The following is a 57671-nucleotide window of genomic DNA, read 5'->3' as shown; positions in this document are numbered from 1 at the left end:
GCGATTTCTGATGACGACCAGGGGCAGCGACGACATGGCACCCCCGACCGAGGCGATGCACGCCGAGATGGCCGCCTTCGTCCAGGAGATGATCCAGGCGGGAGTGGTGCTCGCGACCGGTGGCCTGGACCCGGCCGGCACCCACATCTCCTCCTCCGCCGGGGAGATCACCGTCACCGACGGGCCGTTCACCGAGGCGAAGGAGGCGATCGTCAGCTTCGCGCTCGTCGAGGTGCGCTCCAAGGAGGAGGCGATCGAGTTGTCCCGGCGCTTCTGGAAGATCGTCGGCGACGGCGAGGGAGACATCCAGCAGGTCTTCGGCCCGGAGGACTGATCGGATGCTTGCGTACCCGGCCGGGCGAATGCTCTGATCGAGCGCGTGATGTCCGGGGACGCCCACCGCGCGGTCGACGCGGTCTGGAAAATGGAGTCGGCGAGGATCGTCGCCGGGCTCGTCCGGATGGTGGGCGACGTGGGGATGGCCGAGGAGCTCGCGCAGGACGCGCTCCTGGCCGCCCTCGAACAGTGGCCGGGGGCCGGCGTCCCGGACAATCCGGGCGCCTGGCTCATGGCCGTCGCCAAGCGCCGCGCCGTCGACCACCTGCGCCGGGAGAAGCGGCTCGACCTCAGGCACGAGGAGCTCGCCCACGACCTCGCCACCCGGCAGGACACCGCCGGGGCCGACGTCGACGCGGCCCTCGACGACGAGGTGCGTGACGACGTCCTGCGCCTGATGTTCGTCTCCTGCCACCCGGCACTGCCCGCCGAGTCCCGGGTGGCTCTGACGTTGCGACTGCTCGGGGGCCTGCGCACCGACGAGATCGCGCGTGCCTTCCTCGTCTCGGAATCGACCGTCGCGCAGCGCGTCGTCCGGGCCAAGCGCACCCTCGCCGCCCTCCGGATCCCGTTCGAGGTCCCGGAGGGTCCGGACCGGGCGGCGCGCCTGTCGTCGGTCCTCGAGGTCGTCTACCTGGTGTTCAACGAGGGGTACGCGGCGAGCGCCGGTGACGACTGGATGCGCCAGGACCTCTGCCAGGAGGCGCTGCGCCTCGGCCGCCTGCTGGCCGCACTCGCGCCGGGCGAGGCGGAGGCGCACGGCCTGGTCGCGCTGATGGAGCTCCAGGCATCGCGATCGGCGGCCAGGACGGGGCCGTCGGGAGAGCCCGTCGCGCTGCACGAGCAGAATCGCGGACGCTGGGACCGGCTCCTCATCGACCGGGGGATCGCGGCCCTGCTGCGCGCCAGGCGCTGTGAGGCGCCTCTCGGCCCGTACGTGCTGCAGGCCGCCATCGCCGTATGTCACGCGCAGGCCCGTACGGCCGAGGAGACCGACTGGCGGCAGATCGCCGCCCTGTACGCGGCGCTCGTCCGGGTGCTGCCCACTCCGGTCGTGCAGCTCAACCGCGCGGTCGCGCTGGCGATGGCCCACGGTCCCGAAGCGGGTCTGGCGCTCGCCGACACGCTCGTCGGAGCACCCGCGCTCAAGGGCTACCACCGCCTGCCCAGCGTGCGCGGCGACCTGCTGGCCAGGCTCGGCCGCCACGAGGAGGCGCGGCGGGAGTTCGAACGCGCCGCGGCCCTCACCCTCAACGTGCCGGAACGCACGATCCTCACGCGACGCGCCGCGGCCTGCGCCGACATCGCCGCACGGAGAACACCCGGAACGGTGGGCTCGCAGGGGGCGGCCGGCACCCCGGCCGGGACATCGGGAGGAGCCGGGCAGAAAGCGGGCCTCACACTGGCCGAGGCCGCCATCGCCTTCCTCGCCCGTGGCGACCTGGACGCCGCGACCGTCCGCTCCTACCGTCAGACCATGAACCGGCTGCGCCGAGATCTCGGAGACGACATCCCGCTGTCGGACGTGAGCTCCGCGCGGGTCGCGGAGGTCTTCACCGACGCATGGGGCAACGCGGCCCCCGCCACGTGGAACCGCCACCGCGGGGCCGTCCGCTCCTTCGGCACCTGGATCGCCGCCCGGGGCACACCGGTCGGTGGGCCGGGGGACGGCCCGGAGTGGGGCCCGCTCGACGGGCCGGATCGCAGGCCGGCCGGTCAGGCGGGCAGCGGGCAGTCCGGCGACCTGACCGGCGGTGTGCCCCGCGACCTGGCCGCCGCGCTCGGGCGCAGGCCCGAGCCCAGGGGGCGCACCCGTCCCATCGACAGGCCGCACATCGAGGCGCTCTGGGAGCGCCCGGACATCGCCCCGCGCGAACGCGCCCTGTGGTCGCTGCTGTACGAGAGCGGGGCCGGGGCGGGCCCGGCGCTCTCGCTCAACGTCGAGGATCTCGACCTGGCGGGGATGCGCGGCAAGGTGACCACCGGGTCCGGCTGGATCCACTGGCGTTCCGGCACCGCCGAACTCATCCCCGCCCTCGTCGCGGGCCGGCGCCGGGGCCCGCTGTTCCTGTCCGACCGCAGACCCGGCCCCGGCCGGCCTCCCGCACCCGCCGACCTGTGCCCGGAGACCGGTCGCCGCAGGCTCTCCTACGAACGGGCCGAATACCTGTTCAAGCGGGCCACCGGCTACACCCTCAACCAGCTCAGGACCCGATAGGGCTCCGTCCGCGCTCCGTCGCCGTCAGCTCCAGGGCAGTGCGCCGCGCCGTGCCCAGTAGCCTTCGGGGTCTTCCTCCAGGTCGGCGAGCCGCTCGTCCAGCTCCGCGTCCCACTCGATCTCGGCCGCGCCGAGGTTGTCGCGCAGCTGCCCGGCCGAGACCGCGCCGCTCAGCACCACGCCCGCCCACGGCCTGGCGAGTACGGCCGCCAGCGCGAGCGCGTCCGGCGTGGTGTCCCGCTCACGCGCGACGGCCGCGAGCGCGGCGGGTGCCGCGCGAGCGGTCAGCCGGCCGTTCGCCACGCCCTCCTTGACGATCACCCCCATTCCCGCCTCGTGCGCCCGCCCGAGCGCCTCGCCGGCCGAGCGTTCCAGCAGGTTCCACGTCGACTGCACCGTGTCGAAAAGCCCGGCCCCGATCGCCCGCTCGATCGTGTCCGCCTGGCGCGGCCCGCTCGTCGACAGCCCGACCGCGACCCCTTCCGCCCGCAGCGCGCGCAGACCGTCGAGCACGCCCTCGTCGTCGAGCACCCCGCTCTCGATCGTGGCCGAGTGGATCTGGTAGAGCGACAGGTGCTCACCGAGCAGCGCGCGCGTCTGTTCCAGCTGGGCGCGGAGCCGGTCGGCGGTGAGTTCCTTCACCTCGTGCCGCTCGGCGTCCAGCCGCCAGTCGCCGACGTAGGCGTATCCCCACTTCGAGCCGACCACGACGCCTCCCGGGGCGATCCCGCGCTCGCGCAGCCACCCGGCGAGGAACTCCTCGGCCCGCCCGTACGAGCGCGCCGTGTCGAGATAGCGCACGCCCGCCGCCCACGCGGCGTCGAGCACGGCCCAGGTGCGTGACCGCATCGTGGTGACGTCCCGTCCTTCGCCGAGGTCCTCGGCGCGGCCGAGCGTGATGTAGGCGGGACGGCCGAGGGCCGCCAGGCCCAGGCCGAGCGGCGTCACGGACAGGGAGGTCTGGCCCAGAGGGCGTCGGACCAGCGCGTTCATTGCACCCAATATAGCGACCACGGCGCTCGGGGGCTTTCGGAGCGTTCGGGCACGGGGAGTCCACGATCTCCGGCATGCCGCCCCGAACCGCGGCGCACCGGGTCATCGGCCGCCGTCTCCATCGCACCGTGTCGCACCGGCGGCGGTTGTCATCGCCGAGGCCGCCCACGGCTTTATATATCGAAATGGTGTTATATCTTCTTTTTTCCCTTGTGGAGGTTTAGTTGCTTATTGAAAGTCTGTCATCCCGTGGAGTGGGGGAGTCTTGGCCTGCTTTCTTTGAAAATCATACGATTTCTAGACTTATAAGGATGTGGGGCCAAAGGCGGAAAACAGTCGGCTCCACAGGGATACGGGGAAATGCTTCGGCCGGAATTTCACTGCGGCGACAGTAGCCGAAGGATAGTGTGTGCGATTGTGAAACTGGTGGTGCTGGTGAAGCTCCTGCCGACGCCCGAGCAGGCGACGGCGCTGGAGGCGACCCTGCGCGCGGTCAACACGGCCGCCTGCCAGGTCTCCCGCCACGCCCACGAGCGGCGCACGTTTCGCAACTACGACCTGCGCAAGCACACCTACACGCAGATCAAGGACGAGTACGGGCTGGCCGCCCAGGCCGCGCAGCACGTCATCAAGAAGGTCGCCGACGCCTACGCCACCCTGCACGCCAACCTCCGAGCCGGGAACCTGGGCAAGGTGGGCTCTGCCCGCCGGGCACGGGCCGAATCCACGCCGATCGTCTTTCGCGCCGATGCCGCCCAGCCGTTCGACGACCGCTGCCTGTCCTGGCAGCTCGACGCGCGGACGGTGTCGATCTGGTCGGTGGCCGGCAGGCTGAAGAACCTTCGGTTCACCGCGTCCGCCCAACAGCTCAAGACCCTGTCGGCCCACCGCAGGGGCGAGTCCGATCTCACCTACCGCGACGGCATGTGGTTCCTGATCGCGACCTGCGAGGTGCCCGCCCCCCACGTCAAGGACCCGGACTCCTTCCTGGGCGTGGATCTGGGCATCGTCAACCTCGCCACCACCAGCGACGGCACCCGTCACTGCGGCAAAGCGCTGAACGCGGTCAGGCACCGCCGGCGCGAGCTACGCCGCCGCCTGCAGTCCAAGCGCACCAAGTCCGCCAAGCGGCTGCTCAAGCAGTGCCGTCGCAAAGAAGCGCGGTTCGCCGCCAACACCAACCATGTCATCGCCAAGCAGATCGTGACCGAGGCAGAACGCACCGGCTCCGGTATCGCCCTGGAAGACCTCCAGGGCATCCGGGATCGGGTACGGCTTCGCAAGCCCCAGCGGGTCACGCTGCATTCCTGGAGCTTCCACCAGCTGGGGAGCTTCATCGGCTACAAGGCGGCCCGGGCCGGGGTCGCCGTCATCCACGTCGATCCGGCTTTCACCTCCCAGCAGTGCTCCTCGTGTGGGCAGGTGGACCGCAGGAACCGGCTCGATCAAGCCTCTTTCTCGTGTACGTCGTGCGGCTTCGCTGAGCACGCGGACGTCAACGCAGCCCGCAACATCGCCGCACGCGGTGAGACGGGCTGGGCAGTGAGTCACGCTGCCTGACGCGGACCGGACCGTCGAAGCCATCGACGGCGAGGAGCTGCAAGCTCGGCCGTTTACGGCCGAGAAGCTGACCGTCTTCAGGCTGCCGATGGGCGGCTACTCGCTCGCCAACCCGCCCAACACCCCGGCGGTCCAGGCGCTCTTCGACGACGATTCGCCCGAGCGCGACGCCCACGGCGTCCTCGCCTCCGCCGGGGAGCGTCACGTGTGGGCCGGTGACCGTGACGCCAACGTCGCGGAGGTCTTCGACGGGGCGAGCGGCGCCCACGTCGGCACCGTCGACCTCGTCTCGCCGTTCAGCGCGGATCCGACGGTCGATCTCTTCGCCGTCTCCCCGGACCACAAGTGGGCCTTCGCCTCAACGCGGGGGCCGAACCCGCTCTCCGGGGACCCGCACTCCTCCCACGGGAGCGACCCGGGGATGCTCATCCTCAAACTGACCGGCAACGGTAAGAAGGGCACGGTCGAGGGCCTGATCCGGATCTCCAACGTGGACGCGGGCGGTGTCCAGCGGGCCGACGCCCACGGCATCCGCGTGCGGCGTACGGACTGACCGGGCCCGAGCGGCTCCTCGGCACGGTGTCGCCGGACGGCCCGGGAGGACGCTCCCGGGGCGGGGCGTACGCCATCGTGCTCGCGAGCTGTCACGCGCGGGAGGGGCCGAGCCGGGGGGTGGACGTACGCCATCATGCGCGCGAACTCTCACGCGCGGGAGCTGTTCCTCGCCCTGTTTTCCCTTTCCCCGGAATTTCCTCGGAACCGCTCTCCCTCGGAACCGCTCTCCCTCAGGACCGTTCCGCGCGCCCCGGCCTGTTCTCCGATGACGGCGGCGCGACGCACTCGTGGCCGGCGCCTCCCCGGTCGACGATGTCCTCGTACACCCCGACCTTGTGGTTGATCAGGTCCAGGCAGCGGGAGAGCTGGTCGATCTGGGCGGTCACCCGCTCCCGGTGCAGGCACAGGAGGGCGAGCCGCTCCTCCTCGTTTCCGTCTCCCCGCCTCACCATCTCCGTGTACTGGCGGATCGCGGGCAGGGGCATGCCGGAGGCGCGGAGAATGACGCAGAGGGTGAGCCACTCCACGTCGTCCTCGCCGTAGACGCGGCGCCCGCCGGGGTCACGCCGGACGGGATTGGCCAGGATGCCCTCGCGCTCGTAGAAACGCAGCGCGTGAACGCTCAACCCCGTGCGCTCGGCGACCTGCCCGATGCTCAGACCCGTTGTGCCCATGCCGACCAGAATACGGACTTGACCTAGAGTCGACTCTAGATCCTACGATGCGGGGCGTCGCGACACCACGTCCGGAACGACCATCAAGGGAGCACGACCCATGCGTTATCGCGTCCTCGGCGGCACCGGTATCGAGGTGAGCGTCCACTGCCTCGGAGCCATGATGTTCGGCGCCGTCGGCAACCCCGACCACGACGACTGTGTCCGCATCATCCACGCCGCCCTCGACCAGGGCGTCAACTTCGTCGACACCGCGGACATGTACTCCGCCGGAGAGTCCGAGGAGATCGTGGGAAAGGCGCTCAAGGGGCGCCGTGACGACGTCGTGCTCGCCACCAAGGTGCACTTCCGGATGGGGAAGGGCCCCAACCGGAGCGGCAACTCGCGGCGCTGGATCATCAAGGAGGTCGAGGAGAGCCTCCGGCGGCTGGGAACCGACTGGATCGACCTCTACCAGGTCCACCGCCCCGACCACTCGACCGACATCGAGGAGACGCTCTCCGCGCTGAGCGACCTCGTGCACCAGGGGAAGATCCGCGCCTTCGGCTGCTCGACCTTCCCGGCCGAGGAGATCGTCGAGGCGCACAACGTCGCCGAGCGCCGCGGGCTGCAGCGCTTCAGGACCGAGCAGCCGCCCTACTCGCTGATCGCCCGGGGAGTCGAGGCCGCCGTCCTGCCGGTCTGCCTGCGTTACGGGATGGGGGTGCTGACCTGGAGCCCGCTCGCCTCGGGGTTCCTCACCGGCAAGTACCGGAAGGGGCAGCCCGTCGACCTCTCCACCGGCCGCGCCTCGCTCACGCCCGCCCGTTTCGACCCCTCGATCCCCGAGAACGCCGCCAAGCTCGACGTCGTCGAGAAGCTCGTCGAGCTCGCGACGGACATCGGCTGCTCGCTCCCCGAGCTCGCCGTGGCCTTCGCCGCGGCGCATCCCGCCGTCACCTCGGTGATCACCGGGCCGCGGACCATGGACCAGCTGGAGGGGCTGCTGAAGGGCGCCTCGCTCACCCTCGACGACGCGACCCTCGACCGGATCGACGAGATCGTGCCGCCGGGGACGAACCTGTACCAGCCCGACGGAGCCTGGCGCCCGCCCTCGCTGACCGACACCGCGCGGCGGCGGCGCCCGCTCACGGAACGCGCCGCGGGTTAGCCCCGGACGCGCCCGGGACGCGCCCGGGGCGCACCGCTATTGACACGGCAAGGCCGCCGAGCAGTTCAAGACCGAGACGGGCATCGCCGTCACCATTGCTGCGCCGGATCGTCTGGCCGCTGCTGACGCCCCTCACCAACGGCCTCGTGGGAACCGTCAAGGGGTGATCCCTCCCGGGCAGGGCGGCCCACCGCACCGGAGTGGGCCGTCCTGCCCGGGGGAGCCCCGGGGAGTTCAGAGCCGGGTGAGGCGTACGGCGTCGGCGACGATCAGTCCCGTGCCGGAGGTCCAGCGGCTCACCCCGACGGCGTTGTACGTCCCGGCCTTCAGGGCGAACGTCCCGATGCTCCGCCAGGCGCCGCCCCCGGCGCGCTGGTCCACGTAGACCGTCTTGCTGCCGGAGGAGGTGGCGACGATGTACGGGGCGGATACGTTGTGGCCGGGGGCGGCCGGATACCAGACCTCGACCTGGTAGGTGGCCGCGGCGGGGACGGTGAACCGGTACCAGGCGACGTCACTGGAGGTCACCGGCGTGGTCTGGCGGTGGTCGGGGCCGTGGCGCCCGGCCGCCTGGGTGGAGGTGGTCCAGTTCGCGCTCGCGGTGAACGCGCCGGCGGTGGAGTTGTCGACGGTCGCCGACCAGGGCGCGGTGTCCCCGGTGACGTAGCGCATGTACTTGGCCCAGTCCCAGTGGGAGCCGGGGTCGGTGTGCGTGGCGCCGGGAACCTGCTTGTGCCCGATGATGTGCGAGCGGTCCTTGGGAATGCCGTACTTGTCGCAGAGGGCGCGGGTCAGGGCCGCCGAGGCGCGGTACATCGCGTCGGTGAACCAGGAGGCGTTGTTGACGAACCCCTCGTGCTCGATCCCGATCGACCTGGCGTTGTACGAGCTGTTCCCCGCGTGCCAGGCGACGTCCTTGTCGCGGACCATCTGGGTGACGTCACCGTCGGAGGAACGGACGACGTAGTGCGCGGAGACCTTCGCGGCGGGGTTCTGGAACCAGGAGATCGTGCCCGCGTATGCCCCCTGGGTGACGTGGATGACGACTCGATCGATCTTTGAGCTTTTCGGCCTGTTCGCGACGGCCCGGTTGCCGGCGTGGGCGGCCACCCAGCTCGCGGCGGGGTAGTCGGGGCTCGGGGCCTTGGCGGCGAGTTCCCGCACGCCCTCGTAGGCGCCGCGATCCACCTGCAGTTCCACGGCCGCGACCGTGACGACCTCGCCGCCCGCGACGCCTGCCACAAGGCCCTTGCCGAGGAGGTCGTAGACGGTGTCGGCGTACAGCCTGGCCGTCTCCGAACCGGAGGCGTTGCCGTACCTGGCCACGGCCGGGTACCACAGTCCGGCGTCCTTCCTGGCGCCTGCGTCGAGGCCGAGCGCGTCGGCGTAGGAGCGCAGCACCGCGGCGCCGCCGAGGATGTTGGCCGCGTCGTCCCTCTTCAGGGTCGCCGCCGGTGTGCCGGTCAGCTCGGCCGCGCGTTCCAGGACGCGTACGGCGGGGGTGCTGAGAAGGTGCATCACCCCGTACCCGCCGCTCGCGCTCGGCTCGCCGCCGTGCCCGTCGAGGTGCGTCTCCGCGTACGCGAGGGCGACGAGCAGGTCGCGTGGCACGTCGTAGCCGGCGGAGGCTCGGGCGAAGGCGTCCGCCAGGGGGCCCGCGGACCGGGCGCTCGCCGCCTGGGCGGGCGCGAGGAGCAGGAAGGCGAGAACGGCGGACAGGATCGCGGCTGACCGGCGGTGCGGGCGCGGCCGGGCGTTCTGCACGGAGTCTCCTCAGGAATCGGGGGTCCGGGTCCCCTTCGGACACCGGCTGATTCGGCACCGTAAAGCAGAAACGCGACAAGTGTAAATAATTAACACTTCTTTGTTTGTTTCAGACAAATCCCTTCTTTCATCTGATAGGTCGATATATGTGCAGGTGAAGAAGGGGGTCAGTGGGCCGCCAGCCGGTTCGCCTCGTCCTTGGTGATGGCGTACGAGGCCGCGCAGAAGGTGCACTGCATCCCGTATCTCGTCCGTACCGGAAACAGCGGGACGAAGAACAGGCTGAACTTGGTGACCCGACGCGACAGCACCTGCGCCGCCGTGTTGCCGCAGTTGCGACAGGTCAGGGTTACCACCCCGAGCCGATGGGCCACCGTACGCAGACCGAAGATGAGCATCATCCAGACATACCCGGTACGAGCGCGCTATGCCTCCCCGTGTCACCCGACGGAGTCTGCCGGGCGCTCAGGCCCGGCAGACTCCCTGTCCCGCCTCCTCACCCCTTGTCCGCGCCCTCGTTGGCGCCCCGGATGAAGTAACGCTGGAAGATCACGAAGATGATCGCGACCGGGATGGTGGCGAGCACCGCCGCGCCGAGTTTGAGCGGATACTGGCTGCCTTTTCCGAGAGAGCCGCTGACCAGGTCGGCGAGGCCCCGCGGCAGGGTGAACAGGCTGGGATCCTGGACGGCCACCAGGGTGTGCGGGAACTCGTTCCAGCTGCTCTGGAAGGAGATTATCGTCAGGGTGATCACGGCGGGCCGCCCCATCGGCAGCACCACCGACCAGAAGGTGCGGAAACGGCCCGCGCCGTCGATCCGCGCCGCCTCCTCCACGCTCACCGGTATCGACTCGAAGAACTGCTTCATGATGAAGACCCCGGCCGCGTCCGCGATGATCGGCAGGATCAGCGCGGTGTAGCTGTCGTAGATGCCGAGCTGGTTCAGCACCAGGAACTTCGGGATGAACAGCACCACCCCGGGGACCGCCATGATCGCGACGATGGAGGTGAAGAGCGCCTTGCGTCCCCGGAAGCGCAGCCGGGCGAGCGCGTATCCGGCGAGGGAGTCGAAGAACACCCGGCCGACGGTGATGACGACGGTCACCAGCAGCGAGTTGCCCAGCCACAGCGGCATGCCGGTGTCGACGAACACCCGCTCGAAGCCTGCCAGCGTCGCCGGGTCGGGGATCGGCGAGAGCGGGTTCGCCGCGGCGTCGGGCTCGGTCTTGAACGAGTTGGCGACCTGGATGACGAACGGGTAGAGGAAGACCAGCGAGAAGAAGACCAGGACGGCGTACCCGCTGAAGGTGGAGAACAGCGAGCGGAGCACACCCGTCCTCCCCGGATCCTCGGCGCGGGCGGGAGGGGTTCTGGCCGCGGACATCATGCCCTCCTTCGGTGCGGCGCGCGGCGTTTCGCGACCCCGCCGCTCCCGGCGTCCCTGTCGCGCATGACCCACCGCTGGAACGCCGCCAGCACCACGATGAGCACGAAGAGAACGAACGAGATGGCGGCGCCGGAGCCGTAGTCGAGCTCCTTGAAAGCCGTCTGGTACGACAGGAAGGCCGGGGTCAGGGTGGTCTTCGCGGGTTTGCCCTGGCTCATCACGTACACCTGGTCGAAGACCTGCCAGGTGGCGATCAGGCCGAGGGTGAGGACGAGGAACAGGGTCGGCTTGAGCATCGGCAGCGTCACGTAGCGCAGGCGCTGACGGGAGGTGGCGCCGTCCAGCTTGCTCGCCTCCTCCAGGGTCACCGGGATGTCCTGGAGCGCGGCGAGGAACATCAGCATGAACGTGCCCGAGGTGGTCCAGACGACCAGGATGATGATCGTGCACATGGCCACGCTGGGACCGGACAGCCAGTCCCACCACGAGAGCCCGAACGGGCCGCCGCCGGTGAGCGCCTCGGGAGGTGCCTCCGGGTCGACGAGGCCGACGGAGCCCAGCAGCAGGTGCAGTACGCCCCGCGCGTCGGAGAACCACGGGGGCCCGCTCACGCCGGCGAACGCGAGCAGCCTGTTGACCGCTCCGGAGTTGCTGAAGATGAACAGGAACAGGACGCTGATCGCCACCGAGCTGGTCACCGAGGGAAAGAAGAAGGCGGTGCGGAAGAAGGTCTTTCCCCTCAGCATCCGGCGGTTGACGATCAACGCCAGGCCGAGTGCGAGGATCGTCTGGGCGGGCACCACGATCAGCACGTAGTAGAAGTTGTTGCGAAGGCTCGTCATGAAGTTCAGGCGGGTCAGGTTGTCCCGCGCGAACAGCTCGGTGTAGTTGTCCACGCCGACGAACGGCACCTGCGCCCGGAACGGGCTGCCCTGCCCGTTCCAGTCGGTGAGGCTCACCCACAGTGCCATCAGGATCGGCAGCAGCATGAAAAGGGTGAGGATCACCACCACCGGCGCCACGAAGAGCCAGCCCGCGATGTTCTCCCTGGTCCTGTCACCAAGGCGGCGCGCGGGTCGCCGTGATGCGGTCGTTGTCTCGGCCACGTAAGTCTCCCTCATGCCCGGTGCGCGGCCCCGGCCCTGTCCCGGGCCGGGGCCGCGCACCGATCTGACTCAGTCGCCGAGCGCGGCCTGGGTGTTCTTCTGCAGGTTCGCCAGGATCTTCTTGGGGTCACCCGCGGGCAGCTGCTGGATCGCGGTGTCGAAGTCGGCGAGCACGCTGTCCATCTTGGGGGCGTTGACCGGACCCTGGGCGTACTCGGCGCCGTCAACGAACGGCGCGTCGTCGGGGAAGGCCTGGGTGAAGGCGTCCTTGGCCGACTGGCGCGAGGGCATCACGCCGAACGCCTTGGCGAAGGTCATCTGCTGGTCGGCCTTGGTCATCGCCTCGACGAAGGCGATCGCCTGCTCCTTGTATCTGCTCTTGGCGGCGATGCCCCAGCAGGTGGTGAAGGACAGGGTGCCCTTGCCCTTGGGGCCGGCCGGCAACTCGTGGGCGCTGTACTTGACGTCCGGGTAGTCGGCCTTCATCGCGCCCTTGATCCAGTTGCCCTCGATGGTCATCACGGCCTTGGCCTTGCCGAAGGCCTCGCCGCCCCAGCCGGCGTCAACCTGCTTGGGGAACTGGGCGAGCTTGTCCTTCAGCAGACCCCGTACGTAGTTCAGGGCCTCGACGTTCTCGGGGGTGTCGGCGGTCGCCTTCTTGCCGTCGGGGCTCACGATCCAGCCGCCGGCCTCCACCATGAACGCGCCGAGCCGGTCGCGGGTGTCGCCGATGACGAGCGGTGTGACGTCCGGAACCTTCTCCTTGAGCTTCCTGGAGACCGAGGTGAGCTGCTCCCAGGTGGTCGGCACGTCGGCGTCGGTGAGCCCGGCCTTCTTCCACAGGTCGTCGTTGACGATCAGCGCCAGCGTGGAGAAGTCCTTGGGCACGCAGTAGAAGGTGCCGTCGTAGGTGAACGTCTCGCGCAGGCTCGGGTAGAAGTCGGCCGCCTCGGAGATCTTGTCCGCGTACGGCTCCAGGGCTCCGACGCTCGCGTAGTCGGCGAAGCGCGCGGCGTCGACGTAGAACACGTCCGGCGGGTTGCTCCCGGCGAAGGCCTGACCGAGCTGCTGGGTCAGGTCCTGGGCGGGGGTGATCGTCGCGGTGTTGCCCGAGGAGGCCGACCACGCCTGGGCGGCCTCGCGCAACGCGTTCGTCTCCGCGTCGCCGGAGGAGCCGAAGAGCACCTGCAGGTTGGCGGGCCCGCTGCTCTGCGGGGCGCTGCTCTGCCCGGCGGAGTCGTCGAAACCACTGCCGCAGGCGGCCGTGGTGGCGAGGGCGCCCGCGGCGAGCGCGGCGAGCGCCGCGCTCCGGAGGCCGTGTCGCTTGGTCGGCTGTTTCATCGTGCTTTTCCAATCTTTCTGGGGGGGGATCCGGAAAGGAGTCAGGTGTTCATCCGGCCGGGTGGTCATGCGGCCACGAGGACTGCCGCAGGACGAGGGACGGCTGGAGCAGGAGGTGCGCGCCGGCCTCGGGGGTGTGGGAGGCCGCGGAGATCACGGAGGCCGCAGAGGTGCCGGGGTCGCCGGGGGAGGGCGGGTCGAACAGCCGGGTGAGCAGGCCCACGCAGCCGGCCGCGGCCTCGGCGAGCGGCTGGCTCACGCTGCTCAGCCCCACCGCCCTCGCCACCGGCGTGTCGTCGAAACCGATCACGCTGACCGGGAGGCCTTCCTCGTCGCCGGCCCGTCCCGCGACCGTGAGACGCCCCTCGGCCGTCAGGCGTCCCGAGGCGATCAGCTGTCCCGAGGCGGTCAGGGAGCGGACGGCGTGCAGCGCGCCCAGGGCGAGCGAGTCGCTGGCGCAGACCAGCGCGGTGATCGGCCGCTCGGCACGCAGCAGTTCACGGGCCGCCTTCTCGCCGTCGGCCACCCCGTCGTCCGTGGCCTGGTCCAGGCCGGCCGGGTCGATCCCGGCGGCGGCGAGGGTCCTCGCCCAGCCGGACCTGCGGTCGTCGCCCACACCGGAGCCTCGCGGCCAGCCGAGGAAGCCGATCCGCCGGTGACCGGCGTCGAGCAGGTGGCGGGTGGCCGCCGCGGTGCCGGCCGCGCCGTCCACGTCCACCCAGGGGTACCCCGGATCCGCGGCCGTCCCGCCGGAAGCGGCGTCGCCGTCCGCCGCGTCTCCCGCGTCTCCCCAGGGCCGTCCGAACGTGACGAACGGCAGCCGCCGCTCGCGCAGCCACGCGGGGCGGCCGTCGCCGTGGTAGGTGCTGGTGAGCACGAAGGCGTCCGGCTCGTGGCTTCCGACCAGCTCGTCGAAGGTGTCGATCTCCGTACGCTCGTCGCCCGCCGCGTACAGCAGGATCCGGTATCCGGCACGGGCCGCCGAGGCGGTCAGCCCGTGCAGAAAGCGGTCCAGGACCGAGCCGTTGATCCCGTCCCGGTCGGGTTCGATACGCGTCGCGATCAGTCGTGATCGGCCGGTTCGCATCTGCCGGGCGGCCTGGCTGGCCCGGTAGCCGAGCGTCTCGATCGCCTCCCGCACCCGGTCGCGGGTCTCCTCGCGGACGAGTTCGGGGCTGTTGAGCACGTTCGACACCGTCTGGCGCGACACCCCTGCACGGCGCGCGACGTCGGTGATCGTCACTTTTGCAGCCATTTGCACCCTTCTAGGGGTTTGAACGTTCAAAGGGGTATGAGGCATGATTGGATCGTTCAAGTAAACGGAGCGTAATGGTTGGATCGTTCAAGTAAAGAGAGTGTTTCGCAATGTGTACCCCCCGGCCGTCTTCTGTCAAGACGTCACCGGCTCGACACGATCTCAGGGAGTCAGTCGTGCTCGACGACGCCTCATCCCCCAGCCCACAGGCGGTCGCGGTGGGCGGCTCCGCCGACGCCTACCGCCTCCAGCCCCTGCTGCACGATCTCGTCAGCACCGTGCTGGCGCCGACCGTCGCGCTGAGCGGCGGCGACGGGCAGATCCGCCCGGCCGGTGTCCAGGGCGTGTTCCACGCGGACTCCCGCGCCCTGTCGCGGGCCGTCCTGACGATCGACGGCCGAGAGCCCGAGGCCGTGGGCCACGCCCAGAGAGGGCCTGGCGCCACCGGGTTCGTCACGCTGGCCCGATGGCTGGGCGACCCCGTCCCCGATCCCACTGTACGGATCGAGCGGTTCCGGCAGGTCACACCGGGTGGCATGGAAGAACGCGTCGAGATAGTCTCCAGCGCGACCGTTCCCGTCGCCGCCGTCGTGAGCCTGGAGCTGGGCTGCGACTTCGCCCCCATCGAGGTGGTCAAGTCCGGCGGCGACACCGCGGAGGCGGCGGCCGAGCGCACCGCGCCCGATCAGATCTCCTGGAACTCCGGCGGCGTCCACGTCGTGGCGACCGGTACGGGCGCGCGGGCCGAGTCCGCCGGGTCCACCGGGTCCGCGCGCACGGCTTTCCTGCGCTGGCCGGTCGAGCTGGCGCCCCGCGCCAGGGTCACCCTGTCGTGGCGGGTCGAGGTGCGCGACCCCCAGGCCGTGGTGACCGCGCCCGATCGCCCCGCCGAGTGGGCGGGCGAGGGAACTCCCCGCGTCGTCGCCGCCGACCACCGGCTGAGCAGGCTCTTCGAGCAGTCCATGGACGACCTGCGCTCGCTGCGACTGGCCGAGACCGCGGCCCCCGGTGACGTCTTCCTCGGCGCCGGAGTGCCCTGGTTCCTCACCCTCTTCGGCCGCGACAGCATCTGGGCCGCCCGCATGCTGCTGCCGCTCGGCACGGAACTGGCGATGGGCACCCTGCGGGTGCTGGCCCGCAGGCAGGGAACCAGGCTGGATCCGGGCTCCGGCGAGGCCCCCGGGAAGATCATGCACGAGCTGCGCCGGCACGACTTCACGGTCGAGGGCAACGACCTGCACCTGCCCGCCGCCTACTACGGCACGATCGACGCCACCCCGCTGTGGATCGCCCTGCTGCACGACGCCTGGCGCTGGGGCGCCCCCGCCACGGAGGTCGCCGCGCTGCTGCCCCACCTGGAGGCCGCCCTCGGCTGGCTCGGCCACCACGCCGACCCCGACGGGGACGGTTTCATCGAGTACATCGACACCAGCGGCCGGGGCCTGGCGAACCAGGGCTGGAAGGACTCCGGCGACGCGCTGCGCTTCCACGACGGCCGCCAGGCCCAGCCGCCGATCGCCCTGGTCGAGGTGCAGGGCTACGCCCACCAGGCGGCCAGGCAGGGAGCCGACCTGCTGGAGGCGTTCGGCCGCCCCGGCGCGGCCCGCTGGCGCGAGCACGCCGCGGCGCTGGCCGAGCGCTTTCGAGCCAGGTTCTGGGTGGAGGGGCCACAGGGCAGGTTCCCCGCCCTCGCCCTGGACCGGGACAAGCGCCCCGTCGACGCGCTCACCAGCAACATCGGGCACCTGCTCGGCACCGGCCTGCTCACCGGGGCGGAGGAGGCGGAGATCGCCGACCTCCTCGTCTCCCCGCAGATGGCCGGTGGCTTCGGCCTGAGGACGATGTCGGCGGACGCGGGCGGCTTCAGCCCGCTGTCCTACCACTGCGGGTCGATCTGGGCGCACGACACGGCGATCGTGGTCGCCGGACTGGCCCGCGCCGGGTTCGCCACGCACGCGGCGACCCTCGCCGAGGGGCTGCTCACCGCGGGCGAGACGTTCGGCTACCGGCTGCCCGAGCTGTTCGGCGGCGACGACCGGTCGGCATTGGGGCGTCCGGTTCCCTACCCGGCGGCCTGCCGCCCGCAGGCGTGGTCCGCCGCCGCCGCGGTGACCGTCGTGCACGCGGCACTCGGCCTCTATCCCGACGTGCCCGAGGGGCGGATGCTGCTGCGCCCGCTCGCCGGTGCCCCCCTGGGCGCGGTCTTCGCGGGAGGTCTGCGGGTCGCCGGAGCGGAGGTGAGCGCGGCCGTCGACCGGGAGGGCGAGGTCGTCGTGACGGGTCTGCCCGAGGGGATCCTCACCGAGCGCGCCTCGACCTGAGCCGAGCGTGCCTGGACCTGAGCCGGGCGCGTCACCGTACCGCGCAGGCGGGTGGGGACGCGCGGATGGGCGGGACGTGCGGCGGGAGGCTTCCCGGAGAGGGCGTTCGCCGACCGCCGCGGCGCGGGCCCGTCGGCCGCCGGACGGGGACGCTCAGCCCAGGTGGCGGCCGAACCAGTCCAGGACACGCCGATAGGCCTCGGCGGCGGCGCCGGCGTCGTAGCGCGGGCCGGTGTCGTTGAAGAAGGCGTGGCCGACGCCGGGAAACGTGACGATCTCGTGTTCCAGGCACGCCCTTTCCAGGGCGGTTCCGGCCTCCTCGCGGGTGGCGTTGACCCGGTCGTCCCGCTCGGCGTAGATCGCGAGGACGGCGGCCCTCGCCCCTGAGAGGTCGGCGTCGCCGGGAAACGGGCCGTAGAACGGGACGGCCGCCGACAGGCGCGGCTCGTCCGAGGAGAGCAGCAGCCAGGTCATGGCGCCGCCGAAGCAGAAGCCGATGACGCCGAGCCTCTTGCCGGGGGCGCCCCGCTCCAGCTCGCCCAGGGCGGCCTTCATGTCCGCGGCGAGGCGCTCGGGGGAGAGGGCGCCCAGCGCCGCGGTGGCCTGAGCCGGGTCCTCGAAGGAGGCGGTCCCGCCCTCGCGGGAGAGCAGGTCGATGGCGAGCGCACAGTAGCCGTCGGCCGCCAGGTGCCCGGCGACCGACCGGATGTGGTCGGTGAGCCCGCGGTTCTCGTGGATCACCAGCACCGCGCCTCGCGGGTCCGCGGGCGCCGCCCAGGCGCCCCTGAGGGTGACGCCGCTCTCGGTGCCGGGGAAGATGATCTCCTCGGTCGGCAGGGGCGAGGAGATCGGGGGCGGTTCGCCGCCCGGTGGCACGGTGGACGCCGTCGCCGTGTCGGATCCCGTGGCGGACGGCGCGGTCGCGTTCCCTCCGCCGCTTTCCCAGGTCGCGAGCAGGGCGACGGCGGCGGGTGCCTCCAGCCCGAGGAGGGTGAGGCGGTGCAGCGCCTCGTGCCGGGGGACGAGCCCCGCCGCGTGGTCGACCGCGACCTCCTCCGCGAGGTACCGGTGAAAAGACATCACCAGCACACGGTAGGACCGGCGAATGAAAGCCACGGCAAAGCCGGACCACGTGCCGCCACCCGAAAACCGGGGAGCGCGCGGCCTCCGACGAGGGTCTCCCGAAGGCCCCCTCCGCGGTGACCCACGCGGATTCCACGTGCCCGTGAGGACGCCGCCGGCCTCGCCCGCGAGACCTGTCCACTATTGGACACGCTCCCTCGGGCTTTTGCGTATTTCTCCATGGTCGGCCGGTTCCGATCCGTAGATCATGTGAGGACCGGCCGTGCGCGACCTCGCGTCGTCGTACGCACGCGGCGGCACGTGCGGAGATGCACGAGCACGGATGGTTACAGACGGTTATAGAGGGTTGCGGAGGGTTGGAGGGTCGATGGGCGAGGGTGGAGCGCCGGTCCCGCTCGGTAACCGGCCGGTCTTCGACACCGCGGACCTCGACGAGGCCCGCGAACTGGTGGCCGGAGTGTTCTGCCCCCACCGGCTGGAGCTCACCGGTGGCACCTCCCGGCTGGCCGCGCGGCTCAACTCGGTCCAGCTGGGCACCGTGCGGGTGAACTACCTGGACTACGGGGCGGACGTCCGCATCGAGCCCGGGGAGCTCGAATCCTTCTTCCTGGTGCAGATCCCGCTGGCCGGGCGCAGCCTGATCCGGTGCGGCGGCCAGGAGATCGTGTCGACGCCGGGTCTGGCCTCCCTGCCGTCGCCGTCGGAACACCTCGACATGCGCTGGGCGGCCGGCTGCCCCCAGCTGATCGTCAAATTCGACCGGCCGGTCGTCGAGGACGCCATGGAGCGGATGCTCGGGGAGCGGCTCGACCGGCCGATCGTCTTCGACCTGGGCATGGACATGACCGCCGGCTGGGCGAGAGCCTGGAAGGCGATGGCCGACCTGATCGTCAGGGAGGCCGAGTACGGCGACGGGCTCGCCGCGCAGCCGCTCGCGATCGCCCACCTGGAGAACGCCATGCTCTCCTCCCTGCTCACCGGGCAACCGTCCAACTACCTGGAGCGGCTGAACGCCCCTCGGCCCCCCGCCCTGCCCAAGGTGGTGCGCCGGGCGATGCGGTACATCGACGACCACGCCCACCTGCCGCTCACGACGGACGAGGTCGCGAGCGCCGTGGCGGTCAGCGGACGCTCGCTCCAGGAGGGCTTCCGCCGCCATCTCGGCCTGACCCCGATGACCTACCTCAGGGATGTGCGCCTGGGCAGGGTGCACGACGAACTGGCGGCCGGCGATCCGGCCAGGTGCACCGTGACGAAGGTGGCGGCCCACTGGGGCTTCCCGCACCAGGGGCGCTTCGCCGCCCTCTACCGCGCGCGCGCTACGGCCGGACGCCGTCCCAGACGCTACGCGGTAACTGACGGCACTCGGCCCGGCAGTCGGACGGCCAAGACGTCGAGGTGAGGACGAATCGGGGAGGGGCGGGGGAGGATCCCGCGCCAGACGGATGGAACCCGCGCTGAGCGGATGGCATGGGCGGCGGCGGCCGTCGTACCTTTTCACCAGGCGCCGCTCGATCGTTCCCCGCTTCGGGGAAGCCCTCTCAAGGCTTCCTCGAAGCTCTCGAAACCTCCTCGAAAGGACATCTCACCATGCGCAGAATCCTTGTCGTCGGCGCCGGTCAGGCGGGCCTCCACCTCGCCCTCGGCCTGCTGCGGAACGGCTACGACGTCACCGTCGTCTCCAACCGGACCCCCGAGGACATCCGCGACGGCCGGGTCATGTCCAGCCAGGCCATGTTCGGCACCGCCCTCGGCCATGAGCGTGACCTCGGCCTGGACCTGTGGGCGGACGGCTGCCCGTCGATCGACGGGATCCAGTTCGCGGTGGCCGGCCCCGACGGGGACCCGGCGATCCGCTGGGCCGCCCGGCTCGACGCCCCCGCCCGCTCGGTCGACCAGCGGCTGAAGATGCCCGCCTGGATGGCCGAGGTGGAGCGGCTCGGCGGGAAGATCGTCATCCATGACGCCACCGTGGAGGACCTGGAGGGCTACGCCGCCCAGTACGACCTGGTCATGGTCGCCGCGGGCAAGGGATCGATCGCCTCGCTCTTCGAGCGGGACGCGTCGCGCTCGCCGTACCACGCCCCGCAGCGGGCCCTCGCCCTCACCTACGTCAACGGCCTCACACCGCGGCCCGACCACTCCGCGGTGTGCTTCAACATGATCCCCGGGGTCGGCGAGTACTTCGTGTTCCCCGCCCTCACCGTCACCGGCCCCTGCGAGATCATGGTGTTCGAGGGCGTTCCCGGCGGGCCTATGGACCGCTGGGCGGAGGTCGCCACCCCGGCCGAGCATCTGGCCATGAGCAGGCGGATCCTGGAGACCTTCCTGCCGTGGGAGGCCGAGCGCGCCGCGGACGTCGAACTCACCGACGCCGGCGGTGTCCTGTCCGGCCGCTTCACGCCGGTCGTGCGCAGGCCGGTGGCGACGCTCCCGTCGGGTGCCCCGGTCCTGGGCGTGGCGGACGTGGTCGTGCTCAACGACCCGATCACCGGGCAGGGGTCCAACAACGCCGCCAAGTGCGCGGCCTCCTACCTGTCCGACATCCTGGAGCGCGGCGAGTTGCCGTACGACGGGGCCTGGATGGAGCGGGTCTTCGAGCGCTACTGGCGAGACGCCCGGCACGCCACCACCTGGACGAACGCGCTGCTCGCGCCCCCGCCGCCGCACGTGCTGGAGCTCCTGGGAGCCGCCGGCGAGCTGCCCGAGGTGGCCTCCCGTTTCGTCAACGGCTTCGACGACCCCTCCGACTACGCGGACTGGTTCCTGGACCCGGCCGGCGCGGCCGAGTACCTGGCGCGGGCCGGGAAGTGAGGCGGCGCCATGAGATCCCTGCGCGACGCCCTCGGGCAGTTCGCCACCGGGGTGGCGGTGGTCACCGCCGCCACCCCACGGGGTGACCGGCTGGGCGTGACCGTCAACTCCTTCACCTCGGTCTCGCTCGACCCGCCGCTCGTCCTGTGGTGCCTGTCCCGGCGGGCCCCCAGTGCGCCGGCCTTCGCCGAGGCGGAGCGGTTCGCGGTCAACGTCCTGGCAGCCGGCCAGGAGCACCTGTCACGGCGGTTCGCCACGCCGCTGCCCGACAAGTTCGCCGGGGTGGAGACCCGTCTCGCGCCGGGCGGGGTGCCGGTCCTCGCCGGGACCGTCGCCCACTTCGCCTGCCGCGCGGTGACCACGTACGACGGAGGTGACCATCTGATCTTCGTCGGGGAGGTCGAGCACTTCCGGAGACAGGAGGGCGAGCCGCTGGTCTTCCACTCGGGGAGCTACCGGGCGCTGTCCGCGCCGGACCGCGAGATGGCGCTCTGCGAACCCTGACGGCGATTAGGGCAGGTCAGCCGGGGTAAGCCCCGAGGATGACACGGCGGAGGGGCCTCTCCCGCTGGCCGGTGATCCGGCAGCTGATGGGAGGGGACGGCAGGGGCGACGCCGCGCGTTCGGCGCGCACCGACGTCCTGCGGCCCCGCACCGAGGAGGCCGACGGCGTCGCGCGTTCGGTCTGCCCGTTCTGCGCGGTCGGCTGCGGCCAGCTGGTCTACGTCAAGGACGGCCGGGTCACCCAGATCGAGGGTGACCCCGACTCGCCCATCTCACGCGGGCGCCTCTGCCCCAAGGGGGCGGCGAGCAAGCAGCTCGTCACCCACCCCGGCCGGCAGACCCGAGTCCTCTACCGGCGGCCGCACGGCACGGACTGGGAGCCGCTCGACCTGGAGACGGCGATGGACATGATCGCCGACCGGGTGGTGCGGACCCGCAGGGAGACCTGGCAGCAGGAGTACGAGGGCAGGACGGTCCGGCGCACCATGGGCATCGCGAGCCTGGGCGGGGCGACGCTGGACAACGAAGAGAACTACCTGATGAAGAAGCTCTACACCGCCCTCGGCGCGATCCAGGTGGAGAACCAGGCCCGTATTTGACACTCCTCCACCGTCCCCGGTCTGGGGGCCAGCTTCGGGCGTGGCGGTGCCACGGACTTCCAGCAGGATCTGGCCGAGTCCGACTGCATCGTCATCCAGGGCTCCAACATGGCCGAATGCCATCCGGTGGGATTCCAGTGGGTGGTGGAGGCGAAGGCGCGCGGGGCGAAGGTGTTCCACATCGACCCGCGCTTCACCCGCACCAGCGCGATCGCCGACCGCCACCTGCCGATCCGCGCGGGCAGCGACATCGTGCTGCTCGGCGCGCTGATCAACCATGTGCTCTCCAACGAGCTGGACTTCCGCGAGTACGTGGTGGCCTACACCAACGCCTCGGCGATCATCTCCGAGGACTTCGAGGACACCGAGGACCTGGACGGGCTGTTCTCCGGATTCGACCGGGAAAGACGCGCGTACGACCCGTCGAGCTGGGCCTACGAGCGCGGTGAGGAGGATGAGGCGTCCGACGTCGGCGGCGAGCGGATGGAGGGCGGTCCCCGGCACGCCGAGGCGGCGGGCCCCGAGCAGTACGGCTCCGGTGGCGCCGCCGCGCCGTCGAGGCCGCTCACGGATCCGACGCTGCGCCACCCCCGCTGCGTCTACCAGATCCTGCGGCGGCACTTCGCCCGCTACACCCCGCAGACGGTGTCGGAACTGTGCGGCATCTCCCCGGAGGACTTCGCGGAGCTGGCCGAGGCGATCACCGCGAACTCGGGCAGGGAACGTACCACCGCCTGGGCGTACGCGGTCGGCTGGACCCAGCACACCGTGGGCGCGCAGTACATCCGCACGGCCTCGATCCTGCAGCTGCTGCTGGGCAACATCGGCCGCCCCGGCGGCGGGATCCTGGCGCTGCGCGGCCACGCGAGCATCCAGGGCTCCACCGACATCCCCACCCTGTTCAACCTGTTGCCGGGCTACCTGCCGATGCCCCACGCCCACCGGCACGAGGGGCTCGACGACTACCTCGCCAAGGCCGGGGCCGAGACCGGCTTCTGGGGCAGGAAACGCTGCTACCTGGTGAGCCTGCTCAAGGCGTGGTGGGGCGACGCCGCAACCGAGGAGAACGACTTCCGCTTCGACAACCTGCCCCGCGTCACCGGCGACCACGGCCATTTCACCACCGTGATGGGACAGATCGACGGCACCGTCAAGGGCTACTTCGTGGTGGGGGAGAACCCGGCGGTCGGCTCCTCGGGCGGCCGGGCACAGCGTCTGGGCCTGGCCAACCTCGACTGGCTGGTGGTGCGCGACCTGACGCTGGTGGAGACGGCCACCTTCTGGAAGGACGGCCCCGAGCTGGAGACCGGGGAGACGCGCACCGAGGACATTGCCACCGAGGTGTTCTTCCTGCCCGCCGCGAGCCACGTGGAGAAGGACGGCACCTTCACCAACACCCAGCGGCTGCTGCAGTGGCGGGAGAAGGCGGTCGAACCGCCGGGCGACTGCCGCAGCGACCTGTCGTTCTACTACCACCTCGGCAAGCGGATCAGGCGGCGGATGACCGACGACGAGATCGACCGGCCGGTACGCGAGCTCACCTGGGACTACCCGGAGGAGGGCGAACACGCCGAGCCGTCGGCGCGGGCGGTGCTGCGTGAGATCAACGGCACCGGCCCCGACGGGCGGACCCTGTCGGCCTACACCGAGCTCAAGTCCGACGGTTCCACCCGGTGCGGGTGCTGGATCTACTGCGGGGTGTACGCCGACGAGGTGAACCAGGCGGCCCGTCGCAGGCCGGGGAACGAGCAGAACAGGGTCGCGCCGGAATGGGGCTGGGCCTGGCCCGCCAACCGGCGCATCCTCTACAACCGGGCCTCCGCCGACCCCGAGGGCCGCCCGTGGAGCGAGCGCAAGGCCTACCTGTGGTGGGACGAGGAGAAGGGGGAGTGGACCGGGCTCGACGTGCCGGACTTCGAGCGGCACAAGCCGCCCGGATACGTGCCGCCCGAGGGAGCCCTGGCCGAGGACGCGCTGGCCGGGACCGACCCGTTCATCATGCAGCCCGACGGCAAGGGCTGGCTGTTCGCCCCTGCGGGACTGGCGGACGGGCCGCTGCCGACCCACTACGAGCCGCACGAGTCGCCGGTGCGCAACACGCTGTACGGGCAGCGGGCGAACCCGGCGCGCCAGACCTACCCGCGCCCGGAGAGCCCCTACAACCCGCCGGGCTCACCGCGCTTCCCGTACGTGCTCACGACCTACCGGCTCACCGAGCACCACACCGCCGGGGGGATGAGCAGGCCGCTGGCCTATCTCGCCGAGCTGCAGCCGGAACTGTTCTGCGAGGTGTCGACGGAGCTCGCCGCGGAGCTGGGGCTCGTCAACGGCGGGTGGGCGACGATCGTGACGTCCCGCACCGCGATCGAGGCCCGTGTGCTGGTGACCTCGCGCGTGCGCCCGCTGCGCCTGCGGGACGCGACGATCCACCAGATCGGCCTGCCCTACCACTGGGGCTGGGGTAGCGGCGGCCTGGTCACCGGCGACGTCGTGAACGACCTGATGCCGCTCGTGCTCGACCCGAACGTCTACATCCAGGAGGGCAAGGCCATGACCTGCGACCTGCGGCCGGGCAGGCGCCCCACGGGCAGGGCGCTGCTCGGCCTGATCGAGGAGTACCGCGATGGCTGAGCGGATGGGCTTCTTCACCGACACGAGCATCTGCATCGGGTGCAAGGCCTGCGAGGTCGCCTGCAAGGAGTGGAACGACGTGCCCGACGACGGGTTCGTCTTCCGCGCCACCTCGTACGACAACACGGGCGGCCTCGGTGCCGACACCTGGCGCCACGTGGCCTTCATCGAGCAGCCGGGCGGGAACGGCGGGCAGGGCATCGAGGGATGGCTGATGTCGTCGGACGTGTGCAAGCACTGCACGCGCGCCGCCTGTCTGGACGTCTGCCCGACCGGGGCGCTGTTCCGCACCGAGTTCGGCACGGTGGTGGTACAGGCCGACGTCTGCAACGGCTGCGGCTACTGCGTGCCCGCCTGCCCGTACGGCGTGATCGACCGCAGGGAGCGCGACGGCCGGGCGTTCAAGTGCACCATGTGCCACGACCGCCAGCTCGGCGGGCTGGAACCGGCCTGTGCCAAGGCGTGCCCCACCGACTCCATCCAGTTCGGGCCGCTGGAGGAGCTGCGGGCCCGCGCCGAGGAACGGGTGGAGCTGCTGCGCGGCGAGGGCAGGCCGCGGGCGCGCCTGTACGGGGCGGACCCCGGCGACGGCGTGGGCGGGGACGGGGCCTTCTTCCTGCTGCTCGACGAGCCCGAGGTGTACGGCCTGCCTCCTGACCCGGTGGTCACGACCAGGGATCTGCCCGCCATGTGGCGCTGGGCGGCCGGGGCGGCGCTCTCCATGGTCGCAGTGGTGGCGGTGTCCTTTTCCGGGTCCTTTTCCGGGCGGAGGTGGTCGCGGTGAGGCGCGGTGAGGAGACGATGGTGCCCGGGGCCGAGTTCCGCTCCTACTACGGGCAGCCGATCATCAAGGCCCCGATCTGGCACGAGCCTCACATGCCGCTCTACCTCTATCTGGGCGGAACCTCCGGTGCCGCGTCGGTGATCTCCGCCGTGGCGACGCTCACCGGGCGTGACCGGCTCGCGCTCACCGCCAGGGTCACCGCGGCCGCCGGTGCCGTGGCCGGCGCCGGTTTCCTCGTCGCCGAACTCGGCAGGCCGGAACGGTTCCTCAACATGCTGCGCGTGTTCAAGCCCACCTCGCCGATGAGCGTCGGCTCCTGGCTCCTGGCCGCCCACAGCGCCCTGACGGCCGTCTCGGCCGCCTCCGCGCTCGTCACCGCCGGCTCCGTCAGGGAGATCCCCGCCCGGTCCATCCCGTGGTTCCCCGCCTGGCCGGCCCTGCGGGTTCCGGCCCGGCCTGTCCCGGGGGGCACCCTTGGGCTCGCCACGCGGTTCCCCGCCCGGTTCGTCCTGCGCATCCCGGTGCTCCCGGTGAAGGTCACCCGTGCCCTGCCCGCGGTCGGCGACGCGGCCGCCTGGGCGGCCGTGGTGACCGGGCCGCTGATGGCGACGTACACCGCCGTGCTCGTCGCCGACACCGCCGTGCCCGCCTGGCACGAGGCCCACCGCGAGCTGCCGTTCCTGTTCGCGGGGAGCGCGCTGGCCGGTGCGGGCGCCGTGGGCATGCTGGCCACCTCGCGCCGTGAGGCGGGCCCGGCCCGCGTCACCGCGATGCTGGGCGCCGCCGTCGAGACGGTCGCGGGCGCGGTGATGGAGCACCGGCTCGGCCTGGTCGGCGAACCCTACCGGCTGGGCAGGCCGGGCCGCCTGATGCGGACGGCCCGAGCCCTCACGGTGGGCGGCGCCCTGCTCGCCACGGTCGCCGGGCGCGGCCGTGCCCTCGGCGCGCTGTCCGGTCTCGCCCTCACCGCGGGCGCCCTCTGCACTCGCTTCGGCGTCCTGGCCGTGGGCAAGGCCTCGGCCGCCGACCCGAAGTACACGGTGGTGCCCCAACGGGAGCGCCTGAGGAGACGGGCGGACGAGAACTCCTGACCGATGACGTCTTTTACCGGGGTTCCCGGTCGCATGGAGAGGCCCCCGTCGTCCGCTCCGGTCCGGTCCGCCCCTGCCTGGTTTAGGCTCGTCTGGCCCTGGCCGGTCTTATCCGGGCCGTGTCCGGGCAGGTCAGCGCAGTCGCAGGGCCGGACCTTCGCGGGGGACGAGCTCGCCGACGACCGGCGCGCCGGGGATCTCACCCGCCACGAGCAGGCCGCCTGAGGTCTGGGCGTCGGCGAGCAGCAGCAGGTCTTCCTCGCCGAAGCGGCCCGGATCCAGGTGCGGTGCCACCCACGCCAGGTTGCGCCGGGTGCCGCCGCTGACGTAGCCGTCCCGTACGGCTTCGCGAGCCCCGCTCAGGTACGGCACGGCCGCCACGTCGAGCACCGCCGTGACGCCGCTCGCCCTGGCCAGCTTGTAGAGGTGGCCGAGCAGGCCGAACCCGGTCACGTCCGTGGCGCACCCGGCGCCCGCGGCGAGCGCCGCCCGGGAGGCGTCCCGGTTCAGCGTGGTCATCGTGGCCACCGCCTGCGGGAAGACCTCGCCGGTCGCCTTGTGCCGGGTGTTGAGCACGCCGACGCCGAGCGGCTTGGTCAGGGAGATCGGCAGGCCCGCCCGGCCGCCGTCGATGCGCAGCAGCCGCTCAGGATCGGCGAGCCCGGTGACGGCCATCCCGTATTTCGGCTCGGGATCGTCGACGCTGTGGCCGCCCGCCACGTGGCAGCCCGCCGCCCGCGCCACCTCCAGGCCGCCACGCAGCACCTCCCCGGCGAGCTCCATCGGCAGCACGTCCCGGGGCCAGCCGAGCAGGTTCACCGCCACCAGCGGCTCCCCGCCCACCGCGTACACGTCCGACAGGGCGTTGGCCGCCGCGATCCGCCCCCAGTCGCAGGGGTCGTCCACCACGGGGGTGAAGAAGTCCGCGGTGGCCACGATCGCCCGGCCGCCCTCGACGCGGACCACGGCGGCGTCGTCGCCGTCGTCCAACCCGATGACCAGCTCACCGTGGAGGTCCTGGCGTGGCCCGTTCGCCTCCCGGAGCAGTCCGGCGACGACGGACTCCAGCTCACCGGGAGGGATCTTGCAGGCGCAGCCGCCCCCGTGCGCGTACTGGGTGAGCCGCACCGCGTCCTGCCGGGGAGGAGAGGCGCCTCGCTCCACAGTGCTCTCCGCCATGCCGCGTCTCCCCTGGTAGATCGGCACGCCGCCGTCCGGCACGCCGCCCCGATGCACATACCCGCTCGGGGGTATGTTCTCCCCCGGAGGCGTATGGGCGCCTGGTGGCCCCCGCGGTCTTCAAAATCGTCGAGGCCGAGGTTCTCGGCCTGGCGGGTTCGATTCCCGTCCGCCTCCGCCGTTCAGCGTGCGGGCCTGACGTTTCCGGCATGTCAGGAAGGGCCGCGGGGTGGCCGGGTGTGGCCACGCCGCGGCCCTTCGGTCAGGCTCGGCGGTTGTCCGGGGGTGCTATCCGCCTATCGCGATGGCGAAGATGTGCATGGTCGCGACGCCCGACTGCGCTCTCGCGCTGATGTTCGGCAGGTCGAGGCGGGAGACCTCCTTGTCCTGCAGCGCCACGCCGACGTAGTAGATGGTCGCGGGGGTGTTGAACTGCTGGTTTCCCGGCCGGTTCTGGTAGGGGGCCACGATGGCGGCGTCGCCTTCCGGCCTGGGGGCGCCGTACCAGTCGGGGGAGCTGAGGGTGAAGGTCTGCCTCGTGCCGTCCTTGTAGACGACGGTGGCCGGCCCGGACACCGCGCCGTACGTTCCGGTCAGCAGGAAGCCGAGTTTCGCGCCCGAGCCGCTCAGCTTGATGGACTGGCCGGAGGCGATGGCGTTGTCGGCGGTGCCCACCGGGACATCCGGCCACTTGAAGTCGATCCCGCCCTTGTTGACCGTGCTGCCGGGGGTGACGCCGACCTGGGCCAGTGCCTGGGCGGAGATGCTGCCGCCGTTGCCGTCGAAGGTGCCGACGGCGGTGTTGCCGTTGTCGGTCACGGCGATGTTGGTGAAGTTCTGCTCCAGCGGCGTCTCCCGGCCGTCCCACAGCCGGACCGAGGTCTTGGCGGAGGCGGTCCAGTCACGGCCGGTCGCCTTGGCGGTCAGGACCACGGTGGTCGCCGAGCCGGTCGCGGCGGGGGTGACCTTGAACTCGGCGGTGGCCTCGGAGTCAGGCCGCAAGGGCTTCAACACGACCTGCGCCGGAGTGACGGTCCACCCGTCAGGAACTTCGAGGGACACGCTCGTCCTGGGCGCGATCGGCATGTCGATCGCACGGAGCGTGAAGGTGACCGTCGCCTCCTGGCCCAGCGCGACCTCGGCGGGCGCGTCGAGCTTGACCTTCTGCAAGGCGTACGCGCGGTAGGTGTGACCGGCCTGTCCGGTGATTTCGAGCAGGTCGGGCTCGTCGGTCTGCTTGGTGCGAGCGGTGCCGCCGCGGGTGGCGTCGAGCACCCGGTAGCGTCCGGCGAACATCTGGCCGCGCACCTTGATCGTGCCGTCGCGATCGGGCGTGATCAGGAATTCGTCGGCCTGGGAATCGCTCCACGCCGCGCCGACGGTGTAACCCCCGCGGCCCCGCAGGCCTTCGATCCGCCCGGTCGGCCACGCCTCCGGCAGCGCGGGCAGCAGGTGCAGTTCACCGGCATGGCTCTGCAGCAGCATCTCGGCGATGCCGGAGGTGGCGCCGAAGTTGCCGTCGATCTGGAAGGGCGGGTGCAGGTCGAACATGTTGGGGGCGAGCCTGGCCGGCGTCACGAGGAAGCGGATGAGGTCGTGCGCACGCTTGCCCTCCTCCATCCGCGCCCAGTAGTTGATCTTCCAGGCGAGCGACCAGCCCGTTCCGTCGTCGCCGCGCAACTCCAGCGTCCGCCGGGCGGCCTGGAACAGTTCCGGGGTGCCGCGCTTGGTGATCTGGTTGCTGGGGTGCAGGCCGTAGAGGTGGGAGACGTGCCGGTGGTTCCGCTCGGTCTCCACCCAGTCGTACAGCCATTCCATGATGTTGCCGCGCGAGCCGACCTTCATCGGCGGCAGCCGGTCCGCGGCGGCCAGGACCTGCGCGCGGAAACTCGCGTCCACGCTGAGGACCTGGCTCGCCTCGGCGCACCCGTGGAAGAGGTCGCGCAGGATCTGGTTGTCCATGGTGGGACCGGCGGCGACGCTGGCGTTCGCGTGGTGGGCCAGTTCAGGAGAGTTGGAGGGGTTCGTGACCAGATATCCGAGCCTCGGCTCCTCCACGAGGGTGTCGAGGAAGAACTGGGCGGCGCCCTTCATGGCCGGGTAGTTCTTCCGCAGGAAGTCGACGTCGCCGGTGAAGTTGTAGTGGTCCCAGATCATGGTGGCCAGCCATGCGCCGCCGGTCTGCCACATGCCCCAGAACGCGCCGTCCACGACCGAGGTGGCCCGCCAGCCGTCGGTGTTGTGGTGGGTGACCCAGCCGCCGGCGCCGTACTGCGCCTGCGCCGTGCGGGCGCCGGTGACCGTGAGGTCGTTGATCATGCTGAACACCGGTTCGTAGCACTCCGACAGGTTCGTCGTGTCGGCGGGCCAGTAGTTCATCGGCAGGTTGGCGTTGATGGTGTACTTCGAGTCCCACGACGGGGACATCGATTCGTTCCAGATGCCCTGCAGGTTGGCCGGTTGCGTGCCGGGACGCGAAGAGGAGATCAGTAGGTACCGGCCGAACTGGAACAGCAGCGCGGAGAACTGCGGGTCGTTGACGGCGTTGTGCTGCGCGATCCGGACGTCGGTCGGCTGGTCGGCCGCCGAGGTGCGTGGGAGTTCGAGATTCGTACGCCCGAACAGCTTCTGGTAGTCGGCGACGTGCCGGCTGCGCAACTCGGCGAAGGTCTTGTCCTGGGCGGCGTTGAGGTGCCCGAGCGCGATGCCCTGGTAGTCGCCGCTCACGTCCCGGTAGTTCACGTAGCTTGAGCCCATGGAGACCAGCACCGTCACGCTGTCGGCGGCGGTGACCTGAAGCGTGCCGCCGGAGCTGGAGACGGTGCCGCCTTCGGCGAAGGCCCGGGCCAGTGCCTGGAACCGGACCGAGCCGGTGATGCCCCGGTGATTGCCGGACCGGCCGTCGAGCGCGACCGTCGCGCCGTCCGGGCTGGAGCGCGTGTTCTGCTGGGGGCTGTCGAAGGTCGCGGAGAACGTGATCGAGCCGGGCTGGTCGGCGGTCAGGCGGATCGCGATGACCTGGTCCGGGGCGCTCGCGAACACCTCGCGCCGGAAGCGCACCCCGTTCTTGAGGTACGTGGTGGACGTGGTGGCGGTGGTGAGGTCCAGCTGGCGGTTGTACTCCGTCGAGCCGGTGCCGCCGGGGAAGCTCAGCCTGAGGTTGCCGACGGGCTGGTAGGCCAGCTGGCCCACGGGGTTCCCGAGCATCGCCTGGTCGATGAGGTTCTGGGCCTGAGCCCACTGGTCCTCGAAGACCAGCCGCCGGATCTCCGCCAGCGCCGCGGCGCCCCTCGGGTTGCTCTGGTCGTACGGGCCGCCGGCCCACACGGTGTCCTCGTTGAGCTGCAGCCGCTCCTGGTCGACGTTGCCGAAGACCATGGCGCCGAGGCGTCCGTTGCCGATGGGCAGCGCGCGCAGCCAGTCGGTGCCGGCGGACCGGTCGTACCAGAGGGCCAGGTCGTTGGCGGCGAGCACTTCCGGAGGCGCCACCGAAGCGGCTCGGGCCACCGCCGTCCATTGCATGGGGAGCAGCAGAGCTCCGGCTCCGGCTGCGCTGATCGACATCAACTGCCTGCGGGACAGGTCTGGCATGGTGCATCTCCAAGCGTGGTGCAGCCTCGCCGGCAACCGAAATCGCGCATGCGACGACGAACTCGACGACAAGTCAACTCGGGAGTCCGGTCGGATCGGCAGCGTGGTGAGGTTTGGGACTGGGGGGGTTTCGGTCAAGTTAAAAGATTTGATGTATCGCGTCAATAGCCGTAACAAAAGCCAACGAAAATCCGCCCATGCGTCGTTCGTCGCCCCTAGACATCCGACCTATCAAGGTTTCAGAATGAGGACCGAGGGTGTGCGGAGATCGCTGGCGGCAACATTCGGCCATGTGAGGCGCGCTTCACATCATCGAGACCGGAGACGGGAAGTCCTGACCGACGACGCCCAGAGGAGACGCGCTCGCCGGAACGCCCGGCGGCAGGAATGGGAGGCCGGGCTTCAAAGGCCCAGGTCCTCGGCCTGGCGGATTCGATTTCCTCCCGCCTTCGCCTATGTTCGGAGAGTGGACCCACGCAGGCTCGTGCCGCGTACCGACGCCGTCCTCGCCGATCCCCGGCTGGTCGCGGCGGCGGGGCGGCTCGGGCGGACGGTCGTCAAGGACGCCGTGGCGCGGGCACAGCGGCGCGTACGGCAGGGCGTGCTCGATCCGGGAGAGGTCGCGGACGCGGCCGTGGCGGCGCTCCCGCCGTATCCGGCGAGCCCGCGGCAGGTGATCAACATGACCGGGGTGCTGGTCCACACCAACCTGGGCCGCGCGCCGCTCTCGGCCGCGGCGGTGGAGGCCACGGCCGCCGCGGCGGGTTGCACGGACGTGGAGTTCGACCTCGCCACCGGAGCCCGCGCCCGCCGGGGACGGGGCGCGATGGACGCGCTCGCGCGGGCCGTTCCCGCCGCGGAGGGCGTGCACGTGGTCAACAACAACGCCGCCGCGCTCGTGCTCGTCGCCACCGCGCTCGCCGCCGGGCGGGAGATCGTGATCAGCCGCGGCGAGCTGGTGGAGATCGGCGACGGGTTCCGCATCCCCGACCTGCTCGTCTCCACCGGCGCCAGGCTGCGCGAGGTGGGCACCACCAACCGCACCTCCTACGCCGACTACCGGGCGGCGGTGGGACCGGAGACGGGCTTCGTCCTCAAGGTGCACCCGTCGAACTTCCTGGTCGAGGGTTTCACCGGCTCGGTCGAGGTCGCCGAGCTGTCCGCGCTCGGTGTACCCGTGGTGGCCGACATCGGTTCGGGCCTGCTCGCGCGGGAGCCGCTGCTGCCGGGCGAGCCCGACGCGGCGAGCGCCCTGGAGGCCGGAGCCGAACTCGTCACCGCGAGTGGCGACAAACTGCTCGGCGGCCCGCAGGCCGGGCTGCTGCTGGGCCGGCGCGACCTGGTCGAGCGGTGCGCGAGACACCCGCTGGCCCGTGCGCTCCGGGTGGACAAGCTGACACTGGCCGCGCTGGAGGCCACCCTGCGAGGCCCCGCCACCCCCGTCCACCAGGCCCTGTACGCCGATGCCGCGCTGCTCGGCGAGCGTGCCGCCGCGCTCGCGGGCCGGCTGGCCGAGGCGGGGGTCGACGCGAGGGCCGTGCCGAGCGAGGCGGCGGTGGGCGGCGGCGGGGCACCGGGCGTGAGGCTGCCGAGCGCCGCGATCAGTCTGCCCGAGCGGTTCGCGGTGCCGCTGCGGGCCGGGCGGGTCCCGGTCGTCGGCCGGGTGGAGGGTCGCCGTCTCCTGCTCGACCTGCGTGCCGTGCCCGCGGACCGGGACGGTGATGTGCTGAGCGCCGTTCTCGGGGCGGAGCACCGCCGTGGGTGACCGTCGGGGCGGTTGCTCGGCACGCGGGGCGTGGGCGGGCGGCTGATGCACGTCGTCGCCACGGCGGGTCACGTCGATCACGGTAAGTCCACCCTGGTGCGGGCGCTCACCGGGATGGAACCCGACCGGCTGGCCGAGGAGCGGCGGCGAGGGCTCACGATCGAGCTCGGTTACGCCTGGACGGAGCTGCCCTCGGGGGAGCAGCTCGCCTTCGTCGACGTCCCCGGCCACGAGCGCTTTCTCGCCACCATGCTGGCCGGGGCCGGTCCGGCGCCCGCCGTCATGTTCGTGGTGGCGGCCGACGAGGGCTGGATGCCGCAGTCCGAGGAGCACCTGGTGGCGCTGGAGACCCTGGGAGTGCGGCACGGCCTGCTCGTGGTGACCCGCGCCGATCTCGCGGAGCCGGCTGCGGCCATGGAGCGGGCGCGGGCCCGTCTGGCGGCGGGTGGCCTGGGCGGTGCCGAGGCGCTGGTCGTGAGCGGGCGCACCGGGCAGGGCCTCGACGAACTGCGCCGGGCATTGGACCGGCTGGTGGCCGGACTGCCCGTACCCGATCACCGGGCGCCGGTTCGGCTGTGGATCGACCGGGCGTTCACCGTACGCGGCAGTGGCACGGTCGTGACCGGGACTTTGCCCGCGGGCACGATCACCGCGGGGGACGAGCTGGATCTCGACGGCGTGCCCGCGCGGGTGCGGGCGCTGGAGTGCCTGAAGGAGCCGGTGGCCTCGGTGACCGGCGTGGCCAGGGTGGCGCTCAACCTGCGAGGCATGCGCGGCCGGGGCGACCCCTGCCGTGGCCTCGCCCTGGTCACCCCGGACGCGTGGACGTACACCGACCTGGTCGACGTGCGCCTCAGCCCGTCGGGACCCGAGGACGACGGCCCGCGGTGGCCTGGTGAGCCCGAGGTGGACGGCCTCGGAGGCGGTGGCTCGCGCGTGCCCGGCGGGGACACCGGACCGGAGGGCTCCTGGGAACACATCCCCGAGGCGTTCGGAGGCGAGGGGCGTCCCGAGGGCTGGGACGCCGGTGATCTTCCGGGGCGGCTGACCGCGCACATCGGCTCCGCGGCGGTGGTGTGCGACGTGCGGCCGCTCGGTGGGCGGATCGCCCGGCTGCGCCTGGCAGGACGGCTCCCCCTGCACGCGGGCGACGTGCTGCTGCTGCGCGATCCCGGACGCGACCGGGGCGAGGTGCGGGTCCTCGCGCGGGCGAACGTGCTCGATCCTCGCCCGCCCGACCTGCGCCGCCGGGGCGCGGCGCGGGAGCGGGCGGCCGAGTTGGCGGCGGCCCCGCCGGACGCGGCCTCCCTGCTGCGGACCCACCTGCTGCTGCGTACGAGGGATCTGGTGGCGATGGGGTGTGCTCCGGGCAGGCCGGTGTGCGGCGACTGGCACGTCGATCCGGCGCACTGGTCGATGCTGGAGGAACGTCTCCCCGAGGTGGTGCGGCGCCACGCCTCGGCGCATCCGCTGGAGCCGGGCATGCCGGTTGAGGCGGCCCGCCACGAGCTGGCCCTGCCCGACCGTCGGCTGGTCGCGGCGCTCCTGCGCCCGCCGCTCGCCCCGGAGGCCGGGCGGATCGTGAGCGGCTCCTCTGCTCGCCCGGTGCTGCCCGTGCCGGTCGTCCGGGCCGTCGAGCGGCTCGGCGCCGAGCTGTCCGCGCGCCCCTTCCTGGCCCCTGAGGCGGGCAGGCTGGCCGAGCTGGGGCTGGGGCCCCGGGAGCTGGCGGCCGCCGTACGGGCGGGGGCGCTGCTCCGGGTGGCGGACGGGATCGTGCTGCTGCCCGGCGCGGACGTCCTGGCGGGCCGGGTGCTCGCCCGGCTGCCGCAGCCGTTCACGGTCAGTCAGGCCAGGCAGGCCCTCGGCACCAGCCGCAGGGTCGCGGTGCCGCTCCTGGAACACCTCGACGAAAGAGGGCTCACCGAGCGGGTCGACGAGATCCACCGCCGCTGCCGGCCCCACGCGGGACAGGGATCTCGCGGTATCACGCCGGTCACCGGATCCGGCGGAATCGGGAGGCGGATCCCGGAGGGGGATGGCTCCTGATATCGCCGCAACCAGCAGGTATATGGTGAAAAAAGGCGAAAAATCATCTTTGGTTCGGATGCGGTGGTCACCGTTCCCCTCACGTCCCCTCGACCGTCCCCCCGACGGTGGCGGGCCGCTCCGCCGGCGTCACGCGGAAGGGCACACCACGAGGAAACGAACAGGGAGGACGTCATGCCGAGCAACAGGGCCGTCTCGTACCAGGGGACAGGCAAGGTGGAGGTCCGGGACATCGACTATCCCGGGTTCGAGCTCAAGGACGGCCCCGGGGTGAACCCGGCGAACGTGGGCCGCAAGGTGCCGCACGGCGCGATCGTCAAGACCGTCGCGACGAACATCTGCGGCAGCGACCAGCACATGGTCCGTGGCCGCACCACCGCGCCCGTCGGCCTCGTCCTCGGGCACGAGATCACCGGCGAGGTCGTCGAACTCGGCCCGGACGTGGAGTTCGTCAGGAAGGGCGACCTCGTCTCCGTCCCCTTCAACATCGCCTGTGGCCGCTGCCGCAACTGCAAGGAGGGCAAGACCGGGATCTGCGAGAACGTCAACCCCGACCGGCCAGGATCGGCGTACGGCTACGTCGACATGGGCGGCTGGGTCGGCGGGCAGGCGCAGTACGTCCTGGTGCCCTACGCCGACTGGAACCTGCTCACGTTCCCCGACAAAGAGCAGGCGATGGAGAAGATCCTCGACCTCGCCATGCTCACCGACATCTTCCCGACCGGGTTCCACGGCTGCGTCAGCGCCGGGGTGAAGCCGGGATCGACCGTCTACATCGCGGGCGCGGGACCGGTCGGGCTCGCCGCGGGCGTCTCGGCGTTCCTCCTCGGGGCCGCCGTGGTCATCATCGGCGACCTGAACAAGGAACGGCTGGAAAAGGCCCGCGGCTTCGGCTGCGAGACCGTCGACGTGTCGCTGGGCGACCCGAAGGACCAGATCGAGCAGATCCTCGGCGAGCCCGAGGTCGACTGCGGCGTCGACGCCGTCGGCTTCGAGGCGCGCGGCCACGGTGGCGACTCCGACAGGGAACAGCCCGCCACCGTGCTCAACTCGCTCATGGACATCACCCGCGCCGGCGGCGCGCTCGGCATCCCCGGCCTGTACGTGACCGGCGACCCAGGGGCTCCGGACGAGGCGGCCAAGCAGGGGTCGCTGTCCATCAGGCTCGGCCTCGGCTGGGCCAAGTCGCTCGCCTTCACCACGGGCCAGTGCCCCGTCATGCGCTACAACCGCTACCTGATGCAGGCGATCCTGCACGACAGGGTGCAGATCGCCAAGGCGGTCAACGCCGTGCCGATCCCGCTGGAGCGGGCTCCCCAGGGGTACGAGGAGTTCGACCAGGGCGCCGCGTCCAAGTTCGTGCTCGACCCGAACGGCATGCTCGGAACATCCGGCTGACCGCCCGCACCACACCCTGAGGTGTGACAGCGCCCGAATCCTGTTCGCCGGCCTGGGCCGAGGGCTTCACCGCGGGCTGCCCCGGTTCGCAGCGGCCGGAAAAAGAGGGCCGGAGGGACTCGGGGAAGGAGGCTTGAAGGGCTCGGGAAGGGTCAGAGCGCTTCGACGAAGAGCTCGGCCTCGCGCTCGCCCATGCCCGTCTCACCGCGCACCAGGTGGATCGCCTGCTCCGCGCGGCCGACGGCCTTGAGTTCGCGCACGCGAGTGGCGAGGTCGGGCCCGGTGATCGCGACGGTGCTCGGGGACTCCACGGGATGGGCGGCGCGAACGCGCGCCATGAGGGGATGGCTCCACAGGTCGCGCCCCATGGCCACGGCGTCGACGACATCCTTGGCCTCCTTCAGGCCGAGCCCGGTGTATCGGCGCAGCTCCTTGATCGCCTGGATCTTCTGCCCCTGGCGGGTCAGCCCGGTGACGGTCTCATGCAGCCCCTGGGGCGTCAGCGGCGCGGTGGGCACCCCGCCGGAGACCGCGCGACCGCCCTTCCTGGCCGCCATGACGGCACCGACGACGATCGCCAGGACCACCACGAGCAGGACGGCGACGATCAGCAGCTCAGTGGGCCCGATGTTCGGCATGCCCGCATCGTACGCCGGATCCGCGCGGGTCGTGCGAGGCGATGACGGGTCGGGTGAAGAGGGTGCCGAGGAGCGTCGGGCCCACCTGCCCGAGGATCCGCGCGGGCGGCGTGGGGCGGCGGTGGGGCGGGCGAAGAGGGCGTCGACGAGCGCGTGGCTCGCCTGCCGAGGATGCGCACGGGCCGGGTGGGACGGAACGGGAGGTTTTTCTGCCGGGGAGTTCTCCCTTCTCGGGCAGGCGGTCTTGGGCAGGCGGTGAACACGATGGACGCCGACGGCGGTTAAATGGCAGCGTCCACATGGCAGCGTCCCAACCTGCCCCCAACGAGCCCGTACCCCCTGTCCGCGACCAAGGTTCGTTCCCCACCCGCGCCCCGTGGGCATCGGATCGAGAGGATCGTCATGTCCGCACACCATCGAACGGGCCGGGTCACGGCCACGCTGACCGCCTGTCTCGCCGCGATGGCGCTCACCGGATGCGCGAGCGGCGACGCCACGGCGCCCCGCGCGGCCACCCCCGTCCCGGCGGGTACGGGAGCCGAGACGGACGGCGGCACCGTGCTCCCGGGCCAGCCGGACGTCAACGGCGACGGCCGGGTCGTCATCGGGGTGCTGAGCCCCGGTGACATCAACGACAAGGGCTACTACCAGAGCTTCGTGGACACGGCGGAGGAGTTCGCCACCTCGAAGGGCTGGACGATCATCAAACGCGGTGGCGTCAACACCAGCGAGGCGCTCAACGCCGCGCGAGCGCTGTGCCGCCAGAAGGTCGACATGGTGGCCCTGGGCGCCGCGGACCTCAGGGACGCGATCCCCGCCGCCGAGGAGCCGGTGTGCGCGAACACCGCCTGGTACGTACCCTCCTCGGACAACGTCCCGCAGACGCCGAGGATCATGCTTTCCACCGACGAGGCGGACCAGAGCCTGCTCGCCGCCGGATACGCGGCGGGCCTGCTGATGAAGGAGAAAGGCGAGACCAAGGCCGGGTTCGTAACCGGGCCGGAGGTCGACTTCACCACCGCGGCGGCGAGGGCCTTCAGGGCGGGTATCCGGCTGGTGGTCCCCGAGGCCACGCTGACGGTCACCTACAGCGGCGACCTCAACGACTCGGCCAAGGCCAAGGAGGCCACCCAGGCCCAGATCAGCCAGGGCGTCAAGGTCGTCTACCCCTACCTGGGCGGCGCCACCGACGCGTCGGCGGAGCTGGCCGACGCCAACGGCGTGCTCACCCTCACCCCGGGCACCGACCGGTGCGCCTCCACCGCGCCCACCTTCGACATCTCGGTGCTCTTCAGTCCCGGAGACTACTTCAGGGCCGCGCTGGAGGAATTCGCCGCGGCGAAGCTGCGGATGGGCGTGGAGAAGGTCTGGAAGCTCGGCGTCGACCCGTTCCCCACCGTGAGGATCTGCGAGCCCACCCCCGAGCAGAGGGAGAGGCTGGAGACGTTCATCGCCGACGTCGGCAGCGGCAAGATCGACCCCAAGGCGGAAGTGCGGAGGCTCGGCTCCTGAGATGCGGGAAGACGAACAGGCCGGGGAGCTCTCCCCACCGCCGGTGCCCGCGCTGCGGCTGCGGGGAGTGAGCAAGAGCTACGGCCAGGTGGTGGCCTGCGACACCGTGGATCTCGACGTGTACCGGGGAGAGATCCACGGCCTGCTCGGTGAGAACGGGGCCGGCAAGTCGACACTCATGAAGATCCTGCTGGGACTCGTCCGGCGGGACGCCGGAACCGTCCTGCGCGATGACGAGCCCGTCGACATCGGCAGCCCGAGACAGGCCGCGGCGCTCGGCATCGGCATGGTGCACCAGCACTTCAGCCTGATCGAACCGCTCACGGTCTGGGAGAACGTCGTCCTGGGCGACACCGGGAGGATCGACAGGGCCGCCGCCCGTGACCAGGTGCTGGAGATCTCCCGGCGCTACGGTCTGCCGGTCGACCCACTGGCCAGGGTCGCGGGGCTCTCCGCGGGCGAGCGGCAGCGGGTCGAGCTGATCAAGTGCCTGCGCGGGGACCCGTCGGTGCTCATCCTCGACGAGCCGACGTCCGTGCTGACCCGGGCGGAGTCGGCCGAACTGTTCGGCGTGCTGCGCCGCGCGGTCCGTTCGGAGAACCGCGCGGTCATCCTGATCAGCCACAAGCTGGACGAGATCACCGCGGCCACCGACCGGGTGACCGTGCTGCGCGGGGGAAAGGTCGTCTTCCGTGGCGCGACCGCGCGGACGGGTCCCCGGGAGCTGGCCAGGTGGATGGTCGGCAGGGAGGTCTCCCTGGGCGCCGAGGCCGCCGCCCTCGGCGTGCTGCCGGGAACGTACGGGTCCGCGAGGGGTGACGGACCCGGGAAGGCCGCGATGACCGAGACCGGTCCCGAGGCCGGAGCCACAGAAGCCGCGACGGGGGAGGCCGGGCCGGGAAAAGCCACGATGACCGAGCTCAGGCCCGAGGAGCTCAGGGCAGAAAAGATCAAGGCGGACGAGGCGGGCACGGGCGTCCAGGACCCCCCGGCGCCCGCGCTACGGCTGCGCGGCCTCACCCTCACCGTCGACGGCGTGCCCGTCCTGTCCCATCTCGGGCTGGACGTCGCCCCCGGTGAGATCGTCGGCCTGTACGGGGCCGAGGGCAGCGGCCAGTCGAGCCTGGGCGACCTGCTGTCCGGGCTCGCCGTACCGGACTCGGGGACGGTCGAGATCTCCGGCAGACCGGTCGATCCGAACCGCCCGGGTGCGCTGCACGCCGCCGGGCTCGGCATCGTGCCCGAGGACCGGCACGGTTTCGGGCTGGTGCTGGACATGAGCGTCGCGGCGAACCTGGTCATGAAGTCGCTGGACGCCGTGAGCGGCCGGGTGTTCCTCGACCGGAGGAGGATGCACGCCGTCGCCCGCCGCATGGTGGCCGAGTTCGGCATCGTCACCCCGTCGACGGACACCCCGGTGCGCGACCTCTCCGGAGGAAACCGGCAGCGGGTCGTGCTCGCCCGCGAACTCTCGGCCCGCCCGACCGTCCTGGTCGTGGCCCAGCCCTCGCGGGGGCTGGACGTGGGCGCCATCGAGGACATGCACCGGCGGCTACGCGACGCAGCGTCCGAAGGGGTGGCCGTACTGCTGATCTCCACGGAACTGGAGGAGGTCATGACCCTCGCCTCCAGGATCGCGGTGATCTCCGCGGGAAGGATCACCGGCGTCCTCGCCGGCGGGGAGGCCACGGCCGAGCGGCTCGGAATGCTGGTGGGCGGGGCGAGCGTGTGAGAGAAACCCCCCCGAACGCCGGCCGGGACCCGTCCGGGCGCCTGCTCGCCCTCCTCACCCTCGGTCCCGGCGCGTCCGGCTGGAGGACCGGCCTGGCGACCGTCGCGGGCGTGGTCGTGGCGCTCGCCCTGTCGTCGCTGCTGATCGCCGTGACCGGTGGCTCCCCGCTCGCCTCGGTGCGGGCACTCTTCCAGGGCAGTGTGGCCGACCCGACGGCCTGGACCTCCACCCTGCTGTACACGGCGCCGCTGCTGCTCGTCGCCGTGGGCGCGTGCGTCAGCGCCAGGTCCGGCGTGTTCAACATCGGGCAGGAGGGCCAGGTGCTCGTCGGGGCGCTCTTCGCCGCCTGGGTGGGACTGCGCCTCGCGGTCACCGGCCCGGCGCTGCTGGTTGTCGTGCTCACGGTCGCCGCGCTGGCCGGTGGCGCGTGGGCCGGCCTCAGCGCGCTGATGTACCGGCTGCGGGGCGTGAACATCGTGGTCAGCACGCTGCTGATGACCTTCGTCGCCCAGCAGCTCGTCGCGTTCGCGGTGAACACGCCGTGGCTGCTGCAGGAGTCGCGGGTCGGTGACGCCGTCGTCGCGCCGCAGTCCAACCCGCTGCCTCGGAGCGCGCTGCTCGGCTCGTTCGGGGAATACCCGGACCTGCAGGTCAACGGTGGCCTGCTGGTCGCGGTGACCGGAGCCGCGATCATCGCGACGGCGATCACCCGCACCCGCTGGGGGTTCCGGCTCACCATGCTCGGACTCAACCCGCTCGCCGCCAGGCACGCGGGCGTACGCGCCGGCGCGCTGGGCGGCGCGGCGCTGGCCGTCTCCGGTGCCTTCGCCGGGCTGGCCGGGGCCGTGCTGCTGACCAGCCCGGTGGGCGTCCACCGGCTGCAGCCGGGCATGGCGATGAACATCGGCTGGGACGGCCTGCTCGTCGCCCTCGTCGCCCGCAACAGGCCGGTGCCGGCCGTGGCGGTCGCCCTGCTGTTCGGCGCGCTGCGCTCCGGCGGCGGCTTCCTCGCCGCGACCGGCGTGCCCTCGTTCGTCGTGGACGTGGTGAAGGCCCTGCTGGTGCTGGCCTTCGTCGCCCCGCCCGTTGTCATCGCCGCGCTCCGGCGCCGCGGGACCGGCGTGCGCGCCGCACGCGACGGGCACGGGGCCGCGCCCGTCGCGGAGAGGACGGCCCCATGATCGGCCCCATGATCGGCACGGACGACGTCTCCACCATCCTGTCCAGCGGGGTACGGCTCACGGTGCCACTCGCCTTCGCGGCGTGCGGGGAGTATCTCGCCGAGCGGGCCGGTGCCATGAACATCTCCGTCGAGGCGATGATGCTGGGCGCCGCGTTCGGCTCGATCGCCACGGCCAGTGCCACCGGCAGCGCCACCGCGGGGCTGGTCGCGGGTGTGCTGGTCGGTCTCCTCATCGGCCTCGTGCACGGCAACCTCTCCCACCGGCTGGAGATCGACACCTTCGTGGCCGGTCTGGTGCTCAACGCCCTCGTCCTCGGGCTGACCGGCTACCTGATCACGGTCAGCGACTTCGACTCCCACCAGGTGTCACAGGTCAGCGTCCCCTGGCTGCGCGACATACCGCTGATCGGCCCCCCGCTGTTCGTCGAGCGCTGGCCGGCCTACCTGCTGGTCGTCGTCGTCCCGCTGACCTGGTGGCTGGTCGAGCGCAGCAGGTGGGGCCTGGAGTTGCGGGCGGTCGGCGAGCGGCCGCGTGCCGCCGACGTCACCGGTATCCGGGTCAACGCGCGCCGCCGTCAGGCACTGCTGTGGTGCGGCGCGCTGGCCGGGCTGGGCGGCGCGTACCTCGCGGTCGGCGAGGTCGGTTCGTTCAACCAGAACATGACGGCCGGACGGGGGTACATCGTCGTCGCGGCGGTGATCTTCGGAGGCTGGCGGCTGGGACGCACCCTGCTCGGCTGCGCGATCTTCGGCCTCGCCGACGCCATGCGCCTGGCGCTGCCCGCGCTGGGGGTGGAGTTGAACGCGCAACTGCTCATCGCGGCGCCGTACCTGCTGGCCCTGCTCGCGATGCTGCTGCTCACGAACCGGAGCCGCGAACCCGGGGCGCTGGGACGACCCTTCGAACGTGGCTCACCCTGAGCCCCCGGGCGGCAGGGGCGGCGGGAGCGGCGCGGCCGGTCTCACGGGCCGGTGTCGGCGCCGGCGCCCGGAGGCGGCGAGGTCAGTGAGGACGGTGAGGACGGTGAGGACGGCGAGGACGGCGAGGACGGCGAGGACGGCGAGGACTCTGCCTCCCTGACACGACGCTCCCGCTTACCCCGCGCGATCTCGGTGCCCAGGGCGTCGAGGTGCTGGTTCCAGAAGTGCCGGTAGCGGTCGAGCCACCTGTCCACCTCCCGCAGCGGGGCGGGGTCGACGGCGTACAGCCTTCGGGTCCCCTGAGCGCGTACGGTCGCGAACCCGTTGTCCCGCAGCACGCGCAGGTGCTGCGAGACGCCGGGCTGCGAGATCCCGAACTCCTCCTGCACCACGGCGCTGATCTCACCGGCCGCCCGCTCTCCGTCGGCGAGCAACTCCAGGATCCGGCGCCGGACCGGGTCGCCGAGAACGTCGAGCGCGTGCATGGCCTCACTGTCTCAGTATCGACTTATATAAGTAAAGTCTGACGCCGACGGGATGCTCCGGCAGGCTTCAATGTGCCTGCCACCTGGACGAATGCGCCGCAGAGTGATCCCATGGAAAGGGAGGATGGCCACGGGGGCAGCATCCTCCCATCCGGAGGACACTATGAAGGCCACCATAGGCGACAAACTGATCGTGGAGGGCACCCGCAACGGCGATCCTCGTAAGGTCGGTTTGATCATCGAACTGCGCAACGAGGACGGAAGCCCGCCCTACATGGTCCGCTGGGAGGGCGACGAGCACGAAAGCCTCGTCTTCCCCGGTCCCGACGCCCACGTGATACCGAGCGTGTCGCGGTAAGAGGGGGACACCGCACCGCCGGCCTGTCCCGCCCGGGTACCGATGATTCCCGCCGTGCGGGCTACGATCACTGATGTGGAACAGCGCGAATTGGGAAGAACGGGCAGGCAGGTCGGCGTCGTCGGGCTCGGCGCATGGCAACTGGGGGCCGACTGGGGTGAGGTCGGCGAGGACGAGGCCCTGGCCACCCTCGACGCCGCGGTGGAGGCGGGGGTCACCTTCGTCGACACCGCCGACGTGTACGGTGACGGGCGCAGCGAGCGGATCGTCTCGCGGCTGATCAAGGCCAGGCCCGGGCTGACCGTGGCCACCAAGATGGGCCGCCGTGTCGCGCAGGAACCCTCGGCCTACACCCTGGACAACTTCCGGGCGTGGACCGACCGCTCCCGCGCCAACCTCGGCGTCGACACCCTCGACCTGGTGCAGTTGCACTGCCCGCCCACCCCGGTCTACGCGACGGACCGGGTCTTCGACGACCTCGACACGCTCGTCGAGGAGGGCCGCGTGGCCGCCTACGGGGTGAGCGTGGAGACCTGCGACGAGGCGCTCACCGCGATCGCCCGGCCGGGCGTGGCCACCGTGCAGATCATCCTCAACGCCTTCCGGCTCAAGCCGCTGGAGAAGGTGCTCCCGGCGGCGGCCGAGGCCGGGGTCGGCATCATCGCCCGGGTCCCGCTGGCCAGCGGCCTGCTGTCCGGCAAATACGACGAGTCCACCGTCTTCGGCGCGGACGACCACCGCACCTTCAACCGGCACGGCGAGTCCTTCGACGTCGGCGAGACCTTCTCCGGGGTCGACTTCGCCACCGGCCTGGAGGCGGTCCGCCGCCTGGCACCATTGGTGCCGCCGCAGGCCGGCATGGCGCAGTTCGCGCTGCGCTGGATCATCGACCAGCCCGGTGTCTCCGTGGTCATCCCCGGTGCCCGCAATCCCGAGCAGGCCCGCGCCAACGCGGCCGCCGCCGCCGTGGACGCGCTGCCCGAGACGACCCTCGCGAGGGTGCGGGAGATCTACGACGAGCTGATCCGCCCGCAGGTCCACCAGCGCTGGTGAACCGGTGGCCGGTGACCTGACCGTGACCGGCCGGATCAGCTCAGGCGGGCCAGCAACCGCAGGCTCCGCTCCTCCAGGTGGGAGAGGCCGAGCCGCCGGTGCGTCTCGACCGCCTCGCGGGCGTGCTCACGAGCCCGGCCGGCGCGGCCCAGCCGCGCCGCCAGCTCGGCGAGGACCAGATGGGTGGAGCCCCACGCCGTGCTGCCCGTCCCGGCGACGATCAGCTGGTCGCCGTGCGGGGCGAGCCTGTCGTACAGCTCCTCGGGGTCGGGGACGCCGAGCCCGGCGGCGACCAGGCCCCAGACGGGGATGAGGAAGTCGGCGATCCAGTCGTCCGCGACCTCGGTGCCCCAGCGGGCGACCAACTCGCGGGCGAGATCCGGACGGCCGGAGTCGAGGGCGGCCAGCACCGCGATCGGGCGCAGCGGCACCAGCGACGGGTCCTCCGCCGAGGCGAGCAGCCCGTCGAGGGTCTCCGCGACCCGGCCGCGCCCCCGGTCGCAGGTGAACATCGTGAGCAGCAGCCGGAACTCCTGCCCCCAGACGCTTGAGCCGTAGCCCATCTTCCCGAAACGGGTGACGAGCGACTCCGCGTCCGCCCAACGGCCTTCGAGGGTGCACCTGGCGGTCTGGGCGATGCGGACCATGGCCTCCAGCTCGGGGCGGCGTACCTCCTCGACCAGCCGTTCGCAGCGGGCCAGATCGAGATCCCAGCCGGTCAGGTCGCCGGCGCGCATCAGGCAGGCCATCCGGAAGACCCGGGCCACCAACTCGGTGGCGCGCGGCAGGTGCGGCAGGGACAGCATCTCCTTCGCGGCCCGCAGCCGTTCGGGGTTGCGGCCCGGCACCCAGCAGGCGAGCAGGTAGTTGTTCAGGGTCCGCGCCAGCAGCGCGGGGTCGTCCAGACTGCGGGCGATCTCCACGGCTCGCGCCGCGTGCCGCTCGCTCTCGGCGCGACGCGGGCCGTAGTGCAGCTCGACGGCGAGGGTGCCCAGCAGCGCGGCCCGGTCGCGGTCGTCGAGCGGCCCGGCCAGCAGGTCCTCGAGCACGGCGACCATCGCGGTGTCGACCACCCCGTAGGGGCGCCACAACCACAGGGCGAGTCCGCCGGAGACGGTGATCGCGGAGATCAGGGCATCCCTGTCACCAAGCCGCAGGGCGAGCTCGATCGCCTCCTCCAGGTCCCGGCGGGCCGCCACGGCGTCACCGACCGTACGGCGAGCCTGTCCCAGCTCCGTCAGCAACGCGCACCTGGACCTGCCGTCGTCGCCACGGCCGCCGTCGGCGGGCAGTGAGTTCAAAGCCAGCTCCCACAGCTCGACGGCCTCGGTGTACGCGAGCTGGGCCGTGGCCCGCCGGGCCGCGCGGGAGGCGTACTCCACCGCCTTGGACGCGCCGCCGACCCTGGCGGCCGAGGCGAAGTGATGGGCCAGGGTGGCGGGCTCGGCGCTCGGCCTGGCCTCCAGGCACTCGCCCGTACGCAGGTGCAGCCGGGCCCGCGCCAGGCGGCCGAGCCCGGCGAGCAGCGCGTCGCGCACCAGGGCGTGGGAGAAACGGTAGTCGGGGCCGCCGGGCGGCTCGGCCAGCAGCCCGCTCGCCACCGCCGGTTCCAGCAGGGCCATCACCCGCTCGGCGGGGATGCCCGTGACGGCTTCGAGCACGTCGATGTCCACCTCGCGCCCGGTGACCGCCGCAGCCCGCAGCAGCTCCCGCGTCTCCTCGGGAAGCCTCGCCGCCCGGCGCTCGATGACGTCACGTGCTCCGGCGGGCAGCCCCGCCACCAGGCAGTGCTCACCTTCGCCCTCGCGCAGCCGCAGCAGCTCGCCCAGGTAGAAGGGGTTGCCGCCGCTCCGCTCCAGCAGCACGTCGACCAGCAGGGGATCGTCGGGGATCCGTCGCAGACGCAGATAGGACGACACGTCCTTCGCGCGAAACGGGGACGGCTCCAGGTGCGTGGTCCCCGGCTCCCCGGACAACGCGCCGAGGGTGTCGCGCAGTTGCGCGGGGTGGTCGCCCGGTTCGGGACGCAGCGTCGCCATCACCAGCACCGGGTGGCGGGCCAGCTCGCCCGCGACGAAGGTGAGCAGCCGCAGCGAGGAGGCGTCGGCCCAGTGCAGGTCCTCCAGCACCACCAGGAGCGGGCCGCCGGTGGAGGTCAGCGTCGCCGTCACCCGCTCGTACAGCTCGAACAGGGCGGCGTCGGGATCGAGACCGGGAGGAGCATCGGAGCCCGCGGAGACTTCACCGTCGGGACCGGGTCCGGAATCGAGACCGGGGGGAGCATCGGAGCCCGCGGAGGGCGCGCTGCCCGGACCGGGGCCGGAACTCGGAAGGGCCGGGCGAGGCTCAGGGCTCGGACGGTCCGGGCCGGGTTCGGGGCTCGGGCCGCGGACCGGCGACACCGTCTCGCCGTGGAACGGGTTCGTCCCGCCGCACTCGCGCAACACCTGGATCCAGGGCCGGAACGCGGGGGCCGCGCCGTCGACGCAGCGCCCCCAGGCCACCCGGAAACCCCGTCCGGTGGCCTCGTCGGCCGCGGCCCGCGCGAGCCGGGTCTTGCCGATCCCGGCCTCCCCGGTCACCAGCACCACCCCGCCCTCCCCGCGCCTCGCCAAGGCCAGCCGCTCGGCCACCAGGCGCAGCTGCGTCTCCCTGGCGACCAGGGTCTCGGCGGTCACGAGGTCACCGGTCCCGTCTCCCGTCGGGGCGCGGGCCGGTGCGGGCGGGACGAGCGCGGCGGGAGATGGCACCGGATCCGCAGCGGGAGACGGGCCGGGAGCGAGGCCGGAGGTCTCCAGCTCGACGGCCTGCTCGAACACCGCCCGCTCCAGGCGCCGCAGCCGCGGCCCCGGCTGGATGCCGAGGTCGTCGGCGAGCAGGGTGCGGACCCGGCGCAGCGCGGCGAGCGCGTCGGCCTGCCTGCCGGTCCGATACAGCGCCGGCACCAGCAGCTCCCAGAGTCGCTCGCGGTAGGGGTGGGCCTCGACCAGGGCCTCCAGGTCCGGCACGCACGCGCCGCTCTCGCCCAGCGCCAGCCGTGCCTCGAATCCGTCCTCCACGGCGGTGGCCCGCAGCTCGCGTAGCCGCGTGACGACGGGCCGGACGAACTCCTGATCGGCGAACTCGCCCAGCGGCTCACCCCGCCACAGCGCCAGCGTCTCCTCCAGCACCCGGAGCGCCTCCCGGTGGTCGCCGCGCGCCAGTGCCCTGCTGCCTTCCTCGGCGCCCGCGGCGAAGCGCGCCAGGTCGACCTGACCGGGGGCGACGGCCAGCAGGTATCCCGGCTCGCGGGTGAGCAGCACCCTCGGCGGGGTGCGCGGCCTGCGGCCGGGCTCCAGCACCCTGCGCAGGTGCGCGATGTAGGACTGCAGGGTCCTCGTCGCGGCGGAGGGCGGCTCGCCCGCCCACAGCCTGTCGATCAGGCCGTCCAGCGAGACCACCCTGCCAGGCTCCAGCGCCAGCATCGTCACCAGGGCACGCTGCTTCCTGGTGCCGAGGTCGAGTGGGTGACCGGTCTCGTCGGTGACCTCCAGCGGGCCCAGCAGCCGGAAGGTCAGGTGCGTCGGTGGGTCCTCTTTCTTCATGGCAGCCGGAAGCCTACGTTCTCCCACCGTCAATTTCGTGGCCGGTGGATCCGGTGACCGGCGGGCCCGAGAGGCAGTGAGCCGTTCCGCTCTTCCCCAGGCCCGCCGGGGAGGGAAGGCTCCGAGCGTGATGTCGACCAGGTCTCGGGGTACCCGGTGCCGAGGAGGCCGGGAACGGTGCGGCCGTCCGCTGTGCCGAGTCCAGGAGCATCCGAGCCGCACCGTATCGGTCGAAGACTCAGGAGGGCCGTTCGTAGGTGCCGTCTCGGCGGGCCAGCAGTTCCTCTAAAAGGGCGTCCCACTTGGCGCCGACCGACTCCACGTCGTAGGTGACGGCGGTCGCCAGAGCGCCTTCGGCCAGCCGGCGACGCAGTTCCCCGTCCTCGATGACGCGGCTGAGGGCGGCGGCGAGGTTGGCCTCGGTGCGCGGCGTGACCAGCAGCCCGTCGACCTCGTCAGTGATCATCTCCTTGGGGCCGTGCGGGCTGTTGAAGCTCACGATCGCCAGCCCTTTGGCCATCGCCTCGAGGATCGTCATGGGGAAGCCCTCGTGGCGGGAGCTGAGCACGAAGATCGAAGCCTTCTCCAACTCGGCGCCGATGTCGGAGGTGGGACCGGGCAGCTCGACCCTCTCCTGCAGTCCCGCCTCGGCGATCTGGGCACGCAGGTTGTCCTCCTGCGGTCCCGCGCCGAAGATGCGCAGGGTCCAGTCGGGATGGGCGGCCGCCACGGTCTCCCACGCGGCGATGAGGCGGTGGAACCCCTTGAGCTTGGTCATGCGGCCGACGGCGACCACGACCTTGTCCTCCAGCTTGGAGATCCCGCCGGTCATGGGCGGTACGGCGTTGGGAATCCTCGCCAGCCTCCGGGGCTTTCGCCGCAGCGTCGCGCGGTAGTCGCGCATGTCGGCCTTGGTGAGGGTGACGAGGGCGTCGAATCTGCGGTAACGCCGTTTGATGACTTTCTGTACCTCCTGCGACTGTCCCCGCAGGGCCACGTGCTCCTGGCCGATGGTGATGACGCTCGGCAGGGCCAGCTGGGCGAGGGCCAAGTTGAGTCCGGGTCTGGTGGCGATGATGACGCCGGTGTCGACCGAGCGGATCCAGCGGGCCAGTCGCAGGTCGGTCCACACGTTGAAGCGGTGGTAGGCGGCCTCCTGCGGCGGGATGAGCCTGCTCGGCATCTTCGACAGCCGGCCGCGCAGGCCGGTCGGCGGGACCAGCCTGTCGTCGAGGAAGCGGAACCTCACCCTCGGGTCGATGGGGAAGAACGGTTCCTCCGCCTCCTTGAGGATGGAGACGATCTCCACGTCGTGTCCGGTCGAGGCCAGGTAGCCGGCCAGGTTGAAGACCGTTCTGATGGTGCCGCCCATGCCGTACGCGTGCAGGATCAGGATCTTGATCTGGTGTGTGGACGGGGGTGGCGCGGTCCGTTCACGTCTTCGGTTCCTCGCCTCGAACAGCAGGTAGATCGCCTTCTTGGCCTTGCCCGTCAGTGCACGCACCTGTGGGGGTCCCCTTCTCGCAGGCTTCCGGGCTCACACGCCTGTCTGTCCCCGTGGCGCATGCCCCGCTTTGACCCCTATAGACGCTGCGACGAGACGGAAGGTTGCACGGGATCCGCTCGGGTTAGAGCAGATCCCGGATCTCAACTCGACCTCAGCTCGATCTCAGCCGACTCGTTCGACAGTGGGGATCGGTAACGGTGAAAGGGGAGAGGCGATCATGACGATCGGGGACGATCTGCGGCGCGCGGTCAGGGGGCCGGTGCTGGCGGCGGGAGACGAGGGGTTCGAGCAGGCCAGGCGGGCGTGGAACCTCGCGGTCGACCAGCCGGTGGCGGCGGTGGTCGAGGCGGAGGACGCCGACGACGTGGCCGCGCTGGTCACCTGGGCGCGCCTCGCCGGGCTGTGCGTGACCGCCCAGCCCTTGGGGCACGGCGCGAGCGGCGACGTGGAGGGAGTGATCCTGCTGCGCACCGGGCGGCTGGGCGGGGTGGACGTACGGCCGCGGCAGCGCACCGCGCGGGTCGGGGCGGGGGTGAGGTGGGGCGAGGTGCTCGCCGTCGCCGGACCACACGGGCTGACCGGGCTGGCAGGCAGTTCCTCGGGCCCCAGCGTGGTGGGCTACACCCTGGGTGGGGGCCTGAGCTGGTTCGGCCGCCGCCACGGCTTCGCCGCCGACAGCGTGCGAGCCTTCGACGTGGTCGGCGCCGACGGCGTGCGGGCCACGGTCAGCGCCGAGTCCGACGCCGAGCTGTTCTGGGCGCTGCGAGGAGGTGGCGGCGACTTCGCCGTGGTGACCGCCGTCGAGTTCGACCTGCACCCGGCGCCGCACCTGTACGGGGGACGCGTCATGTGGCCCGGTGAGAGCGCCCCGCTGGTGCTCCAGGCGTTCCGGGAGATCACCGCCGACGCCCCCGACGAGCTGAGCGTCTGGTTCGATCTGCTGCACTTTCCCGGAGCGGCGCCCATGGTCGCCGTGGACGCGACGTTCCTGGGAGAGACGGGGGAGGCCCAGGACCTGCTGCGCCGCCTGGACAAGATCGACGGAGTGATCTCGGACAGCAGGGGCCCGCTGCGGGTGGCCGAGCTGGACTCCGTCTGCGCCGAGCCCACCGCTCCCGGAGCGGGGGTGAACCGGGGAGAGCTGCTGACCGACCTGGCCGACGAGGTCGTGGCGACGCTGCTCACCGCGCCGATCGCTCCGCTGCTGAGCGTGCAGATCCGCCACCTCGGCGGTGCCCTGTCCCGCCCGGCCGCGAACGGTGGCGCCTGTGGCCACCTGGCCGAGCCCTACATGCTGGCCATGCTGGGCCTCGCCCCCTCACCCGAGGCGGCCACCGCCGTACGGGCCCGCCAGGACGAGATCTCAGCGGACCTGGTCCCGTGGAGCAGCGGACGCAAGCCCTACACCTCGCTGAGTCCCGGTGAGCGGGCCGCGGCCGCGTTCCCCGTCGACGTGCTGGCCCGGCTGCGCGACCTCAAGCGCTCCCGCGACCCGCACGGCCTCATCCGCGCCAACTACCCGGTGCTGCGCTGAGCGGGACGTTCGATCCCCGGCCCGGTCAGCGCAGCAGGGCCCGGCGTAGCGCGACCACCCGTTCGGCGGCGGCCCTGCGGCTGATCTCCGCCTCGGGGATTATCCCGTCGAAGCCGTGGAAGGCCCCCGGGTAGAGGTGGAACTCGGTGGAGACACCCGCCCGCACCAGCCGCAGGGCGTAGTCGAAGCACTCGTCCCTGAAGACCTCCAGCTCGCCGACGTCGATGTACGCGGGGGGCAGCCCCGACAGGTCGGTCGCCCTCGCCGGGGCCGCGTACGGGGAGACATCGTCGCCGCCCGATCGCTCGCCGAGCAGTGCCCTCCATCCGAAGAGGTTCGCCGACCGGTTCCACACGACCGCCTCGACGAACTCGTGGCTGGAAGGAGTGGTGTTGCGGTCGTCCAGCATCGGGCAGATCAGGAGCTGGAACGCGAGGGCCGGGCCGCCGCGGTCGCGTGCCAGCAGCACGGTGCCCGCGGCGAGCCCGCCTCCCGCGCTGACCCCGCCCACCGCGAGGCGCTCCGGGTCGATGCCCAGCTCGGCGGAGTTCTTGGCGGTCCACAGCAGACCCGCGTAGCAGTCCTCGACCGGAGCCGGGTCCGGGTTCTCCGGCGCGAGTCGATAGTCGACCGAGACGATCACGCATCCCAGCGCCGCGACGTATTCATTGAGGCGCGCGTCCTCCGTCTCCACGTCGCCGAGGATCATCCCGCCGCCGTGGATCCAGTACAGGCAGGGGACGGCGCCCTCCTGCCCGGCGGGCCGGTAGATCCGCAACCGGATGTCGGGATCGCCCTCGGGGCCGGGTACGGTCCGGTCCTCGATCACGACTCGCTCGTCCGGAGCGAGCGGGGGCATCGCCGCACGCGCCGCGTCCAGCTGGAGACGGACGTCGGGCAGGTCCTCCAGTCGCATGGCGCCGAAATCGGCGGCGGGCAGGGGACTCGCCTCGAGGGCGGCGGCGAGTCCGGGATCGATATTGGGGTGAAGTGCCATGCCGCTCACCTAACCAGAAGACGAGGGACGCCGGTTCACGCGATCGGTTCTCTCAGCGATCACACGGGAGCCCGCGCAGCCGCACAACCGCGAGGTGGTCGCGACGAGAGGCCGTCACCCGGCTCCGCGGCCTGCCACCCACGCGGTGGGAGCCCGGTGAGGAGGTGACGTTCGGGCGGCCGGGCATCGGCGGGACGGATCGGGCCACCCGGATTCGCGGCGGAAAGAACGCGAGTACGGGCCCGGCAAGCCCGGCGCGCGACGAACGACGAATTCTCCGCGAGCTGCGGAAAACGGCCGTCGAAAACCTCGGGGGAGGAAAGCGCGGATAAAACCACTGGCATCGAAGGCCGCCTTTGTACTTCAATGGAGAAAAGGCCGGGGCATCCGCTCCGCACCTCGGAAAGGATCGACGATGAAGTACGGCGCGTCATCGGTGCGGCAGGGAAGCCTTGAGATGTTTTCGCTGCTCAATGACGGTGCTCCGGCTCCCGAGGGGGCAGGCGGCTAGTCCTTGCGAGGGAAACCGCCGAGCCGCCCAAGACATCGGTCCAGGCGGCTTCTTCATTTCCTGAACCATGGGAGGCTGCTTCGACCAGCGTGCGCGGAAGCCGGTTTCCCCGCTCTCCATAAATTCACAGCGCAGCACGTTTAACGCTTTCACGCCTTCTCGTGGGAAGGGGAAAGGATTCATCTCGGAAGACACGCCGCAGAGGCCGAATCGGTAAGGCAGCCGGTTTCCACCCGGCAGGACGGGGTTCGAACCCCCGCTGCGGCTCTGCCCTGGCAGGAGAAGGGCATGGGACTGGGACTCGGCGACGGGAGTGGCGACCCCCGCCCGGTTCGCAGGCCCGCGGCGCGTCCGGTACGGCCCACGCCAACCGGACCGGACGCGTGACGGAGCGTAGCTCAGCAGGAAGAGCATCCGGCCAGGGACCGGAAGGCCGCAGGTTCGAGCCCTGCCGTTCCGACGACGCGACGACGCGGTGACTTCCAGCGAAGGCGACCCTGGACGCGACGATCTGAGGCGCGACCACTCACCACGCGCAGTGCTCCGGGACGTCGAGCGAGAACGGTCAGGCGACCCAGGCGACACAGTGACATCGGTGACATCGGCGTGCGTACGGCACGCCCGGCCGCTCTGGCCCAACGGCAGAGGCGCCGGTTTCAGGAACCGGAGGTTCGGGGTTCGAATCCCCGGGGCGGCACGTACACGGTGACGGGCGGGCACACCCGCCCGTCACCGTCAGCAGGGGACTACTCGTCGTGGTGCCAGGGCAGCGGGACGGGTTCGGCGGGGAGGTCTCCGTCCAGGAGATCGGACAACAGGGCTCCAAGGTTGAGGGGGAAGATCGTCTCATCGGTGGTGAGGAGATCGTGACGGGTCCACCAGCGGTGCGCCGAGATCAGCGAACGCTCCAGTTCCTCCTGTCCCGAGACGTCGACGGCGTGTTCGCCGACCCGCAGGAAGAAGAACGAGTCGATCGCGGCGATCTGGACGTCTCCGAACCAGGTGAGGCCGGAGGAGCGGGCCACGACGGGCCCCAGGCGTTCTTCCGTGATCTCCAGCCCTGTCTCCTCGCGTATCTCGCGGACCGCGGCGGCGGTCAGTGTCTCGCCGTCGTGCACCCCTCCGCCAGGGGTGATCCAGCAGTGCTCGGCGGGCCACTGCGCGGGGGCCGGGCAGCGGAACAGCAGGAGGCGCTCGTCGGCGTCGACCAGCAGGATCCGGGCACTGGGACGTGAGATCGGGGCGGTCACGTCCCCGATCCTAGAAGAGACCGCCCGCCCGCCGAAGCCGTCAGGCTCCGGCGGGCGGCATGATCGCGGCCGGGTCGTTGACGATCTGGTTGATCACCACGTTCGCGGCGCCCCGGGAGGCGGCGCCGAAGCCGTGGTCGGAGGCGATGAAACGACAGCGGGCCGCGGGGCCGGCGACGACCAGGCGCTCCAGCTCCGCCTGGGCGAAGGGGAGCAGCCATGCGGCCAGGGTGGCGAAGTAACCGCCTACGACGATCACGCGCGGGTTGAAGAGGTTGACCAGGATCGAGCCCCCGAGCCCGAGCCAGCGGCCGACCTCCGCGACCGCGACCAGCGTCTGCTGGTCGCCGGCGGCCAGGTCGCGGGCGATCTCGGCCACCCGCTCCTCGGGATCGGGCACCGGGACCGTTTCCAGCCCGTACGCCCGCTCGGGGGTCGCCATGCGCACCAGCGCGGCCAGGCCCACCTTCGTCTCCCAGCAGCCGAACCGCCCGCAGCCGCAGCGCCCGCCGCTCGGGTCGACCGGCAGGTGCCCGACCTCGCCGGAGAAGCCGTCCGCTCCGCGCAGCAGCCTGCCGTTCACGATGATGCCGCCGCCCACGCCTACCTCGCCGGTGAGGTAGACCATGTCGGCCGTACCGGCGGCGACTCCCGAGGTGTATTCGGCCAGAGCGGCGAGGTTCGCGTCGTTGTCGACCGTGACCGGCACGCGCAGCGGGCCGAGGGCGGAGGAGAGCCGGGCGGCGAGCGGCACGTCGTGCCAGTCGAGGTTGGGGGCGAAGGCGACCACCCCGTGGTCGACGTCGACCAGGCCGGGGACCGCCACTCCGATGCCCGCCGGCGCGGCCCCGGCGCGCGCCATCTCCTCGATGGCCTCGCGGGCCGTCAGGCCGAGTTCGCGAAGCGAGCGGCTGGCGCCGCTGCCCGCCGCGTCGAAGCCCAGGCGGCGGTCGACCAGGACGTTGCCGCCGAGGTCGACGCCGTGGACGGCGACGTAGTCGACGTTGATCTCCAGGCCGAGGGCACCGATGTGCGCGCCGTGCAGCGCCACCGCCCGCCGGGGGCGGCCGACCGTGCCGGCGTGGTCGACGCCCACCTCCTGGACGAGCCGCCGGTCGAGGAGCTCGACCATCAGGTTGGAGACGGTGGCCCGGTGCAGGCCCGTGGCCTCCGCGATGTCGGACCGGGAGGTGGACCCGTGCTCGCGCAGGTGGCGCAGGACCAGGGAGAGGTTCGTCCTGCGGAGCAGGGCGGGACCCGTGGCCTGAGGCGTGCCGCCCACCGTGCGGGCCTGGTGCTGCTCCTGGGTCACACGGCCACCTGGCTTTTATTTGTCTCGGATAGAAATTAATTGGATTTGTAACACACAGGTGTCCTGTCGCGCACCGGGGAGGACGGTAACGACTCGGTATCTGTCGTTCGTGTGACGTACACGCGTAAACGCGCGACCGTGTTACGAAAACGTTACGCAGATCGAAACGTTTCGGACCTTGCGCCCCAACCTGGACTGAGCCTTTAATTCGGCCAGTCATGCAAATTAATTGAGGGGAGTGACGTGCACCGTAGCTGGACCGGCAGTCGCAACGGCGGTTCGACGAGCTCGAACAGGTCGGCCGGTATACCCGCCGACCAGGCCACCGTGCGCCGGTCCAACCTGTCCCTGGTGCTGCGTCACGTCAGCGAGTACGGCCCGCGGTCCAGGTCCGTCGTCGCCATGGAGACCGGTCTGAACAAGACCACGGTCACCAGCCTCGTCAGCGAGCTGCAGGCCCGAGGCCTCCTCAAGGAGATCGGGCCGCAGCACGCGGGTGCCGTCGGCCGCCCCGGACTCGCCCTCGCGCTGGACGGGGCGGGGGTCGGAGCCCTCGGCCTTGAGGTGAACGTCGACTACATCGCCGCCTTCGCCACCGACCTGGGCGGCAGGGTGCTGATCGACCGGCGGGTCGGCTTCGACGCGATGGGCTGCGACTCCGAGCGCTCCCTGACGGAGCTGGCCCGGGTGATCGGGGAGGCCATGGCCGAACTCGACCTCCTGGAGGTCAAGGTCGCCGGGATCACCGTGGCCGTTCCCGGTCTCGTCGACACCGCCACCGGCACCGTGGACGTCGCCCCCAACCTGGGCTGGTACAACGTCCCCGTGGTGGACTGGCTGGTACGCGCCGGAGTTCCCCCGGACGTGCCGATCAGCGTGGACAACGACGCCAACCTGGCGGCCCTCGCCGAGTTCACCGGCGGAGTCGCCTCCGGTACGTCCGATCTCGTCTATCTCACCGGCGAGGTCGGCATCGGCGGCGGCGTGATCTCCGGAGGACGCCTGCTGAGCGGCGCCGACGGCTTCGCGGGAGAGGTGGGCCACGTCATGGTCGACCCCTCGGGCGAGCGCTGCGGCTGCGGCCGGATCGGCTGCTGGGAGACGAAGGTCGGCCTGGCCGCGCTGGTCCGGATGGCCACCCCCGACCACGCCTACGGCATGCACGACGGGGTGATGCGCGACCCGGAGGAGCGGCTGGCCGAGATCGAGCTGCGGTGGGCCGCGGGTGATCCCCGGGTCGACCTGGCCATCGGTGAGGTGGGCCGCTGGCTCGGGCGAGGCTCGGCCACCCTGGTCAACCTCTTCAACCCGCGCGTCATCGTCATCGGCGGCTACTTCGCCAAGCTCGCCGACCGGGTCATCCCCGTGGCGCAGGCGGAGTTGAAGCGGCTGGGCGTGGAGGGATCCGCCGCCCGCTGCGAATTCGTCGCCTCCGATCTCGGCTTCGGCGCCGCCTCGCGCGGCGCCGCCGGGATCGTCACGGAGAGGGTGCTCTCCAACCCCACTGCCATCGACGTCCGCCTGGCGACACCGGCACCCGAGAAGGAGCGCGAATGAGACGCCATATCTCGTGAGACCCGGTATCGCCCCCACGAACATCCCGTCCGTCCGGTTGGAGAACCGGATTCGTGACGCCGTCGTTCACGCCGACCTCGGCGGCGCCACGCTGGTGCTGTCCGGCCCGGCCGGACGGGCGGGATCCCAATCGTCCCCTTCTATCGAGTTCCCAGCGAAGTCCCCATCGAGATTCAGTCGTAAAGATCCACGGAGGCCCCCCATGCCCGAGCCGTCAACCGACTCGGCACCCCTTCTCGTAATGCGAGGGATCGTCAAGCAGTTCCCCGGAGTGCGCGCCCTGGACGGCGTCGACCTGGAGGTCCGTGCCGGCGAGGTGCACTGTCTGCTCGGCCAGAACGGTGCCGGGAAGTCCACTCTGATCAAGACCCTGGCCGGTGCCCACCAGCCCGACGAGGGGACGATCACGCTGAACGGTGAGGAGGTGCGGCTGTCGAGCCCGATCGCGGCGATCAGGCTCGGGATCTCCACGATCTATCAGGAGCTCGACCTGGTGGACGGGCTGAGTGTGGCCGAGAACGTGTTCTTGGGGCATGAGCCGGCCCGGCTGGGGTTCGTGAGCCGTGGGGAGTCGGCGCGGGCGACGCGGGAGTTGCTGGCGCGGCTGGGGCACGGGGAGATCCGCCCGTCGGTGGAGGTGGGGCGGTTGTCTCCGGCGGCCAAGCAGGTGGTGAGCATGGCGCGGGCGTTGTCGCACGACACCCGGTTGATCATCATGGACGAGCCGTCGGCGGCGCTCGCCCATGACGAGGTGGGCAACCTGTTCCGGATCATCCGGGAGCTGACCTCGCAGGGGGTGGCGGTGGTCTACATCTCGCATCGGCTGGAGGAGATCCGCGAGATCGGGGATCGGGTGACGGTGCTGAAGGACGGTCGCACGGTCGCGGTGGGCCTGCCGGCCAAAGAGACGCCGACCTCGAAGGTGGTGTCGCTGATGACCGGCCGCAACGTCGAGTACGTCTTCCCCGAGCGTCCCGCGTCCGGCGCCCACGACGGCAAGGCGGAGGTGCTGCGGGTCAGCGAGCTGAGTATTCCCGGCCGTGTCTCCGATGTGTCGTTCTCGGTGCGGGCGGGGGAGATCGTGGGGCTGGCCGGTCTGGTCGGCTCGGGCCGTTCGGAGATCATCGAGGCGGTGTACGGGGCGCGGCGTTTCTCCGGGCAGGTGATGCTGGAGGGCAAGGTGGTGCGCCGGGGCGGTGGCACGACCAATGCGGTGCGGCTGGGCATGGGGTTGGCGCCCGAGGAGCGCAAGGCGCAGGCGTTGCTGCTGGATCAGAGTGTGTCGCGCAACATCAGCCTGGCGAGTCTGGGCCGGTATTCGCGGCTGGGCTGGATGGATCGGCGTCGTGAGGCGGCGGACGCGCGGGAGATGGT

General features: G+C 71.5%; 41 protein-coding genes, 4 tRNA genes and 1 pseudogene (1 of these 46 running past the window's edge). 28 read left to right on the top strand and 18 right to left on the bottom strand.

Going from position 1 to position 57671, the window contains the following annotated elements; all coding sequences use genetic code 11:
• A protein-coding gene (locus ACFY3V_RS29165; protein WP_362903193.1) for a YciI family protein crosses the window boundary here: on the top strand, positions 1–334 show its 3' portion. 2 nt of this gene lie to the left of the window's left edge; the window shows 334 of its 336 coding nt (coding positions 3–336); the start codon is cut by the window's left edge — 1 of its three bases falls inside, at position 1; it ends in the stop codon at positions 332–334.
• Between the two features lie 48 nt (positions 335–382).
• Positions 383–1639, top strand: a pseudogene (locus ACFY3V_RS29160) (RNA polymerase sigma factor); the annotation flags it as partial.
• Positions 1640–2578: 939 nt separating this feature from the next.
• On the opposite strand, the gene ACFY3V_RS29155 reads toward ACFY3V_RS29160, so the two are convergent.
• Positions 2579–3547, bottom strand: a complete 969-nt coding sequence (locus ACFY3V_RS29155) for an aldo/keto reductase (RefSeq protein ID WP_389777981.1) — start codon at positions 3545–3547, stop codon at positions 2579–2581.
• Positions 3548–3964: 417 nt separating this feature from the next.
• Here ACFY3V_RS29155 and ACFY3V_RS29150 point away from each other — a divergent pair, with 417 nt between their 5' ends.
• Positions 3965–5107 (top strand): RNA-guided endonuclease InsQ/TnpB family protein, encoded by a 1143-nt coding sequence (locus ACFY3V_RS29150; RefSeq protein ID WP_389777979.1) that lies wholly within the window; start codon positions 3965–3967, stop codon positions 5105–5107.
• An 88-nt stretch (positions 5108–5195) separates the two neighbouring features.
• Positions 5196–5660 (top strand): hypothetical protein, encoded by a 465-nt coding sequence (locus tag ACFY3V_RS29145; RefSeq protein ID WP_389777977.1) that lies wholly within the window; start codon positions 5196–5198, stop codon positions 5658–5660.
• Positions 5661–5892: 232 nt separating this feature from the next.
• Here ACFY3V_RS29145 and ACFY3V_RS29140 read toward each other — a convergent pair whose 3' ends face one another.
• Positions 5893–6336, bottom strand: a complete 444-nt coding sequence (locus ACFY3V_RS29140) for a MerR family transcriptional regulator (RefSeq protein WP_389777975.1) — start codon at positions 6334–6336, stop codon at positions 5893–5895.
• Between the two features lie 100 nt (positions 6337–6436).
• Between ACFY3V_RS29140 and ACFY3V_RS29135 the strand changes: the two genes are divergently transcribed.
• A complete protein-coding gene (locus tag ACFY3V_RS29135; protein ID WP_350949064.1) occupies positions 6437–7486 on the top strand; it encodes an aldo/keto reductase in 1050 nt (349 codons plus the stop codon).
• Positions 7487–7720: 234 nt separating this feature from the next.
• Here ACFY3V_RS29135 and ACFY3V_RS29130 read toward each other — a convergent pair whose 3' ends face one another.
• The 6 genes from ACFY3V_RS29130 to ACFY3V_RS29105 form a co-directional block, all read right to left on the bottom strand.
• Positions 7721–9250: an N-acetylmuramoyl-L-alanine amidase gene (locus ACFY3V_RS29130; protein ID WP_389777972.1), complete on the bottom strand. Its 1530-nt coding sequence runs from the start codon at positions 9248–9250 to the stop codon at positions 7721–7723.
• A gap of 167 nt (positions 9251–9417) precedes the next feature.
• On the bottom strand, positions 9418–9648 hold the full coding sequence (locus ACFY3V_RS29125) for a zinc-ribbon domain-containing protein (RefSeq protein WP_389777970.1): 231 nt from the start codon (positions 9646–9648) through the stop codon (positions 9418–9420).
• A 98-nt stretch (positions 9649–9746) separates the two neighbouring features.
• Entirely contained in the window at positions 9747–10634 is an 888-nt protein-coding gene (locus ACFY3V_RS29120) for a carbohydrate ABC transporter permease (protein ID WP_362903206.1), read from the bottom strand.
• Positions 10634–11743, bottom strand: coding sequence for a carbohydrate ABC transporter permease (locus ACFY3V_RS29115; protein ID WP_389777968.1), 1110 nt, complete (start codon positions 11741–11743; stop codon positions 10634–10636). The genes ACFY3V_RS29120 and ACFY3V_RS29115 overlap by 1 nt, the downstream gene beginning before the upstream one ends.
• Before the next feature lie 69 nt (positions 11744–11812).
• Positions 11813–13084 carry an extracellular solute-binding protein gene (locus tag ACFY3V_RS29110; protein ID WP_350949059.1) on the bottom strand — a complete coding sequence of 424 codons (1272 nt, stop codon included), beginning with the start codon at positions 13082–13084 and terminating at the stop codon, positions 11813–11815.
• Between the two features lie 49 nt (positions 13085–13133).
• Positions 13134–14339, bottom strand: coding sequence for a LacI family DNA-binding transcriptional regulator (locus tag ACFY3V_RS29105; protein ID WP_389777966.1), 1206 nt, complete (start codon positions 14337–14339; stop codon positions 13134–13136).
• 176 nt (positions 14340–14515) lie between these two features.
• Between ACFY3V_RS29105 and ACFY3V_RS29100 the strand changes: the two genes are divergently transcribed.
• Positions 14516–16660: a glycogen debranching N-terminal domain-containing protein gene (locus ACFY3V_RS29100; protein WP_389777964.1), complete on the top strand. Its 2145-nt coding sequence runs from the start codon at positions 14516–14518 to the stop codon at positions 16658–16660.
• 153 nt (positions 16661–16813) lie between these two features.
• Here ACFY3V_RS29100 and ACFY3V_RS29095 read toward each other — a convergent pair whose 3' ends face one another.
• Positions 16814–17740, bottom strand: coding sequence for a dienelactone hydrolase family protein (locus ACFY3V_RS29095; RefSeq protein WP_389778152.1), 927 nt, complete (start codon positions 17738–17740; stop codon positions 16814–16816).
• Positions 17741–18110: 370 nt separating this feature from the next.
• Between ACFY3V_RS29095 and ACFY3V_RS29090 the strand changes: the two genes are divergently transcribed.
• From ACFY3V_RS29090 to nrfD, 6 genes are all read left to right on the top strand, one after another.
• Positions 18111–19145, top strand: a complete 1035-nt coding sequence (locus ACFY3V_RS29090; RefSeq protein WP_389777962.1) for an AraC family transcriptional regulator — start codon at positions 18111–18113, stop codon at positions 19143–19145.
• A 188-nt stretch (positions 19146–19333) separates the two neighbouring features.
• Positions 19334–20557 carry a styrene monooxygenase/indole monooxygenase family protein gene (locus ACFY3V_RS29085; RefSeq protein WP_362903217.1) on the top strand — a complete coding sequence of 408 codons (1224 nt, stop codon included), beginning with the start codon at positions 19334–19336 and terminating at the stop codon, positions 20555–20557.
• A gap of 9 nt (positions 20558–20566) precedes the next feature.
• A complete protein-coding gene (locus ACFY3V_RS29080) occupies positions 20567–21061 on the top strand; it encodes a flavin reductase family protein (RefSeq protein WP_362903219.1) in 495 nt (164 codons plus the stop codon).
• Positions 21062–21099: 38 nt separating this feature from the next.
• On the top strand, positions 21100–24291 hold the full coding sequence (gene fdh, locus ACFY3V_RS29075) for a formate dehydrogenase (RefSeq protein ID WP_389777959.1): 3192 nt from the start codon (positions 21100–21102) through the stop codon (positions 24289–24291).
• A complete protein-coding gene (locus ACFY3V_RS29070; protein WP_362903223.1) occupies positions 24284–25075 on the top strand; it encodes a 4Fe-4S dicluster domain-containing protein in 792 nt (263 codons plus the stop codon). The genes fdh and ACFY3V_RS29070 overlap by 8 nt, the downstream gene beginning before the upstream one ends.
• On the top strand, positions 25072–26166 hold the full coding sequence (nrfD, locus tag ACFY3V_RS29065) for an NrfD/PsrC family molybdoenzyme membrane anchor subunit (protein ID WP_389777956.1): 1095 nt from the start codon (positions 25072–25074) through the stop codon (positions 26164–26166). The genes ACFY3V_RS29070 and nrfD overlap by 4 nt, the downstream gene beginning before the upstream one ends.
• A gap of 132 nt (positions 26167–26298) precedes the next feature.
• On the opposite strand, the gene selD is transcribed toward nrfD, so the two are convergent.
• Entirely contained in the window at positions 26299–27345 is a 1047-nt protein-coding gene (gene selD / locus ACFY3V_RS29060) for a selenide, water dikinase SelD (protein WP_389777954.1), read from the bottom strand.
• An 85-nt stretch (positions 27346–27430) separates the two neighbouring features.
• On the opposite strand from selD, the gene ACFY3V_RS29055 reads away from it, so the two are divergent.
• Positions 27431–27523: transfer RNA gene (locus ACFY3V_RS29055), tRNA-Sec, on the top strand.
• 110 nt (positions 27524–27633) lie between these two features.
• On the opposite strand, the gene ACFY3V_RS29050 is transcribed toward ACFY3V_RS29055, so the two are convergent.
• Positions 27634–30936 (bottom strand): glycoside hydrolase N-terminal domain-containing protein, encoded by a 3303-nt coding sequence (locus ACFY3V_RS29050; RefSeq protein WP_389777952.1) that lies wholly within the window; start codon positions 30934–30936, stop codon positions 27634–27636.
• Between the two features lie 466 nt (positions 30937–31402).
• Between ACFY3V_RS29050 and selA the strand changes: the two genes are divergently transcribed.
• From selA to fdhA, 3 genes are all read left to right on the top strand, one after another.
• The gene (gene selA, locus ACFY3V_RS29045) at positions 31403–32701 is read left to right on the top strand and encodes an L-seryl-tRNA(Sec) selenium transferase (protein ID WP_389777950.1); all 1299 of its coding nucleotides are present in this window, start codon (positions 31403–31405) and stop codon (positions 32699–32701) included.
• Between the two features lie 12 nt (positions 32702–32713).
• Positions 32714–34747, top strand: coding sequence for a SelB C-terminal domain-containing protein (locus ACFY3V_RS29040; protein ID WP_389777948.1), 2034 nt, complete (start codon positions 32714–32716; stop codon positions 34745–34747).
• A 174-nt stretch (positions 34748–34921) separates the two neighbouring features.
• Complete coding sequence (fdhA, locus tag ACFY3V_RS29035; protein WP_362903235.1) at positions 34922–36145, top strand: formaldehyde dehydrogenase, glutathione-independent; 1224 nt, start codon at positions 34922–34924, stop codon at positions 36143–36145.
• A gap of 152 nt (positions 36146–36297) precedes the next feature.
• On the opposite strand, the gene ACFY3V_RS29030 is transcribed toward fdhA, so the two are convergent.
• The gene (locus ACFY3V_RS29030; RefSeq protein ID WP_389777946.1) at positions 36298–36783 is read right to left on the bottom strand and encodes a ribosomal protein L7/L12; all 486 of its coding nucleotides are present in this window, start codon (positions 36781–36783) and stop codon (positions 36298–36300) included.
• A 402-nt stretch (positions 36784–37185) separates the two neighbouring features.
• Here ACFY3V_RS29030 and ACFY3V_RS29025 point away from each other — a divergent pair, with 402 nt between their 5' ends.
• The 4 genes from ACFY3V_RS29025 to ACFY3V_RS29010 are packed head-to-tail and all read left to right on the top strand — an operon-like array spanning position 37186 to position 42131.
• Positions 37186–38295, top strand: coding sequence for a BMP family ABC transporter substrate-binding protein (locus ACFY3V_RS29025; protein ID WP_362903239.1), 1110 nt, complete (start codon positions 37186–37188; stop codon positions 38293–38295).
• Position 38296: 1 nt separating this feature from the next.
• Entirely contained in the window at positions 38297–40027 is a 1731-nt protein-coding gene (locus ACFY3V_RS29020) for an ABC transporter ATP-binding protein (protein ID WP_389777943.1), read from the top strand.
• A complete protein-coding gene (locus tag ACFY3V_RS29015) occupies positions 40024–41208 on the top strand; it encodes an ABC transporter permease (RefSeq protein WP_389777941.1) in 1185 nt (394 codons plus the stop codon). Before ACFY3V_RS29020 ends, ACFY3V_RS29015 begins: the two co-directional genes overlap by 4 nt.
• Positions 41205–42131, top strand: a complete 927-nt coding sequence (locus tag ACFY3V_RS29010) for an ABC transporter permease (RefSeq protein WP_362903245.1) — start codon at positions 41205–41207, stop codon at positions 42129–42131. Before ACFY3V_RS29015 ends, ACFY3V_RS29010 begins: the two co-directional genes overlap by 4 nt.
• 41 nt (positions 42132–42172) lie before the next feature.
• On the opposite strand, the gene ACFY3V_RS29005 is transcribed toward ACFY3V_RS29010, so the two are convergent.
• A complete protein-coding gene (locus ACFY3V_RS29005; protein ID WP_389777938.1) occupies positions 42173–42616 on the bottom strand; it encodes an ArsR/SmtB family transcription factor in 444 nt (147 codons plus the stop codon).
• A 163-nt stretch (positions 42617–42779) separates the two neighbouring features.
• On the opposite strand from ACFY3V_RS29005, the gene ACFY3V_RS29000 reads away from it, so the two are divergent.
• Positions 42780–42974 (top strand): DUF1918 domain-containing protein, encoded by a 195-nt coding sequence (locus tag ACFY3V_RS29000; RefSeq protein WP_350949038.1) that lies wholly within the window; start codon positions 42780–42782, stop codon positions 42972–42974.
• A gap of 75 nt (positions 42975–43049) precedes the next feature.
• Complete coding sequence (locus tag ACFY3V_RS28995; RefSeq protein ID WP_362903249.1) at positions 43050–44027, top strand: aldo/keto reductase; 978 nt, start codon at positions 43050–43052, stop codon at positions 44025–44027.
• Between the two features lie 35 nt (positions 44028–44062).
• On the opposite strand, the gene ACFY3V_RS28990 is transcribed toward ACFY3V_RS28995, so the two are convergent.
• Entirely contained in the window at positions 44063–47611 is a 3549-nt protein-coding gene (locus ACFY3V_RS28990; RefSeq protein ID WP_389777936.1) for a BTAD domain-containing putative transcriptional regulator, read from the bottom strand.
• A gap of 238 nt (positions 47612–47849) precedes the next feature.
• Positions 47850–49115, bottom strand: coding sequence for a glycosyltransferase family 4 protein (locus tag ACFY3V_RS28985; protein WP_389777934.1), 1266 nt, complete (start codon positions 49113–49115; stop codon positions 47850–47852).
• 220 nt (positions 49116–49335) lie between these two features.
• On the opposite strand from ACFY3V_RS28985, the gene ACFY3V_RS28980 reads away from it, so the two are divergent.
• Positions 49336–50652: an FAD-binding oxidoreductase gene (locus ACFY3V_RS28980; RefSeq protein ID WP_389777932.1), complete on the top strand. Its 1317-nt coding sequence runs from the start codon at positions 49336–49338 to the stop codon at positions 50650–50652.
• 25 nt (positions 50653–50677) lie between these two features.
• Here ACFY3V_RS28980 and ACFY3V_RS28975 read toward each other — a convergent pair whose 3' ends face one another.
• Positions 50678–51649, bottom strand: a complete 972-nt coding sequence (locus ACFY3V_RS28975; RefSeq protein WP_389777930.1) for an alpha/beta hydrolase — start codon at positions 51647–51649, stop codon at positions 50678–50680.
• A 706-nt stretch (positions 51650–52355) separates the two neighbouring features.
• On the opposite strand from ACFY3V_RS28975, the gene ACFY3V_RS28970 reads away from it, so the two are divergent.
• From ACFY3V_RS28970 to ACFY3V_RS28960, 3 genes are all read left to right on the top strand, one after another.
• Positions 52356–52427 (top strand) — tRNA-Gly (locus tag ACFY3V_RS28970).
• Positions 52428–52547: 120 nt separating this feature from the next.
• A tRNA-Pro gene (locus tag ACFY3V_RS28965) sits at positions 52548–52620 on the top strand.
• A gap of 164 nt (positions 52621–52784) precedes the next feature.
• Positions 52785–52857, top strand: a tRNA-Leu gene (locus ACFY3V_RS28960).
• A 49-nt stretch (positions 52858–52906) separates the two neighbouring features.
• Here the strand turns inward: ACFY3V_RS28960 and ACFY3V_RS28955 are convergent.
• Together ACFY3V_RS28955 and ACFY3V_RS28950 are read right to left on the bottom strand one after the other, a co-directional pair.
• Positions 52907–53410: an NUDIX domain-containing protein gene (locus tag ACFY3V_RS28955; protein WP_362903259.1), complete on the bottom strand. Its 504-nt coding sequence runs from the start codon at positions 53408–53410 to the stop codon at positions 52907–52909.
• Between the two features lie 40 nt (positions 53411–53450).
• Positions 53451–54722, bottom strand: a complete 1272-nt coding sequence (locus tag ACFY3V_RS28950; RefSeq protein WP_389777928.1) for an ROK family protein — start codon at positions 54720–54722, stop codon at positions 53451–53453.
• A gap of 243 nt (positions 54723–54965) precedes the next feature.
• Here ACFY3V_RS28950 and ACFY3V_RS28945 point away from each other — a divergent pair, with 243 nt between their 5' ends.
• Together ACFY3V_RS28945 and ACFY3V_RS28940 are read left to right on the top strand one after the other, a co-directional pair.
• Entirely contained in the window at positions 54966–56279 is a 1314-nt protein-coding gene (locus ACFY3V_RS28945) for an ROK family transcriptional regulator (RefSeq protein WP_362903263.1), read from the top strand.
• A 220-nt stretch (positions 56280–56499) separates the two neighbouring features.
• Positions 56500–57671 (top strand): sugar ABC transporter ATP-binding protein (locus ACFY3V_RS28940; protein ID WP_389777926.1); only part of this gene is annotated, 1172 nt, incomplete at its 3' end.

It is taken from the genome of Streptosporangium sp. NPDC000095 (genome assembly GCF_042899335.1).
Taxonomy (GTDB): Bacteria; Actinomycetota; Actinomycetes; order Streptosporangiales; family Streptosporangiaceae; genus Streptosporangium.
Note: the sequence above shows the minus strand (reverse complement) of the source record. Positions and strands in the feature narration are given on the sequence as shown.

What these genes read in the sequence shown, in the direction of transcription:
- ACFY3V_RS29155 (WP_389777981.1), bottom strand. Translation starts at nt 3,547, where the DNA reads ATGAACGCGCTGGTCCGACGCCCTCTGGGCCAGACCTCCCTGTCCGTG.
- ACFY3V_RS29005 (WP_389777938.1), bottom strand. Translation starts at nt 42,616, where the DNA reads ATGCACGCGCTCGACGTTCTCGGCGACCCGGTCCGGCGCCGGATCCTG.
- ACFY3V_RS29025 (WP_362903239.1), top strand. Translation starts at nt 37,186, where the DNA reads ATGTCCGCACACCATCGAACGGGCCGGGTCACGGCCACGCTGACCGCC.
- ACFY3V_RS29110 (WP_350949059.1), bottom strand. Translation starts at nt 13,084, where the DNA reads ATGAAACAGCCGACCAAGCGACACGGCCTCCGGAGCGCGGCGCTCGCC.
- ACFY3V_RS29135 (WP_350949064.1), top strand. Translation starts at nt 6,437, where the DNA reads ATGCGTTATCGCGTCCTCGGCGGCACCGGTATCGAGGTGAGCGTCCAC.
- ACFY3V_RS29085 (WP_362903217.1), top strand. Translation starts at nt 19,334, where the DNA reads ATGCGCAGAATCCTTGTCGTCGGCGCCGGTCAGGCGGGCCTCCACCTC.
- fdhA (WP_362903235.1), top strand. Translation starts at nt 34,922, where the DNA reads ATGCCGAGCAACAGGGCCGTCTCGTACCAGGGGACAGGCAAGGTGGAG.
- ACFY3V_RS29050 (WP_389777952.1), bottom strand. Translation starts at nt 30,936, where the DNA reads ATGCCAGACCTGTCCCGCAGGCAGTTGATGTCGATCAGCGCAGCCGGA.
- ACFY3V_RS29030 (WP_389777946.1), bottom strand. Translation starts at nt 36,783, where the DNA reads ATGCCGAACATCGGGCCCACTGAGCTGCTGATCGTCGCCGTCCTGCTC.
- ACFY3V_RS29010 (WP_362903245.1), top strand. Translation starts at nt 41,205, where the DNA reads ATGATCGGCCCCATGATCGGCACGGACGACGTCTCCACCATCCTGTCC.
- ACFY3V_RS29000 (WP_350949038.1), top strand. Translation starts at nt 42,780, where the DNA reads ATGAAGGCCACCATAGGCGACAAACTGATCGTGGAGGGCACCCGCAAC.
- ACFY3V_RS28980 (WP_389777932.1), top strand. Translation starts at nt 49,336, where the DNA reads ATGACGATCGGGGACGATCTGCGGCGCGCGGTCAGGGGGCCGGTGCTG.
- ACFY3V_RS29020 (WP_389777943.1), top strand. Translation starts at nt 38,297, where the DNA reads ATGCGGGAAGACGAACAGGCCGGGGAGCTCTCCCCACCGCCGGTGCCC.
- ACFY3V_RS29140 (WP_389777975.1), bottom strand. Translation starts at nt 6,336, where the DNA reads ATGGGCACAACGGGTCTGAGCATCGGGCAGGTCGCCGAGCGCACGGGG.
- ACFY3V_RS29070 (WP_362903223.1), top strand. Translation starts at nt 24,284, where the DNA reads ATGGCTGAGCGGATGGGCTTCTTCACCGACACGAGCATCTGCATCGGG.
- ACFY3V_RS28990 (WP_389777936.1), bottom strand. Translation starts at nt 47,611, where the DNA reads ATGAAGAAAGAGGACCCACCGACGCACCTGACCTTCCGGCTGCTGGGC.
- ACFY3V_RS29095 (WP_389778152.1), bottom strand. Translation starts at nt 17,740, where the DNA reads ATGTCTTTTCACCGGTACCTCGCGGAGGAGGTCGCGGTCGACCACGCG.
- ACFY3V_RS29090 (WP_389777962.1), top strand. Translation starts at nt 18,111, where the DNA reads ATGGGCGAGGGTGGAGCGCCGGTCCCGCTCGGTAACCGGCCGGTCTTC.
- ACFY3V_RS29145 (WP_389777977.1), top strand. Translation starts at nt 5,196, where the DNA reads ATGGGCGGCTACTCGCTCGCCAACCCGCCCAACACCCCGGCGGTCCAG.
- ACFY3V_RS29105 (WP_389777966.1), bottom strand. Translation starts at nt 14,339, where the DNA reads ATGGCTGCAAAAGTGACGATCACCGACGTCGCGCGCCGTGCAGGGGTG.
- ACFY3V_RS29120 (WP_362903206.1), bottom strand. Translation starts at nt 10,634, where the DNA reads ATGTCCGCGGCCAGAACCCCTCCCGCCCGCGCCGAGGATCCGGGGAGG.
- ACFY3V_RS29080 (WP_362903219.1), top strand. Translation starts at nt 20,567, where the DNA reads ATGAGATCCCTGCGCGACGCCCTCGGGCAGTTCGCCACCGGGGTGGCG.
- selD (WP_389777954.1), bottom strand. Translation starts at nt 27,345, where the DNA reads ATGGCGGAGAGCACTGTGGAGCGAGGCGCCTCTCCTCCCCGGCAGGAC.
- ACFY3V_RS28975 (WP_389777930.1), bottom strand. Translation starts at nt 51,649, where the DNA reads ATGGCACTTCACCCCAATATCGATCCCGGACTCGCCGCCGCCCTCGAG.
- ACFY3V_RS29125 (WP_389777970.1), bottom strand. Translation starts at nt 9,648, where the DNA reads ATGCTCATCTTCGGTCTGCGTACGGTGGCCCATCGGCTCGGGGTGGTA.